Raw genomic sequence first — 57,671 nt, 5'->3', positions numbered from 1 at the left:
GGCGTGATCTCCTCGCTCACCCCGGACGGCAAGCCGCTGTCCGACCTCGGCTTCTTCCCGTTCCCGGAGGTCTCCGGCGGCAAGGGTGCTCCCGGTTCGATGATGGGCGCCGTCGACGGGTACTCCTGCTCGGCGCAGGCCCCGAAGAAGGCCTGCACGGACTTCCTGAACTACATGACCGAGAAGGACGTGCAGGAGAACTACTACAAGGCCTTCAACGCCATCCCCGCCAACAAGTCGGCCCAGTCGGTCGTCACCGAGCCGTACCTGAAGAGCGTCCTCGAGGCGTACAACAAGGCGCCGTTCGTCTCGAACTACCTCGACACCGTCTACGGCCAGAACGTCGGCAACGCGCTCAACACCAGCGTCGTCAACCTCCTCGCCGGCAAGGGGTCCGTCTCGGACATCGTGTCGACCGTGAACCAGGCAGCAGCGAAGGGCTGACACCCATGACCACCTCCGTCGCACCCCGCTCCGAAGCGGAGCGGTCCGGGACGGGGCGTCGCCCGGGCGGGGCCGACGGTTCGCCGTCGGCCCCGGCCCGCCGGGCCCGCAGGGGCAACGACGTCCGCACCCGGATCGAGATCGCCGTCCTGGCCGGCCCGGCCACCGTCATGTTCGTCGGGTTCGTCATCCTGCCCGTCGTGCTCGCCGCGTACTACGGCTTCTACAAGTGGCAGGGGTACGGCACCCCGACCGACTTCGTCGGTCTGCAGAACTACGCGATCATCTTCACCGACCCGGACTTCCGGGGCGTGCTCTGGCACAACCTCTTCATCGTCGTCGGGTCGCTCATCGTGCAGGGCCCGATCGCGATCGTCCTCGCCCTGCTGCTCAACCAGCGGATCCGCGGGCGCGGCCTGATCCGCGTCCTCATCTTCGTGCCGTACGTGATCTCCGAGGTCATCGTCGGCACCGGCTGGAGCCTCATGCTCCAGTCGAGCGGGGCCGTGAACGACCTCCTGCAGGCCGTCGGCCTCGGGGCCCTCCGCAACGACTGGCTGAGCAACCCGGACATCGCGATCTGGACGCTCCTCGCGATCATCTCGTGGAAGTACATCGGCTTCGCGGTGATCCTGTTCCTCGCCGGCCTGCAGAGCATCCCCGAGGAGCTGTTCGAGGCCGCGCAGCTCGACGGCGCGAGCTACTGGCAGATCCAGCGGCGGATCACCCTGCCGCTGCTCGGCCCGACCATCCGGATCTGGGCGTTCCTGTCGATCATCGGCTCGCTCCAGCTGTTCGACCTCGTCTACATCATCTGGGGTCAGTACATCGCCGCCACGGCCGGGACCTCGACGATGGCGACCTACATGGTCGCCAACGGTCGGCTCTCCGGCAACTACGGGTACGGCAACGCCGTCGCCGTGGTCATCTTCCTCATCTCGTTGGTCGTCGCCCTCGTCTACCAGCGCTTCGTCCTGCGCCGCGACACCGCCGGCGCCCTGACCGAGAAGGGCGACCGATGACCGCCACCGCCTCCATCGTCGCGCCGAACCGTCGGCGCTCCGCCGACCACGGTCCGGTCCGCAAGGAACGCAACCTCGGCACGTACTTCATCGCACTCGTGTTCATCGCGGTGTGCATCGCCCCGGTCGCGTACATCATCCTGGGCGGCTTCCGCACCAACTCGCAGATCACCGCGAGCCCCGCCGGCCTGCCGTCGCCGTGGCAGATCGGGAACTACGTCTCGGTCCTGACGAGCGGCGTCTTCTGGCAGCAGCTCGGCAACTCCGTGATCGCGGGCGTCACCACCACGGTCGGCGTCGTCGTGCTCGGCCTCATGGTGAGCTTCGTGCTCGCCCGCTACCGCTTCCGCGGCCGCGGCGCGCTGTACTCGCTGTTCGCCGCCGGCCTGATGTTCCCGATCACCGTCGCCATCACGCCGCTCTACCTGCTCGTGAAGGACCTCGGGCTGACGAACAACCTGGCTGGCGTGATCCTGCCGCAGATCGCCTTCGCCCTCCCGACGACCGTCATCATCCTCGTGCCGTTCCTCCGGGCGATCCCGGACGAGCTCGAGGAGGCGGCCTCGATCGACGGTGCGAGCCGACTCGGGTTCTTCTTCCGCATGGTCGTCCCGCTGTCCCTGCCGGGCGTCGTGACCGTCGGGATCCTCGCGTTCATCGGCAGCTGGAACAGCTACATCCTGCCGCTGTTCATCCTCAACGACGCGTCCGCCTACACGCTGCCCCTCGGCGTCCAGGCGTTCTCGTCGCAGTACTCCGTCGACACGGCGCGGGTGCTCGCGTTCACCTCGCTCTCGATGATCCCGGCGCTCGTGTTCTTCGCGATCTTCCAGCGCCGCATCGTCGGCGGTCTGACCGGGGCGGTGAAGGGGTGACCGCGCTCGACGCGACGACGCACCCGACGGACGGACGGGAGGCGCGTGGCGGCACCGGCACGCGCCTCCCGTCCGACGCCACCCACCTCGACGACGCGACGGGCCCGGACCGCGTGACCGCGCTGCTGGCCGCGATGACGCTCGAGGAGAAGACGGCGCAGCTCGTCGGCTACTGGCTCGACCAGGACGGCGTCGTCGCCCCGATGCAGGGCGAGATGGCGGCGGTCCAGGACGGCGACACGCTGACCGACGTCACCCGGCACGGCCTCGGCCAGTACACCCGCGTCTACGGCACCCGGCCCGTCGAACCCGACGAGCGTGCCGCGTGGCTGTGGGCGGAGCAGCGGCGGCTCAAGCGCGAGACGCGCCTGGGCATCCCCGCGCTCGTCCACGAGGAGTGCCTGACCGGGCTCGCCGCCTGGCAGGCCGCCACCTTCCCGACCCCGCTCGCCTGGGGGGCGTCCTTCGACCCCGAGCTCGTCGAGCAGGTCGGCGCGGTCATCGGCCGGTCGATGCGCGAGCTCGGCGTCCACCAGGGGCTCGCCCCCGTGCTCGACGTCGTCCGTGACCCGCGGTGGGGCCGGGTCGACGAGTGCATCGGCGAGGACCCCTACCTCGTCGGCACGGTCGGCACCGCCTACGTCCGCGGCGTCCAGAGCGCCGGTGTCGACGCGACGCTGAAGCACTTCCTCGGCTACTCGGCCTCGCGGGCCGGACGGAACCACGCGCCGGTGCACGCCGGGCCGCGCGAGGTGGCCGACGTCTTCCTGCCGCCGTTCGAGATGGCCCTGCTCGACGGGGGCGCCCGGAGCGTCATGAACTCGTACGCCGAGGTCGACGGCGTGCCCGTCGCGGCGGACCCGACGCTGCTCACCGACCTGCTCCGCGACCGTCTCGGCTTCGACGGCACCGTCGTGGCGGACTACTTCTCGGTCGCGTTCCTCGAGGTCATGCACGGTGTCGCCCGCGACCGCGGCGAGGCGGCCGCGATGGCGCTCGAGGCCGGCATCGACGTCGAGCTGCCGACGGGGGACGCCTACCTGGCGCCGCTCGTCGAGCGCGTCCGGAACGGCGAGGTCGACGAGGCGCTCGTCGACCGGGCCGTGCTCCGGGTGCTCCGCCAGAAGGAGCGACTCGGCCTGCTCGACCCCGACGCGTTCGAGGACGAGCCGCCGACCGGCGTGGACCTGGACTCCGCGGAGCACCGTGCCCTCGCACGCCGGCTCGCGGCGGAGTCGCTGGTGCTGCTGTCGAACGACGGCGTGCTGCCCCTCGGCGGCGCGACCGGTCCCGACGCAGCCGGTCCCGACGCAGCCGCCGGCGACGCCGGCCACCACACCCCGGGCGCCGTCCTGCAGGGTCCGGTCGCGGTGATCGGCCCGAACGCCCACCGCGCCGAGGCCCTGCAGGGCTGCTACTCCTTCGCGAACCACGTGCTCGCCTCGCACCCCGGGCTGCCGCTCGGCTTCGCGATCCCGACGGTGCTCGAGGCCCTGCGGGACACCCTCGGCTCCGACGTCGTCCGGTACGCCCGCGGCGCCGACGTCGAGGGCGGTGACCGTGACGGTTTCGCCGAGGCGGTCGCGACCGCACGGGACGCCGCGGTCGCCGTGGTCGTCGTCGGCGACCAGGCCGGGCTCTTCGGTCGCGGCACCGTGGGCGAGGGCAACGACTCCGAGTCGCTCGACCTGCCCGGCGTGCAGCGCGAGCTCGTCGAGGCGGTCGTGGCGACCGGCACCCCGACCGTGGTGGTGCTGCTGACCGGTCGTCCGTACGCGATCGGCTGGGCGCTCGACGGCGACCAGCCGAAGCCCGCGGCCGTCGTGCAGGCGTTCTTCCCCGGTGAGGAGGGCGGTCCCGCGATCGCCGACCTGCTCACCGGTGCCGCCGCCCCCTCCGGTCGGCTCCCGGTCTCGCTGCCGCGCTCGGCCGGGGCGCAGCCGTACTCGTACCTGCACCCGCGCCTCGGCGGCCCGTCGGACGTCACCGCGACCGACTCGACGCCGGTCCGGCCGTTCGGCTTCGGCCTGACGTGGACGTCGTTCGCGTACGAGGACCTCGTCGTTGACGACACGGTCGCCACCGACGGCGCGTTCACGGCCGAGGTCACCGTCCGGAACACCGGGGAACACGACGGCGACGAGCTCGTGCAGCTCTACGGGCACGACCGGCAGGCGTCGGTCACGCGTCCGGTCGCGCAGCTGCTCGGCTACGCGCGGGTCGCCGTGCCGGCCGGGCAGACCGTGCGGGTCCGCTTCGACGTACCCGTGCAGCGGTTCGCCTTCACCGACCGGGCGATGCGCAAGGTGGTCGAACCCGGCGACGTCGAGGTGTGGGTCGCGTCCGACGCGGCGGCGTCGCGGCCGGGAGGCCCGCTGGACACCGGCGGGATCGTCGCGTCCGGCGACGGGCCGGTCCGGCACGAGGTGCCCGGTTCGGCGACCCCGCGTGCGGTCCTGCGCGTGGACGGCGCGGTGCACGAGGTCGGCCGCGAGGACCGGCGCACGGTCAGCTGGACGGTCGTCTGACCCGTCCCCGCCGCGGAGCACCCGGGACGGTGCTCCGCGGCGGTCGCGCGTCGCGCGTCCTCCGCTCAGGCGCGTCCCGCGCCCGCTCCGGGGTCGCTCCGGGCCGCCGACCGGTAGCGTGTGACCCGTCCACGTCGGGCCGCGTCCCGCTGCGCCACCACGCAGCGGCGGTCCCGACGGATCAGGGAGGGCAGGACGGATGAGCACGGAGGACCGGGCACGCGTGCGGGGTGCACTCGTGGCTGCGCTGGACGTCGTCGACGCCCCGCCCGCGGAGCGCTTCGAGCGCATCGTCCGCGTCGCCCGCGAGGTCTTCGACGTCCCGCTGTCGTACATCAACGTCCTCGACGCGGACCTGCTGCACACCCTCACCCCGAACGTCCCCGACGAGCTCGCCTCGGGCCCGATCGGCTGGTCGTTCTGCCAGCTCACGATCCGGGACACCGGACCGACCGTCATCCTGGACACCGCCGCCGACCCCCGGACCGCGGACCTGCCGGGCGTGACGAACCGTGGCATCCGGTTCTACGCCGGCGTCCCGCTGACCATCGCCGGCGGGGAACCCGTCGGGACGCTCTGCCTGATGGACACGGAACCGCGCGAGTTCTCCGCCCAGGACACCGCGGCGCTCATCGACCTCGGGCGGTGGGCGGAGCGGGCGCTCGGGCAGGGGCTGCACCACGACCGGCTGCTCGAGGTCGCCGGAGCCCTCGCCCCGGACGCACTCACGCTCGACGGGTACCGGGTCGTCGGACTGACCGTGCCGTACGGTGACCTCAGCGGCGACCTGCACGACTGGTCGGTCGTCGACGGCGACCTGGTCCTGACGCTCGCCGACGTGATGGGCAAGGAACAGCCCGCCGCGCTGCTCGCGGCGGGGATCCGCGCCGCGCTCCGGCAGCACCGTTCGCTCGGACCGGTCGCGGCCCTGGCAGCGGCGGAGCCCGCCGTCGCCGAGGACCTGGCACGGGCGAACGCGTTCGCGACGCTGTTCCACGCGCGGCTGCACCCCGCGAGCGGCGTCGTGGAGCTGGTGGACGCCGGACACGGGCTCGCGGTCCACGTCGCGACCGAGGGCGCGCCCCGGATCCTGCGCTCGCACGGCCTGCCGGTCGGCCTGCACCACGAGGGGACGCCCCGCACGGCGAGCGCGGTGACGCTCGCCCACGGCGACGCGCTCGTCGTCGCCAGCGACGGCGCGCTCGACCTCGGCGACGGCACGGTCGACACGCTGCTCGACCTGGCGCGCACCCTCGGCCGGGCCCGCGACGTGCACGCGTTCCTCGAGACCGTGCGCCTGCGCGCCGCGGAGCGGGCCGAGGACGACGTGACCGTGGTCGTCCTGGTCCGCGAGCCGGCGCCCGGAGCCTGACCCGGACGCTCAGCTCGGCTGCGCTGCGAAGTGGACGACGGTCACCGCGAGGGCGAACAGGGCGAGGACGGTGAGGACCGCCCCTGCTCCGCACGACCACGCGCGACGACGGCGACGCCGACGACGTCCCGCGACCCACGCCCAGAGCACCGTGCTGACGACGGCGGCGATCGGGAAACCGACGAAGACGACCGATCCGGCGGTGTAGTCGCACCCTCCGCCGCCGCACGCGTCGTACGCGAACATCGAGATCAGGACGCCGAACCAACCGACGACGAGCATCGGCAGGCTCAGACCGAACAACGTCAGCGTGACTGCGAGGTCCGTTCGGCCCGCAGTGGCCCGGACCGGGTGCGTGTGGCGGTCAGGACGTCCGAGCGGGAAGAGGTCGTCATCGTCGTCGTCCTGCCGCATGGTCACCAGTGTGCCGTGGAGCAGGTGGTCGTGCGGCTGCTCAGCCCTTCCAGACCGAGACGGCGCCGGCGTGGCCGATCACGACGACCTCGATCAGGGAGCCGATGCCCGCCGCGACGAGCAGGACCGGCCCGACGACCGCGACCGCGCGCACGAGCCCGCTGCTCGTCACCCGCGGCACGGCGAACCGGTTCCAGCCCCACCACAGCGTCAGCAGTACGAACACCGCGATCGACCACGGCAGGAGGCCGTCCGCGAGGTGCGTGTGCCGCTCGAGCAGGGCGGTCTCCCGCTCCCGGTGCTCCAACCACTCGCCGGACGAGGTCGCGAGCGGCACGGAGACGAGCGCGACGAGGCCGATGAGCGGTGCACCGACCGCGAGCCAGCGTCGGGCGGCGGGCCAGGCTGCCACGACGATCGCGCTCAGTGCCGCGACCGGCACCGACACCGTGGTCAGGTGCACGAGGAGCGGGTGCAGGGGGATGCCGTCGTACTGCCAGTCCACGGGGGCCTCTCGAGCTCGGCGGTCGGTGGTTCCGACGTCCTGCGCCCAGTAGAGCGCCGGATCCGGTCCGACGGACCCCCGACCGCCGATCTGCGCACATTCGAGAGTGCACATGCAGCGCGTTCGTCGCGCCGGTCGTCCCGGCCGGGCGGCGTGTCCACCGGATGCTCCGGTCGCGTGAGTACCGTGCCCCTCACAGACCGTGAAGGAGCACACCATGTCCGACGCCGACGGCACCCGCGACACCACCAACGACCCCGAGGGCACCGAGAAGCCCGACGGCCTGGGCGAGGACGGCACGATCCCGGCCCACCCCGAGGGCGTCGCCGCCGGCTTCACCGGCGACGACTCGCACTTCAACCCGGAGGAAGACGACCCGGCGGAGTGACCCGGCCGACCACCTGACGGACGGGAGGCCCGTGGCGACGCCGCCACGGGCCTCCCGTCCGTCACGCTGGTCGCCGCGTCGTCACCGGTCCCGACCCGCGGATCGGTACCGTGTCGGCATGGCCCGCTTCACGCCCCCCGCTGCCGACGCGATGCGCGCGACCCTCCTCGCCGCCGCGCGCGACGAGTTCTCCGCCCACGGGCTGGCCGGGGCGCGCATCGAGCGGCTCGCCGCCGTCGCGGGCAGCAACAAGGCGCAGGTCTTCCACTACTTCGGCGGGAAGGACGGCCTGTTCGACGCCCTGCTCGTGCACGAGCTCACGGGCGTGCTCGACGCGGCTCCGCTCGACACCGCGGCCCTGGCGGAGTGGGCCGGGCGCCTGCACGACGTCACGGTCGAGCGCCCGTGGGTGCAGCGGCTCGCGACCTGGCACCGCCTCGAGCGACCGGACGTCGCCCTCGAGACCCTGGCGCAGCAGTACGCCGACGCCGTCGACGAGGTCGAGCGGGCCCAGCGGGCCGACGTGCTCCCGCGCCGCTTCCGGCCCGCGGTGCTGTTCGGGCTCGTCGTGCACACGGCGGTGTTCTGGAGCGGACTCGCCCCCGAGGCGGCCGCATCCGTCGCGGCGGTCACCGCACCGCGACGCCGTCAGGTCGTGGTCGACGCCGTCGGCGCGCTGCTCGGCTGAGCCGGACCGCGCCGCTGCAGCGTGGCGGAGGGGCGCTCGCCGAACGCGGTGGCGTAGGTGCCCGCGAAGCGTCCCAGGTGGGCGAAGCCCCAGGTCTGCGCGACCTCGGCGACCGTCGTCGACCCGGGGTCGGCCGCCAGGAGCACCGCCCGCACCCGGTGCAGTCGCACGTCGCGGAGGAACTGCATGGGGCTCGCCGCACCCGCACGGTGGAACGCGGCCTGCAGCCCGCGGGCGCTGAGCCCCGTCGCACGGCACACGTCCGAGGTGGTCAGCGGCCGGTGGGCGTTCGCGGCGATCCACTCCTGCGCCACCCGGACGGAGCCGCGAGCGGCGGTCGCGATGCCGGACCGCGGCGTCGCGTCGAACGCCTGGAGGACGGCCTCGGCGATCCGGCGGTGGTCCGCCGCACGGGTCCCGGCGTCCACCGACGGGTCCCACAGCGTCGTCGCCGCGCCGGCGATCGTGCGACGCAGCGGCGCCAGGGCCTCCGCGTCGGCCGTCGGGCGGAGTTCGAGGGGCCCGGGGAGGTCGGCGCGGACCGCGGCACCGATCGACTCGAGCCAGGGGCCGTCGAACCGGATGACGTGCTGGACCGCTGGTGCGGCGTCGAACGAGAAGGGCCGTCCGGCCGGGTACATCACCGGGACGTTCGGCAGCATCTCGATCGGTTCGCGCCGGTCGACGTCGAGCACCATGCCCGGGCCGGTCGCCCAGGCGAGGACGTACTGGCGACCGGGGTTGATCGTGCCCCACCGGTGCGCGGCGACCGCCGAGGTCGCGGTCGTCACCCGGTCGTCGCCCACGGCGCGGTACCGGTAGGAGAACCCGTCGGTGACCGCTTCGCCGATGTTGATGTCGTGGCTGCTGTAGACGTCCTCGAAGAGTTCGACGGCAGCGTCGACCGCGGTGCCGTGGTGCTGGGTGGCGGTCGTCGTCCGGTCGTCTGTGCGCATGCGCCGAACAGTCTGCGCCCTCGGTCCGGGGAGGCGGCTGCGCAGTGCGCGTCGCGGCGCTTCGCGACCCGATCCGGGGTCAGCCGACGTGCGGCCAGTCCGTCGACAGGTAGGCCTCGACCGCGCGGTTCCGGAACGTGTACGGCTTGCCGCGCACGATGATGCCGCGCACGGTGTCCAAGCGCTGCGAGAAGGGGCCGACCTGGGTAGCCGAGGGCAGGCCCATCCGTTCGGCGATGGCGGTCAGGGTGCGCGAGGGGAGCGGGAGCGCCGCCATCGCCTCGACGAACTCCCGTTCGCGGCTGGGGAGGCGGTTGAGGATGCGCTCGACGTGCGCTGATGCCTCGCCCTCGGCGCCCTGCCAGCCGTGTCGGACGTCGTCCTCGGTGATCACGGACGACGAGCCCGCGTTCCACGCCCGCTGTCCGGCGAGTTGGAAGAGGAAGGGCTCGCCGCAGCAGAGGGCGATCAGCGCGCGGACGGCGTCCGGGGTCATGCGCACGGCTTCGGCAGCGCCGGTCGTGGACGGTGTCTCCCACCCGTCGATCACGAACGGCTGCAGTGCCTGCGCGAGGTCGTCCTCGTCGATCGCGGCCAGGGTGACCGTCCGGAAGCGGCGGGCGAAGGTGGCGCCCTTGCGTGCCCCGGCCATGTCCTCGAAGTCGGGCAGGCCGGTGAGGTAGACCGCGATCGGCAGGTACCGTTCGACTACGACGCCGCCGGGTGCGACGACGTCGACCTGGTGCGCGAGCGCATCGCCGAGGGCGATGAGCAACTGGGAGAGCGCCGCTTCGTCGGAGATGTTCTGGACCTCGTCGATGTGCACGAGCACGACGGCGTCCTGCTCGACGGCCGCCTGCCCGATCTCGACGAGGAGTTCGGAGAGGCTGGTGAACGGTTCCGGTCCGTCGTGTCCGCGGAGCGTGACGGAGAAGCCGCTGACCGCGAGCTGTTCGACTCGCGCCAGGAGGTCGAGTACACCCTGCCGGGCCGAGCTGCGCAGCCCCGCTGTGTCGGCGAGTCGCAGGATCGCCGATGCGACGAGGCGGATCGGGTCGGCGCCGGCGGGCATCCGCAGCTGCGGCGTCACCCAGTCCCCGTCCTCCGCGGCGAGGCGCGCGATCCGCCGGACGAGGCTCGACTTGCCCGTTCCGGGTTCACCCAGGATGGTGCGACCGGTCTCGTACAGCCCCGCGTGTCGCCTCGGCCGGACGACGTCTCGCCAGTCACTGAGCTGCTCGACCCGGCCGGCCCACACGTCCGGGACGATGTCCGAGCCCGGCTGGAAGGGGTTCGTCACGGGTGAGCGCATGTTGTTAAGTTTATCACCGAGTACAGCGCGCTGATAAACTTAACAATACCGGGTCGCGCCGATCCTCAGCGCAGGCGCTCGGCCAGGAACGCCGTCTGTCGCTCCCAGTGCCGGTACCCGCCGCCCTCGTGGCCGTTGTACGGGTACACCTCGATGTGCTTGTCGGTCGAGCCGAGGGCGTTGTACGCCGCGAACGTCGTCCGGGGCGGGACCACGTCGTCCATGAGCGCGACCGAGAACAGCGCCGGGGCGGTGATCCGCGCTGCGTGGTTGACCCCGTCGAAGTACGCGGCCGTGTCCCACACCGTGTCCGCGGCGTCGCGGTGGACGGCGAGGTAGCGCACCAGCTCCTGGTACGGGTCGCTGACGGCGACGTCTGCGCCGTGCTCCCAGTCGCAGAGGAACGCCACGTCGGGCAGCACGGCGACCAGGGGGCCGACGTGCGCCTCGACGAGGGCCGCCGCGGCGATCGCGATGCCACCGCCCTGGCTCCCACCGGTCAGGGCGATGCGCTCGGCGTCGACGCCCGGCAGGTCGCGGACGGCCTCGACCAGTCGGACGGCGTCGGTGAACACGCGGCGGTAGTGGTGGTCGGCGGGGGAGTCGATGCCGCTCGTCATCCAGCCGGCGACGTGCGGCCCGGAGCCGTGCGGGTCGGGGGTGTCCCCGCCGCCCCAGCCGCTGCCCTGTCCGCGGGTGTCCATGACGACGTGCACGTACCCGGCGAGGGCCCACGCGACGCGCTCACCCGGGCGGGAGCGTCCGCCGTTGTAGCCGAGGAACTCGACCACGGCGGGCAGGTTGCCCGTCGCGCCGGCCGGCCGTGACACCCAGGCGCGGACGGGGTCGCCGGCGAAGCCCGGGAACGTCAGGTCCTGCACGTCGAGCGCGGTGACCGGGGTCTCGGCGGGCGTCAGGACCGCGTCGGTGCCGGCGCCCGCCGTCCGTGCGTCGGCGACGGTCTGCGCCCAGAACGCGTCGAAGTCGTCGGGGTGACGCACCTCGGGCCGGTAGGCGCGGAGCGGGTCGAGGGGCAGGTCGGTGAGCGGCATGGGGAGTCCTCGCTGGTGTGGGTCGTTCCGGGCGTACCGAGACGGATCGGGCGTACCTGGTCGGTTGTTCCGTCCAGGTACGCCCGATTCCATCAGGTACGCGGGGGCGCGGGTGGTTCCCGCTGTGTCAGCGCGCGGCGGCGCGGTACTGCTCGAGCACCTCGGGGTGCGGGTCCGCGGGCACGACGGTCGCGGCGACCTCCCACGACGGCAGGGTCCCGCCGAGCACCCACGCGGCCTGGCGTGCGGCCCCCGCGGCGACGTACTCGCCGGGCTCGGGGATCGACACGTCGCGACCGAACACCTGCGCGGCGACGGCACGGACGGCCTCGTTCCGCGCGGCCCCACCGATGAGCAGCAGTCGGTCCACCGTCACGCCGGTGTCCTCGACCGCGGCGAGCCCGTCCGCGAGCGCGCACAGCATGCCCTCGACGGCGGCACGGGCGAGGTGCGCCCGGTCGGTCGTCTGCGGGGTCATGCCGAGCAGCGAGGCGGTCGCGTCCGGCCGGTTCGGCGTGCGCTCGCCGACGAAGTACGGCACCAGGACGAGTCCGTCCGACCCCGCCGGCGCCTGCAGCGCCAGCTCGCCGAGCTCGCCGTGGTCGACGGCGAGGAGGCCGCCGACCACCTCGAGCACCCGGGCTGCGTTGAGCGTGGTGACGATCGGGAGGCGCGACCCGGTCCCGTCGGCGAAGCCCGCCACGGTCCCGCTCGGGTCCGTCACCTCGGTGTCGGTGACCCCGAAGACCGTGCCGCTCGTACCGAGGGACACCGCGACGTCACCCGGGCCGAGCCCGAGTCCGAGCGCTGCCCCGGCGTTGTCGCCGAGCCCCGGGCCGACGACGAGCCCGGCGCGGGCGACGGCGCCGCCCGGCAGGTCGACGTCGGACGCCAGCGTGCCCATAGCCTCGTCGGGAGCCACGATCCGCGGGACCACGACCAGGTCGGCGTCCGGCGTGCCGACGCCGGCGACCCGCGAGGCCCGTCCGAGCGCCTGCTCGAACAGCTCCGCGTCGTACTCCCGGCGCACCGGGTCCCAGTAGCCGGTGCCGCTGGCGTCCGAGCCGTCGGTCGCGAGGGCGTCGAGGTCCGGACCGAGCGGGCTCTCGTCCGCCGGGCCGTACCCGCGCAGCCGCCACGACAGCCAGTCGTGGGGGAGCGCGACGGCAGCGACGCGCGCCGCGTTGTCGGGCTCGGCGTCGCGGAGCCACCGCAGCTTGGTGCCGGTGAACGAGGCCACCGGGACCAGACCCGTCCGGGCGACCCATGCCTCCCGGCCGAGCTCCTCGACCATCTGCGCGGCCGCGTCCGCACTGCGCACGTCGTTCCAGAGCAGGGCGTCGCGGACCACGCGGCCGTCGGCGTCGAGCGCGACCATGCCGTGCTGCTGCCCGGCGATCGCGACGGCGGCGACGTCGTCGAACCCGCCGGCGTCCGCGATCGCGGAGCCGAGCGCGTCCCACCAGTGGCGGGGGTCGACGGACGTGCCGTCCGGGTGGGACGCGCGCCCCTCCTGGACGACCGCGCCGGTCGCCGCATCGCGGACGGTGACCTTGCAGGACTGGGTCGACGAGTCGACCCCTGCGACGAGCCGACGCTCGACGACGTCAGCCACGAGCGCCCATGAGGTGCTCGATCGCGAGCTGCTGCAGGCGCACGAAGCCGAAGCCCTTGCCGCCGAAGTACGCGTCGGCGTCGAAGTCCTCGTAGGCCGAGCGGTCGGCGAGGAGGTCGTCGTACGACTCGCCGCTGTTCAGCGTCGGGGTGCTCAGCTCGTCGACCTTCGCGGCGGACAGGGCCTCCTGCACCTCGGGGTCGGCGCGGAACGCCTGCGCACGCTCCTTGAGGAGCAGGTACATGCGCATGTTCGCCTGCGCCGAGTCCCAGACGCCGGTGATGTCCTCGGTGCGGCTCGGCTTGTAGTCGAAGTGGCGGGGGCCGTCGTACGCCTGGCCGCCCTGCGGGGCACCGTGCTCGAGCAGGTCGACGAGCGAGAACGCGTTCTGCAGGTCGCCGTGACCGAAGACGAGGTCCTGGTCGTACTTGATGCCGCGCTGGCCGTTGAGGTCGATGTGGAAGAGCTTGCCCTGGTAGAGCGCCTGGGCGATGCCGGCGGTGAAGTTCAGGCCCGCCATCTGCTCGTGGCCGACCTCGGGGTTGATGCCGAACAGCTCCGGGCGCTCGAGCGTCTCGGTGAAGGCGATCGCGTGGCCGAGGGTCGGCAGGAGGATGTCGCCGCGGGGCTCGTTCGGCTTCGGCTCGATGGCGAAGCGGATGTCGTAGCCCTTGTCGGTGACGTACTGGGCGAGCAGGTTGACGGCCTCGCGGTAGCGCTCGAGGGCGGCCTGCACGTCCTTGGCGGAGTCGTACTCCGAACCCTCGCGGCCACCCCACATGACGAACGTCTTCGCGCCGAGCTCGGCGGCGAGGTCGACGTTGCGGAGCACCTTGCGGAGCGCGAAGCGGCGGACGTCGCGGTCGTTCGAGGTGAAGCCGCCGTCCTTGAAGACCGGCGCCGAGAACAGGTTCGTCGTCACCATCGGGACGATGATCCCGGTCGAGTCGAGCGCGCCCTTCAGGCGGTCGATCTGCGCCTGGCGCTCGGCGTCGGTCGAGCCGAACGCGAACAGGTCGTCGTCGTGGAAGGTCAGGCCGTAGGCGCCGAGCTCGTCGAGCTTCTCGACCGCCTCGACCACGTCCAGCGCGGGACGGGTCGGGCCGCCGAACGGGTCGGAGCCGTTGTAGCCGATGGTCCAGAGACCGAAGGAGAACTTGTCGTCGCGGGTGGGCGTCGTTGCCATGGTGGATCACCGTTCGTCGTCGAAACAAAATGTTGCCGCGCCCAACATAAGCGGTAGTGTCGACTCTGGCAAGACGTGATCGCAAAGGAGCGAACGAATGGCATCGGACCGACCTGCGCAGGGACGACTGCGTGTGGCGATGGTGGGACACGGCTTCATGGGGGCCGCCCACTCGCAGGGGTGGCGCACCGCCCCGAGGTTCTTCGACCTCGGGGTCGAGACCGAGATGGCGGTGGTCGTCGGGCGCGACCCGGAGCGGACGGAGGCAGCGCGTCGCCAGTACGGCTGGCAGACGGCCTCGACCGACTGGCGGGCAGCGGTCACCGACCCGGACATCGACGTGGTCGACATCTGCTCGCCCGGCTCGTCGCACGTCGAGGTCGCGATCGCCGCGCTCCGCGCCGGCAAGCACGTGCTCTGCGAGAAGCCGCTCGCCAACTCCGTCGCCGAGGCCGAGGCGATGACCGAGGCCGCCGCGGCGGCCCGGGCGGACGGCGTCCGGTCGATGGTCGGCTTCAGCTACCGCCGGGTCCCCGCGATCGCGCTGGCCCGCCAGCTGGTGCAGGCCGGGAGGCTCGGGACCGTCCGCCAGGTCCGCGCGCTCTACCTGCAGGACTGGTTGGCCGACCCCGAGGGCCCGATGACGTGGCGCCTCGACAAGGCGCTCGCCGGCTCCGGCTCGCTCGGCGACATCGGTGCGCACGCGATCGACCTCGTCGAGCACGTCACCGGCGCACAGCTGTCCACCGTGTCCGGCACGCTCGAGACCTTCGTGCACGAGCGCCCGCTGATGGCCGAGGGCGTCGGACTCTCCGGCACGGCGTCCGAGGAGCGCGGGCAGGTCACCGTCGACGACGCGGCGTTCTTCCTCGGTCGTCTGGCCGGTGGCGCCGCGGACGGTGCGATCGGCACCTTCGAGGCGACGCGGTACGCGACCGGCCGGAAGAACGGCCTGACCCTCGAGATCAGCGGCTCCGAGGGCGCGATCCAGTTCGACCTCGAGTCCATGAACGAACTGCGGCTGTACGAGGCGTCGGCACCCGCGGGGGAGCAGGGCTTCCGGCGGGTCCTCGTCACCGAGCCCGAGCACCCGTACATGGCGGCGTGGTGGCCGACCGGACACCTCATCGGGTACGAGCACACCTTCAGTCACGAGGTGAAGGACTTCGTGCAGGCGATCGTCGCTGGCGAGGACCCGTCCCCGTCCTTCGAGGAGGGCCTGCACGTGCAGCAGGTCCTCGACGCGGTCGAGCGCAGCGCGGTCGACGGCAGCGCCTGGACGGCGATCCGATGAGCGCCGCCGAGACCCCGCAGCGCCGGGCACTGGTCGTCCGCGGCGGGTGGGACGGACACATGCCCGTCGAGACCACCGACCTGTTCGTCCCGTTCCTGCGGGACAACGGCTTCGACGTCCGCGTGTCGGACTCGACGGCGGTGTACGCCGACGAGTCCGTGATGGCGGAGGTCGACCTGATCGTGCAGGTCGTGACGATGTCGACCATCGCGGACGACGAGTTCGCGGGACTGCAGCAGGCGGTGCTCGGCGGCGCCGGGCTCGCCGGGTGGCACGGCGGCATCGCGGACGCCTTCCGGAACACCGCCGACTACCTGCACATGATCGGCGGCCAGTTCGCGCACCACGCGGGCAAGCACCCCTCGGAGCGCACCGGCGAGCAGTCCGACAACTACATCCCGTACACGGTGCACGTCACCGAGGCCGGGCACGAGCACCCGATCACGCAGGGCATCGAGGACTTCGACCTCGTGACCGAGCAGTACTGGGTGCTCTCCGACGAGTACAACGACGTGCTGGCGACCACGATGCAGGAGGCCCGGGACTTCGACGCCTGGAACCGTCCGGTCACGGCGCCGGCGATCTGGACCCGGCAGTGGGGCGAGGGACGCGTGTTCGTCTCGGCACCCGGGCACCGGCTCGAGGTCGTCGAGTCGCAGCCGCTCCGCACGATCATCGAGAGGGGACTCCTGTGGGCAGCCCGTTGAAGGTCGGTGTCGTCGGGGTCGGCGTCATCAGCCAGCAGTACTTCGAGCACTTCCCGGCCCTGCCCGGGCTCGAGCTCACCGCCGTGGCGGACATCGACGTGGCGCGGGCGCAGGCGGTCGGCGAGGCCCAGGGCGTTCGCGGCTCCTCGGTCGACGAGCTCATCGCGGCCGACGACGTCGACGTCGTCCTCAACCTGACGATCCCCGCCGCGCACGCCGAGATCGCCACCCGGGCGCTCGAGGCCGGCAAGCACGTCTACGGCGAGAAGCCGCTGGCGATGTCGACGGCCGAGGCGCAGCCCGTGCTCGACCTCGCCCGCCGCTCGGGCCTGCGGATCGGCAGCGCGCCGGACACCGTGCTCGGCACCGGCATCCAGACCGCCCGCCAGGCGCTCGACAGCGGCGCGATCGGCACGCCCGTGGGGGCGGCGGTCTCGTGGTCGGCGCCCGGCCACGAGCTCTGGCACCCGGCACCGGGGTTCTACTACCAGCCCGGCGGCGGTCCGCTGCTCGACATGGGGCCCTACTACCTGACGAGCCTCGTGTCGTTCTTCGGCCCGGTCGTCCGCGTGAGCGGAGCCTCGACCCGGTCCGACCGCGAGCGCACCATCGCCACCGGTCCGGCCGCGGGCACCCCGCTGCGGGTCGACATCGACACGCACGTCGTCGCGGTCCTGGAGCACGCGAGCGGTGTCGTCTCGACGGTCACCGTCTCGTTCGAGGTCTGGGCGACCCGGGCACCGCTGTTCGAGGTGTACGGCACCGGGGGCACCCTCGGCGTCCCCGACCCGAACCGGTTCTCGGACACCGTGTCGATCGCCGACGCCGCCACGCGCGAGTGGTCCGACCTGCCGACGAGCGCCGGGTACGCCGACGCCGGACGTGGGTACGGTCTCGCCGACATGGCGCACGCGATCGCGACGGACCGCCCGCACCGGGCGTCCGGCGACCTCGCGTTCCACGTGCTCGAGACCATGGAGGCGGTCTCCACCGCGGCCCGCGAGCACACTGTGGTCGAGGTGCGGTCGCGCGTCGACCGTCCGGAGACGGTGCCAGCCGGAGCGGAGCCGGGCACGTGGTGAACGAGGAGCAGGGACCAGTGAGCAGCACGTCGGAGCCGAGCGGTGCCTCCCGGCCGGTGACGCTGTTCACCGGGCAGTGGGCCGACCTGCCCTTCGAGGAGGTCGCACGTCTGGCCGGCGAGTGGGGCTACGACGGCCTGGAGATCGCCTGCTGGGGTGACCACCTCGACGTCCGCCGTGCCGCGACGGATCCCGAGTACGTGGCGGACCGCAGGGCGATCCTCGAGCGCAACGGGCTGCAGGTCTGGACGATCGCGAACCACCTGACCGGGCAGGCCGTGTGCGACGACCCGATCGACCAGCGGCACGAGGACATCCTCGCGCCGCACGTGTGGGGCGACGGTGATCCCGAGGGCGTGCGGCAGCGCGCGGCCGAGGAGCTGCAGTGGACCGCACGCGCGGCGGCCGCGCTCGGCATCGACACCGTCACCGGGTTCTCGGGCTCGTCGATCTGGAAGACCGTCGCCGGGTTCCCGCCCGTGCCGCCGTCGATGATCGAGGCCGGGTACCAGGACTTCCACGACCGCTGGTCGCCGATCCTCGACGTGTTCGAGGAGGTCGGCGTCCGCTTCGCGCTGGAGGTGCACCCGTCCGAGATCGCCTACGACTACTGGACGGCTCGTCGGGCGCTGGACGTCTTCGCGGACCGACCGGCGTTCGGGTTCAACTTCGACCCGTCGCACTTCGTCTGGCAGGACCTCGACCCCGCCGCGTTCCTGCTCGACTTCGCCGACCGGGTGTACCACGTGCACTGCAAGGAGTCGGTCAAGCAGCTCGACGGTCGGAACGGACGGCTCGGGTCGCACCTGCCGTGGGGCGACCCCCGGCGCGGGTGGGACTTCGTCACCGCCGGCCACGGGGACGTGCCGTGGGAGCGGGTGTTCCGCGTGCTCAACCACATCGGGTACGCGGGGCCGACCAGTGTCGAGTGGGAGGACGCGGGCATGGACCGGCTCGTCGGCGGCCCCGAGGCGCTCGCGTTCGTGCGGCGACTCGGGACGATCGCCCCGCCCGACGCGTCGTTCGACGCCGCGTTCTCGCGGTCGCGCTAGTCGGCGCCGGGCTGCCTGCCCGCCTGCCTGCCCGCACGAGGCTCGGCCTGGCGGACAGTGTCGCGGCTTCGCGCCCGCGAAACTGTCCGCAGAGCCGAGGCTCGCCCCGCCCCCCACCCCGCACACCCCAGGAGGACCCATGGCCCGGACGGCCACGACCACGCCCGGCAACGCCGCGCGCGTCCTCCGCATCGTGCACGAGGGCGGACCCGTCAGCCGCGCCGAGCTCACCCGTCGGACTGGGCTCAACCGGTCGACGGTGCTCGCACTGGTCGGGGAGCTCGTCGAGCAGGGCCTCGTGCACGAGGAGCTGCCGACGGCCGGTGGCTCCGGCTCCGAGCGCCCGGCTGGCGTCGGCCGCCCGAGCGCGATCGTCCGAGCGGCACCGGACGTCGTGGCCGCTGCGGTGACGGTGGAGATCGACGCCGTCGGGGTCGCCCTCGTCGCGCTCGACGGCACCGTCCGGGACCGCCTCGTCGAACCGCAGACCACCGTGCCCGGAGCGGCGGACGCCGTCGACGCCGTCGCCCGCGTGCTGCGGACGCTCACCGACCGGGCACCGTCGCTCCGGGTCGTCGGGGTCGGCGTCGCCGTCCCGGGCATCGTCCGGGTCGAGGACGGGGTCGTCCGCGACGCCCCGCACCTCGGGTGGCGCGACGAGCCCTTCGCCGGGCCGCTCGCCGAGCGCCTCGGGCTGCCGGTCCGCGCGGCGAACGACGCGAACCTCGGCGCCTGGGCCGAGCGGCTGTACGGCAGCGCGCGCGGTGTCGACGACCTCGTGTACCTCAACGGCGGCGCGAGCGGCATCGGCGGCGGGATCGTGAGCGCCGGCCGACCGTTCAGCGGTGCCGACGGGTACGCGGGCGAGCTCGGGCACACCTTCGTCGCCGCGAACGGCATCCGCTGCCACTGCGGTGCGGTCGGGTGCCTCGAGACCGAGGCCTCGCGCGGTGCCCTGACCGCCGTGACCGGCACCGCACCGGACGACCTCGACGCGCTCGCGACGGCGCTCGCCGACGGGCGGGACACCGTCGAACGGGTCGTCGACCGCCAGGTCGCGGCGCTCGCCACCGCGATCCGGAACGCCATCCACACGGTCGACCCCGAGGTCGTCGTGCTCGGCGGGTTCCTCGCCGTCCTGCTCGGGCACGTCGGCGACCGCGTGGAGGACGACGTCCGGGCCCAGACCATGGCGGCGATGACCGACCGGCTCCGCATCGTGCCCGCCGCCCTCGGGCGCGACGTCCTCGTGCGGGGCGCGGCCGAGCTCGGGTTCGCCGACCTCCTCCGCGACGGCACCCTCCGCAGCACGGGCGTGCCCGCGAGCACGGGAGCCCCCACGACCGTGGGCGAGCCCACCAGCGCGGGAGCCTCCGTGACCACCACCACCGACACCCACGAGACCACAGCCGACCGCGACGACGCGGTCGAGGAAGCGAGATCCGCATGAGCACCACCCCCGACACCCAGCGCGCGAGCGTCCTGCTCGGCACCGAGGACCTGACGATCGAGGACCGCGCCGTCCCCGAGGTCGCACCCGGCGACGTGCTCGTCCGGGTCGCCGCCGTCGGCGTGTGCGGCTCCGACGTCCACTACTACCGCCACGGCCGCATCGGCGACTTCGTCGTCGAGGAGCCGCTCGTCCTCGGCCACGAGCTGTCCGGCACGATCGCCGCCGTCGGCGAGGGCGTCGACCCGTCCCGCGTCGGCGAGCGCGTCGCCGTCGAACCGCAGCGCCCCTGCCACCGCTGCGCGCAGTGCCTGGCCGGCCGGTACAACCTCTGCCCGCACATGCGCTTCTACGCGACCCCGCCGGTCGACGGCGCCTTCGCCGAGTACGTCACCATCGAGGCCGAGTTCGCGCACACCCTGCCGGACAGCGTGTCCTTCGAGGCCGGTGCGCTGCTCGAACCGCTGTCCGTCGGCATCGCGGCCGCCCGCAAGGCCGGGATCGTCCCCGGGTCGAGCGTGCTCGTCGCCGGCGCCGGTCCGATCGGCGTGATCTGCGCGCAGGTCGCCCGGGCCTTCGGCGCGACCCGCGTCGTCGTGAGCGACCTCGTGCCCGAGCGTCGCGAGCGCGCGCTGTCCTTCGGCGCCACCGAGGTCGTGGACCCGGTCGCGGTGGACGTCACGTCGGACATCGTGCCCGTCGACGCGTTCATCGACGCCAGTGGCGCGCCCCGAGCGGTGTCGGACGGCATCAAGGCCGTGGGACCGGCCGGCGCGGCCGTGCTCGTCGGTCTCGGCAACTCCGAGATGGTCCTGCCCGTCGAGCACATCCAGAACCTCGAGGTGACCGTCACGGGCATCTTCCGGTACACGAACACCTGGCCGGTGGCGATCGGGCTGGTCGCCTCGGGCCAGGTCGACCTCGACGCGCTCGTCACCGGGCGCTTCGGGCTCGACGAGGTCCGCGAGGCCCTGGAGAGCGACACCGACCCGGCGTCGCTGAAGTCGGTCGTGTACCCGAACGGCGTGCCGGCGACGGACTGACCACGTCGTGATGACGTGACCGTTCGACGAACGGGAGGCGCGTTGCCGGCGGGCACCGCGCCTCCCGTCCGTCTCGCGGTCCGGTCCGGCGACCGCACCTGCCGACGCACCCGGACCGGGGGCACCGGCACGACACCGTGACGCGCTACGGTTCGGCCATGACCGCGACACCGGCGGCGGCAGTGCCGCAGCGCACCGACCGACGGGCTCTCGTGTCCTGGGCGCTCTGGGACTGGGGGTCCGCGGCCTTCAACGCCGTCGTCACGACCTTCGTCTTCAGCACGTACCTCGCCAGTCGTGCGTTCGTCGACCCGGGGCTCGTCGCCGCCGAGGGGTCCTCGGCGGACGCCGCGCGCGCCGTCGAGCGCGAACTCGCGCACAACGCGGCGACCGTCTCGACCGCGCTCACCCTCGCCGGGATCGTGGTGGCGCTCGTCGCCCCCGCGGTGGGGCGGCTCGCCGACTCGTCCGGGCACCGGCGCCGGTCGGTGCTCATCGGCACGGTCGGCGTCGCGCTGTCCATCGGGGCCATGGTGTTCGTCGCCCCGCAGCAGCCGTACCTGGTGCTCGGCGCGGCCCTGCTCGGCATCGGGACGGTCGCCTACGAGATCGCGACGGTCGGGTACAACGCGATGCTCGGCCAGGTGGCGCCGGGCCCGGAGACCGGCCGGGTGTCGGCGATCGGGTGGGCGGCCGGGTACTTCGGCGGCATCGTGCTGCTCGTCGTCCTGCTCGTGCTCTGCATCCAGGACTTCGGCGACGAGGGGGTCGCCGGACTCCTGCACCTGCCGTCGACGGTGGCGTCCGGGTCGTGGGACGTGCGCGTCGCCATCGGCATCGCCGCGGTGTGGCTCGCCGTGAGCTCGGTCCCGCTCTTCCTCACGGTGCCCGAGGCGGCACCGGACCGGACGCGCGCGGGCGGCCTGCTCGGCGCCTACCGCGACCTCGGGCGGCACGTCGCGCGGCTGTGGCGGGAGCGCCGGAACGTCCTGGCGTTCCTCGTCGCGAGCGCCGTGTTCCGCGACGGGGTCGGCGCGGTGTTCACCTTCGGCGGGATCGTGGCCGCGCAGGTGTTCGGCTTCACGCCGTCGCAGGTGATCCTCTTCGCGATCGCCGCCAACGTCGTCGCGGGGATCGCGACGTTCGCGTCCGGTCGGCTCGACGACCGCTTCGGGTCGCGCGCGGTCATCACGGTCTCGCTCGCCGGACTCGCGCTGACCGGGGTCGGCGTGTTCCTCGTGGGCGACGCGACCGCCGGGTTCTGGGTGCTCGGGCTGACCCTCGCGCTGTTCGTCGGCCCGGTGCAGTCGTCGTCGCGGGCGTACCTGTCGCGGCTCGCGACGCCCGGTCGCGAGGGCGAGCTCTTCGGCCTCTACGCCACGACCGGGCGGGCGGCCTCGTTCCTCGCGCCGGCGCTGTTCGGGATCGCGGTCACCGTCGGTGGCTCCACGCGCTTCGGGATCATCGGCGTCGTGGTGGTGCTCGTCGCGGGGCTCGTGCTCATGGCGTTCGTCCGTCGGGAGCCGGCGACCGCCTAGCGGGTTCGGGAGCCCGGCACCGCCGAGCGGGTGCGTCACGTCCGTGCAGGCCGTGCACGCCGTGCACGCCGTGCACGCCGTGCTCGCCGTGCACCCGTCGGGAGTGCTTGCGCCAGGATGGGTGCATGACCGACCAGCGCATCGCCGTCGTCGTCCTCGCCGCCGGGCAGGGCACGCGCATGAAGTCGTCCACCCCGAAGGTGCTGCACCGGCTCGCCGGCCTGCCCCTCGTCGCGCACGTGCTGCGGACGGCCGCCTCGCTCGAGCCCGAGCACCTCGCCGTCGTCGTCCGGCACGAGCGGGAGCGCGTCGCGGCCGAGGTCGCCGAGCGCGCGCCCGACGCGATCGTCGTCGACCAGGACGAGGTCCCCGGCACCGGACGAGCGGTCCAGGTCGCGGTCCAGGCGCTGCCCGACGACTTCGACGGCACCGTCGTGGTGCTCTCCGGCGACGTCCCGCTGCTCGACGCGGTGTCGCTCCGCGCGCTCCTGAACACCCACGCCGGCAACGCCGTCACGCTCGTGAGCGCGATCGCCGACGACGCCACCGGTCTCGGCCGCATCGTCCGCGACGCCGCCGGCGCCTTCGTCGGCATCGTCGAGCACAAGGACGCGACGGACGCCCAGCGCACCATCACCGAGTACAACGCCGGCATCTACGCCTTCGACGTGACGCACCTGCGCGCCGTGCTGCCGTCGCTCACCACCGCGAACGCCCAGGGCGAGCAGTACGTCACCGACGTGCCCGCCCTCGTCATCGAGCGTGGCGGTGCCGTCGACGTCGTCACCCTGACCGACCCGTGGCTCGTGTCCGGCATCAACGACCGCGCGCAGCTGTCCGACGCCGCGCGCGAGCTCAACGCCCGCATCGTCCGCCGGCACCAGGTCGCCGGGGTCACCGTGCAGGACCCGGCCACGACCTGGATCGACCTCGACGTCACGATCGAGGCCGACGCCGAGATCCTGCCCGGGACGCAGCTCGTGGGCGCGACGGCGATCGCCGCCGGCGCGGTGGTCGGGCCGGACACCACGCTCCGCGACACCGAGGTCGGCGCCGGCGCGGTGGTGAACCGGGTCGACGCGACCCTCGCGGTCATCGGCGACGGCGCCTCCGTCGGGCCCTTCGCCTACCTGCGTCCGGGCACGGTCCTCGGCGAGCGGGGCAAGATCGGCACCTTCGTCGAGACGAAGAACGCGGTCATCGGACGCGGCAGCAAGGTCCCGCACCTGTCGTACATCGGCGACGCCGAGGTCGGCGAGGAGTCCAACATCGGCGCGAACACGATCACCGCGAACTACGACGGCGTGCACAAGCACCGGACCGAGGTCGGGTCACGCGTCCGCACCGGCTCGCACAACGTGTTCGTCGCCCCGGTTAGGATTGGGGACGGGGCGTACACCGGCGCGGGTACGACCGTCCGCAAGGACGTACCGGCCGGGTCGCTGGCGATCAGCTACGCCCCGCAGCGCAACACCGACGGATGGGTCGAGGAACACCGACCCGGTTCGCCGGCGGCCGAGGCGGCTCGGCACGCGCACGGCGAACAGATCTGACGGCGGTCGGGTCGATCGAGACGACCCCGAGCGGGTCAGGGAGTGAGCACCGCACTTGTCCGGAATCAAGACCACGGGCCAGAAACGACTCGTCCTCGTGTCGGGTCGGGCCCACCCGGAACTCTCGAAGCAGATCGCCGAGGAGCTCGGTGTCGACCTGGTGCCGACCGATGCACGGACCTTCGCGAACGGCGAGCTCTACGCGCGCTTCGACGAGTCGGTCCGCGGTTGCGACGCGTTCGTCATCCAGTCGCACACCGCGCCGATCAACGAGTGGCTCATGGAGCAGCTCATCATGGTCGACGCCCTGAAGCGTGCCTCGGCCAAGCGGATCACCGTCGTCGCGCCGTTCTACCCCTACGCGCGCCAGGACAAGAAGGGCCGCGGGCGTGAGCCGATCTCGGCCCGGCTCGTCGCGGACCTGTTCAAGGCCGCGGGCGCGCACCGCATCATGAGCGTCGACCTGCACGCGGCGCAGATCCAGGGCTTCTTCGACGGCCCCGTCGACCACCTCTTCGCGATGCCCGTGCTCCTCGAGCGCTTCCAGCAGATCCTCGACCCGAAGACGCTGACCGTCGTCTCGCCGGACATGGGGCGCGTGCGCGTCGCCGACATCTGGTCCGAGAAGCTCGGTGCCCCGCTCGCGATCATCCACAAGCGCCGCGACCCGCTCGTGCCGAACCAGGTCTCGGTGCACGAGATCGTCGGTGACGTCTCCGGACGGGTCTGCCTGCTCGTCGACGACCTCATCGATACCGGCCGGACCATCGCGAAGGCGGCCGAGGCGCTCAAGAACGCGGGCGCGACCGGCGTGGTCGTCGCCGCCACCCACGCGGTGTTCTCCGACCCGGCCACCGAGCTCCTGCAGAGCGAGTTCATCGACCGCGTGGTCGTGACCGACACGCTGCCGCTGCCGGAGGACAAGCGCTGGGACCGCCTCGAGGTCCTGCCGATCGCCCCGCTGATCGCCCGCGCGATCCACGAGGTGTTCGACGACGGCTCCGTGACCTCGATGTTCGACGGTGCTGCCTGACCGACCCGGCCACGCGCCGTCCGTGAGCCGGGCGGCGGGCTGACGTCGTGCCTGGCGTCCATCCCGCCCGCGCCGCGCTCGCGGCGCGACTCCGTGCCGCCGGCAGCGTCTTCGCCGAGGACGAGGCCGACCTGCTCCTCGACGCCGGTGACGGCGACCCCGTGCGGCTGCGCGGACTGGTCCAGCGGCGGCTCGCGGGTGAGCCGCTCGAGGTCGTGCTCGGGTGGGCGGCGTTCGACGGGCACCGTGTCCGCGTCGTGCCCGGGGTGTTCGTGCCCCGGACCCGCACGACGGTCGTCGTCGAGCATGCCGCGCGGCGGCTGCAGCGCTACGACCGGGTGGTCGACCTGTGCTGTGGCGTCGGTGCGGTCTCGGTGGCGCTGCTCGGACGCGTCGGAGCGCTCGACCTGGTCGCCGCGGACATCGACCCGGACGCGGTCGACGTCGCGGCCGAGAACATCGGCGACCGCGGGATCGTCGTGCTCGGCGACCTCTTCGACCCCCTGCCGGAGCGCTTCCGAGGCGCCGTCGACGTCCTCGCCGTGAACGCGCCCTACGTGCCGACGGGTGCGGTGGCGACGATGCCGACCGAGGCACGCGACCACGAACGGCGGGTCGCGCTCGACGGCGGTGCGGACGGCCTCGATGTGCACCGGCGCATCGCCGTCGGAGCGGGGGAGTGGCTGCGTCCCGGTGGTGCGCTCGTCATCGAGGTGTCCGCGGAGCAGGCCGCCGTGTCCGCCGCGGCCTTCACAGCCGCGGGCTTCGCGGTGTCGGTCGAGACCGACGACGAGGTCGACGGCACGTGCGTCGTGGCGGTCCGTCCGTCCTGACGCGCGGTGCCGCGGTCGCCAGGTCCGGCGGCGCTGACCGTGGTCGTCGGGCTGGCGCCGACCGTGGTCGTCGGGTCAGCCGGCGCTGACCTGCACGGTGTGCCAGCCGGTCGCGCCGTTCGGTGCGGGCGGGCGCTGGACGCTCGTCTGCACCTGGCCGTCCGCGCTCGTCGCCCGGACCTCGATGCGATGCGATCCCGCCGACGGGGTCCAGCGGTGCACCCACTGCCGCCAGGTGTCCGCCGACACGGAGTCCGCGAGCTCGGCGTCCTGCCACGCCCCGTCGTCGATGCGGACCTGCACGCTCTTCACCCCGGTGTGCGGGTGCCAGGCCACGCCGGCGATCGCGACCGGCTCGCCTGCGGGCAGCGAGGCACCGCCGCGGGGCGTGTCGATCCGGGACTCGAGCTTGACGGGGCCGCGCTCCGACCAGCCGCGGGGCGTCCAGTAGCCCTGGGCGTCCGCGAAGCGGGTGACCTCGAGCTCCGTGACCCACTTCGTCGCGGAGACGTAGCCGAAGAGCCCGGGCACGACCATCCGCACCGGGAAGCCGTGCTCGGGCGGCAGGGGGTCGCCGTTCATGCCCACCGCCAGCAGCGCTGCGGTGTCCTCGTCCTGCAGTACGTCGAGCGGGGTGCCGGCGGAGAACCCGTCGATGCTCCGTGAGAGCACCATGTCGGCGTCGTCGTGCACCCCCGCACGTGCCAGGAGCGACCGGATCGGGTAGCCGAGCCAGAGCGCGTTGCCGATGAGGTCCCCGCCGACCTCGTTCGACACGCAGCTGAGCGTGGCCATGTGCTCCTCGAGCGGCAGGGCGAGCAACTCGTCCCACGTGACCTCGACCTCCCGGTCCACGGCGCCGTGGATGCGGAGCCGCCAGTCGGCCGGGTCGATCGACGGCACCCGGAGCGCGGTGTCGATGCGGTAGAAGTCGGCGTTCGGCGTGACGTACGGGGTGACGCCGTCGACGTCGAGGGACGCGCCTGCGGGGACCGCGGTCTCGCGTGACGCCGCGGCCGGCAGACGGATGGCTCGGCGCGCGGCCGCCGCCGCCTGCAGCGAGGCGGTGCCGATGCGGGAGGCTCCGCCCACCACGACAGCGGCGGCGGCGGTCGCGACGCCCCACACGAGGAAGACCCGCCGTTCGGTCGCGGCCGGTCGCGGCGACGCGGACGGCACCGCTGCCGCCGCCTCCCACCGTCGGAGCTTCTGCAGCAGGACCCGGAGCACGACCACGGCCGCCGCGACACCGAGCACGGTCGGCGCGCCGTCCCACGTGCCGCTGCCCGACCGGGTCGTCACGGCGAACAGCGCGAGCGCGCCACCGACGGCGAAGACGAGGGCACCGAACGGCGGACGGGCGCGCTCGAGGACCCCCGCTCCCGCGCTCACGGCGACGGTGATGACGGCCATCAGCACGAACAGCGCGACCTTGTCACCGGTCCCGAAGAGTCCGACCATCACGTTCTTGGCGGCCGGGGGAGCGAGGTCGATGACCGCCGAACCGACCGCGACGAGCGGACTGCCGGCGCCGCCGAGCAGCAGGGCGCCGAGCTCGGCCACGGCGAGGAAGGCCACGATCGCGACGACCCCGCACGCGGCGGCGAGCAGGCGCGGCCGACGGAGCGGCGTCGGTGCTGCTGGCGGGGCCGGTGCCGTGCTCGGGGACGCTGTCGTGCTCACCCGTGCAGCGTAGGTCGACCGGGCCGCGGACGGGCTGACAGTCGGCGCGGCGGCCGGGTTCGTCGAGCGTTCACGGCGGCGGGCCAGCGGCACCGGCGACTGCCGTGCGAGGATCGGGAGCGTGTTGGACCGACCAGACCGCCGAGCCCGTCGCGGTCCTCGGCGTCCGTCACGCCCGACGAGTCCGGTCGCGCGGCGCCTCGCGGTGCTGCGCTGGGTCCTGCTCGGGATCTGGACCGCACTCGTCGTCAGCCGCATCGTCGTCGTCGCGTCCGCCCCGCACACCGGACTCACCTTCTTCGGCATCGCCGAGGCCGTCGCCGTGACGGTGGGGGTCGCGGCGGTCGTGGTCGCGGTCGTCCGCGCCCGGTCGGTGCGTCGTCGTCGCGCCGACGAGGCCCTCGCCCTCGCGATCCGGCGGATCGACCCGACCGTCTGGCTCGTCCCGGCCGCCCCCACACCCGAACTCCGTGCCGACGTGCACGACGCCCGTCCCGAGGTGACGCTCGGCGACCGGGTGACGTGGGCGTTCGGCGCGACCGAGGCCAGTCTGTGGGAGCTCGAGGAGCGTCGGGCCACGCGGCTGCTCGTGATCCGGTGGAGCCGGATGGTGCACGTCGGGATCGAGGACGTGACCGGCCAGCGGAACGCGAGCGCCGTCGCGATGCACTACGTGCGGCCGGACGACACCGCCGCGGTGGCGACCTTCTTCGTCCGGGCGGCTCCCGGTTCGCGGCGGCTGCTCGGCCGGGGGCCGCGGCTCACCCGGCTGGTCGCCGACCTGGCCCGGGAGCGCATCGTCGCCTGAGCCGGACGGGCGTCCGAGCCGGGTCGTCGGCACAGCACAGGCCCCCGTCGTACGACGGAGGCCTGCGCCGTGCGTGCAAGGAGACCGGCTCAGTGCGTGGACGGCTCCTGCTCGACCTCGCGGCGGTCGTCGTCCGACCACAGCGTGTGGAACGTGCCGTCCTTGTCGATGCGCTGGTAGGTGTGCGCGCCGAAGAAGTCGCGCAGCCCCTGGATCAGCGACGCGGGGAGCCGGTCGGACGCGAGCGAGTCGAAGTACGCGAGCGCGGACGAGAAGCCCGGTGCGGGGACGCCCGAGGCGGCAGCGATCCCGACGATGCGACGCCAGGCGGCCTCGCCCTCCTTGACCGCGTCGGCGAAGTACGGGTCCACCAGCAGCGACTCGAGCTCGGGGTTCTTGTCGTACGCCTCGACGATGCGGTTGAGGAACTGCGCGCGGATGATGCACCCGCCGCGCCAGATCTTCGCCATGTCACCGAGCGAGATGTCCCAGTCGTACTCCTTCGCCCCCGCGATGATGAGGTCGAAGCCCTGCGCGTACGCGACGACCTTCGACGCGTAGAGCGCCGCGCGGACGTCGTCCTCGAACCCGTCCGGCACGTCGACCACGTCGGGGCGGTCGGGGAACGCCTGCTGCACGGCGGCGCGCTGGCTCGGCTTCGAGGACACCGCGCGGGCGAAGACCGCCTCGCCGATGCCGGACACGGGGACGCCGAGTCCGACGGCGTTCTGCACCGTCCAGACGCCGGTGCCCTTCGAGCCCGCCTCGTCGCGGATGACGTCGACCAGGGCCTTGCCGGACTCGGGGTCCTGCTGCTTGAGGACCTCGCCGGTGATCTCGATGAGGTACGACTCGAGGTCGCCCTCGTTCCACTGCTCGAAGACCTTCACCAGGTCGTCCGTGGAGTGCCGACCGACGCGGCGCAGCAGGTCGTACGACTCGGCGATGAGCTGCATGTCGGCGTACTCGATGCCGTTGTGGACCATCTTCACGAAGTGTCCGGCGCCGTCGGTGCCGACGTGGGTGACGCACGGCTCGCCCTCGGCGACCGCGGCGATCGACTTCAGGATCGGCCCCAGGGTCTCCCAGGCCTCGTCCGAGCCGCCCGGCATGATCGACGGGCCCTTCAGCGCGCCCTCCTCGCCGCCGGAGATACCGGTGCCGACGAAGTTCAGGCCCTTGTCGCGCAGGTCGTGCTCGCGGCGGATGGTGTCGTGGAAGTTGGCGTTGCCGCCGTCGACGATGATGTCGCCCTCCTCGAACCGCTCGGCGAGCTGCCCGATGACGGCGTCGGTGCCCTTGCCGGCCTGCACCATGATGATCGCGGTGCGCGGCTTCGCCAGCGAGGCCACGAAGCCGTCGATGTCCTCGGACGCGATGAAGCCCATGTCCCCGTGCTCGTCGACGAGCTCCTGGGTGCGGGCGTAGGTGCGGTTGTAGACCGCGACCGTGTTGCCCTCGCGTGACGCGAGGTTGCGGGCCAGGTTCGACCCCATGACGGCCAGGCCGACCACGCCGATGTTCGCCTTGCCGCCGTCTCCGGGCTGTTCGTTCTCTGCCACGTCGTCTCCTTCGTCCTGGGTCTCGAGGGCCTGCGGTCCTCCCGCCACCGTACGACCGCAGCCCTGGGACGGCACGGGTGTCGCAGCAACTGTGGACGGGAACCGGACGGCCCGTACTGTGGAGGGATGACCGACCGCGACGTCCTCCCGCCCGTGCTCGTGATGGGGGTCTCCGGCTCCGGCAAGTCGACGATCGGGCAGGCACTGGCCGACGCCCTCGCCGAGCAGGGCCAGCCGAGCACCTTCGTCGACGCCGACGACCTGCACCCCGCGGCCAACAAGGAGAAGATGCGGCAGGGCACGCCCCTCACCGACGAGGACCGGTGGCCGTGGCTGGACGCGTGCGCCGCGCGCATCGCCGAGCTCCAGGCCTCCGGGCACCGGTGCGTGATGGCGAACTCCGCGCTCCGCCGTGTCTACCGCGACCGGCTGCGGGCGGCCGCGCCGGACCTGGTGATCGCGTTCCTCGACGGCTCGCACGAGCTGATCGCCGACCGGCAGGCCCACCGCCACCACGAGTACATGCCGTCCTCGTTGCTCGACTCGCAGTTCGCGACGCTCGAGCGGCCGGAGCCCGACGAGGCCGCCGTCGCGGTGTCGATCGAGGAGTCGGTCGACGACACCGTGGCGACGATCACGTCGGCGCTGTCGGTCACCTCCGGCTGAGCGTCAGCTCCCGCCGGACGTCACTTCCGGCCGAGCTCCGACAGCCGCGAGCGGTACTCCTCCGCGTCGATGTCGCCGCGAGCGAAGCGGTCGGCGAGCACCGCGCGGGCGTCGGAACGGGCGTGCCAGCTGCCGCGGCGCAGGACGCCGAACACGACGACCGCTGCCAGGAACGCGAGCAGGAAGAACAGCGGGAAGACGGGGAAGGGGAACCCGCCGCCGTGCCCGTAGGGGCCGACGGCGGCGATGGTCGAGAGTGCGGTGTGCATGGTGGCCTCCGGTCGTGGTGCGTCACCGGGATCGGTGACGGTGTCAGCCTGGCGGCCGGGAGGCCCGTCCCGCGTCCGCCGTCGAGGCCCACTTCCCGCTCCTCCCGCGGTCGTACGGAGGCCTCCCCACCGCCGCCGCGTACTCCCCGGGGAGTAGTCCACAGCTCCTGCCCTCGTCCGACGGCACCGCAGCGGGACGACCCTAGGCTCGGGGCATGCGATCCGAACCGGCCGACCCCCTCGCGGTCTCCGACGACCGTGCGCGCGGCGTCCGTCGGTTCGCACGGGTCGGACGGGTGCTGCCGGTCGCCGTCGTGCAGGTCGGCGGCACGCTCCTCGCCGCCCGGTTCCCGGCGGGTGCGCCCGCGGGTGCCGGGGGCGGACCGCCCTGGATGCCGCACGGGCTCGGCGCGGCGGTGTCCGATGCGGCACAGCCCGGTCCGGTCGCGATCGCGCTGCTCGTCGCCGGGGTCGTCGTCCTGCCGTGGCGGTGGCGGTGGCCCAGCGCGGTGCTGCTCGTCACCCTGGTCACCACCGTCGGCTACGCCGTGCTCGTCAGCCCGCGCGGCCCCTTCGTCGCGGCCCTGACGATGGCGGCGGCCAACGCCTGGCTCCGGGGACGCCGGAAGACGGTCGTCGTCGTCATGGCGATCGCTGCCGCGGTGCTCCCGACCGCCGACGACGTGCTGGGACGGGGGTCCGGCCGCGGACTCGACAGCGTCTTCCTCGCGGTCGCCTGGGTGGCGGTGACGCTGTCCGTCTCCGAGCTCGTCCGGGTCCGACTCGACCGAGCCGCCGAGCGTCGTCGGCGCCGAGCCGCGGCGGAGCAGGGACGAGCACGGGACGAGCGGGTGCGGATCGCCCGCGAGCTCCACGACTCGGTCGCCCACAGCATGTCCCTCATCAACCTGCAGGCGGGCGTGGCGCTCCACCTCGGTGCCGACCTGCCCGACCGCACCCGGCAGTCGCTCGCCGACATCCGGGACACCAGCCGCGACGCCCTGGTGGAGCTCCGCACGATCCTCGGCGTCCTGCGCTCGGTGGACGGCCAGGGCGATCCGGGCACCGCGTCGGCGTCGGCGTCGGCGGGTGCCGAGCCCGAGCGGAACCCCGTGCCGGGTCTCGACCGCCTGCCCGACCTCGTCGAACGGGCACGAGCGGCCGGGGTCGACCTCCGCGCCGAGGTGGACGGCGACCCCGCGGCGCTGGATCGCACCACCGACCGCACGGCCTTCCGCATCGTCCAGGAATCGGTGACCAACGTCATGAAGCACGCGCACGACCACCACGCCGTCATCGCGGTCCGGATCGGCCCGGAGGTCGTCGAACTCGTCGTCGAGGACACCGCCGCACCCGACCGCGCCACCGGCGCACCGTCCGTCGCCCCGTTGCTCGGCCCGTCCGGCAACGGGATCATCGGCATGCGCGAGCGTGCGAACGCCGTCGGGGGCACCCTCGCCGCGGGACCGACGGCGTCCGGCTGGCGGATCGCGGCACGGTTGCCCGTCGCCGTCGCCCCGGGCACCCCGGCCACGACCGATGCGGCGGCCCGACGGTGAGCCCGACGACGAGCTCGGTGGACAACCCGATCCGGGTCGTGCTGGTCGACGACCAGGTGCTCGTCCGGGCGGGGCTCCGGGCGCTCGTCGAGGCCGAGCCGGGCATGACGGTCGTCGGTGAGGCGGGCGACGGGGACGCCGCCGTCGAGGCCGTCCGACGGGAACGTCCCGACGTCGTCCTCATGGACATCCGGATGCCGGGCACCGACGGGCTCGCCGCGACGCAGCGGATCTCCGCGGACCCCGACCTCGACGCCGTGCACGTCGTGATCCTCACCACGTTCGAGGAGGACTCCTACGTCTTCGAGGCGATCCGCGGCGGCGCAGCGGGGTTCCTCGTGAAGGACACCGAGCCGGCCGAGCTGCTCCGGGCCGTCCGCACCGTGCACGCGGGGGAGTCGCTGCTCTCACCCGGCGCCACCCGTTCCCTCGTCGCCGCGTACGCCACCCACGCGAAGCCGTCCTCGTTGGCGCCGGCGCTCGACGCCCTCACCGAACGGGAGCGCCAGGTCATGCAGCTCGTCGCGCTGGGGCTGACGAACACAGAGATCGCCGAGCGCCTGTTCGTCAGCCCGATGACCACGAAGACCCACGTCTCGCGCGCGATGATCAAGCTCGGGGCGCGCGACCGTTCGCAGCTCGTGGTCTTCGCCTACGAGACCGGACTCGTCACGCCCGGATGGCAGCCCTGATCACCGGCTGACGGCGGACACGGCCGCGTGCGGACGCATGCCAGGGTCGGTCCGCTGCTGCACGTCGACGACCGTGAACCCGGCGCGCTCGAGGACGTCGGCCATCTGCGCCACCGGCCAGCGGTGGGCGGTCGTCACGGCGTGGTCGAACGGCTCGAGCGCCTCGCCCGCGAAGAAGCCGACGAGCAAGCCGCCTCCGGGCACGAGGACCCGGCGGAACTCGGCCAGCGCTCCCGGGACACGGTCGGGGGCGTGGTGCACGAGCGAGTACCAGGACAGCACCCCGCCGATCGAGTCGCCCGGCAGCCCGGTGGTCTCGAAGGAGCCCACCCGGAAGTCGACGTCCGGTGCCGCCGCGCGGGCGAGCTCGACGAAGCGCGGCACGCTGTCGAGACCGACGACCGGGTGCCTCCGTCCGGCGAGGTGCGCCGTCCAGTGCCCCGGGCCGCACCCGGCGTCCAGGACGGTGCCGGTGACCCCGTCCGCCCACGACTCGACGAGTGACCGGTCCGCCGGGTGCACGGCGTGCATCGAGCCGAGCACCTGCGCGTACTCGTCGGCTCGGTCGCTGTAAGCCTCGACGACCAGGCGTCCGGCGCGGCGATCGCGGTCCCCACGGTCGACGGGGAGCGGGTCCGCGCGGTCCTCGTGCACGACCACGACGCTACCGTGCGGTCGTGCCGCGTCGCGGCGGGCAGGAGACGCAGACGTCGACGGGACCGGTCGCCCGACGGCGGACCGGTCCCGTCCGGCGATCACGTCCGGGCGGTCGGCAGCGATCCCTCGTCGTCCGTACCCGGAGCGTCGCTGCCCGGCGCGTCCGTCGCGAGCCGCCGCCGTCGCCGGGTGGCGAGCGCGGTGCAGCCGGTCGCGAGCAGCGCCAGCGCCAGGGCGCTCGCCGCGGTGATGCTGGTCCCGGTCCACGCCAGGCGCCCGGCGCTCGCGGCCGGGCCGCGCGACCCGTGACCCACCGGACGCCCTCCGTCGCCGTGACCGCTGCTCCCGCCGCCCGGTCCGGACCCGGACCCGTTGCCGTCGCCGGAACCGTCGCCGACTCCGTCCCCGTTGCCGTCACCCGGACCGGGCCCGGGGTCCGTCGCCGTGTCGTCCTCGACGAGACCCGCGTCGACGGTCTCGTCACGCGTCACACCCTGGAGGGCGCCGTCCGCGCCCGAGCGGCGGTCCAGCGTGACGACCGGTGTCGTCCCGTCCTGGTCGGCGTCGGAGTCGATCGCCGGGTCGTCGCCGACGTGCTCCCCGGTGAATTGCGCTCCGTCCGGGGCTGTGAAGCGGACGCGGTACCGCCCGGGGCGCAACCCGTCGAAGCCGTAGTCGCCGTCGGCGTCCGTCGTGACCGAGCGCTCGACCGTCGCACCGCGGTCGTCGGTCCCGGTCAGCGTGACGGGGACACCGCCGGCGCCCGGCTCATCATCGTCCTGCAGGCCGTCGTCGTTCCGGTCGTCCCAGACGTGGTCGCCGATCGCACCCGCGACGACGCGGACGGTCGACGGGTTCGACTGCACCGGCAGCGCCAGGTCCGACGTCCGGAGCCCGAACCGGTTGACGTAGGTGTCACCGTCGCGCGCGCCGCTCGTCGCGAGCTCGACGCGGTGTGACACGGTCGCACCGCTCGCCAGCGGGGCCGCACGCTCGATGCGGACCGCCGTGACCGCCGCGAGGGACTCCGGACAGCCCGCCGAACCCAGGTCCGACCCGGTGCACCAGCGGGTGTTCCCGCCGGGCTGGTTGCTCGCGTCGGCGCCGTCGAGCGACACGGTGGACGGCGCCGCGTCGGTGTAGCGCACGGTCTCGTCGCCCTCCGGGTCCGTCGAGACCGGGGTCGCCAGCCCGACACTGCCGTGGAACGACGACCCGCGACGGTCGTCACGGTGCGGCAGCACGTCGATCAGGTCGAGACCGCTGATCGTCGTGTCGTCGGTGTCGGTGGCGCGGAGGTCCCACTCGAGGTGGTCCCCGGCCACGACCACCGGTGTCGGCGTGGTCTTCTCCACCCCGACCCCGCCGGTCGTCACGACCCGCAGCCCGCGCTGGGCGGTGCGCCAGCGTTCGTCGGACCGGTCGGTGGGCGCCGCCACGGTGGCGGTGTTCGTGATCGACCCGGCCGGCGCCGACCCGTCGACCTCGGCCGTGTACGTGATCGGGGTGATCCGCGAGTTCGGGTGGACGTCGTGCAGCGTCCAGGTCAGCCGCTGCTGCCGCTGCCCGTCGGCGGACCCCACCGTGTCGACCACGGGCTCCTCGGACGCGCTGCCGTCGACGTACGAGGTGTGCGGCGGGAGGACGTCGCGGACCGTGACGTCGGTCGGCTCCCCGTCGGCGAACCCGTTCGTCAGGGTCGGTCGGAGCGCGAAGTCGACGGTGTTGCCCGGGACGACCGCGTCCGTCCGGTCCGGGGTGTCGTCGGCGTCGTGCCCGGGGTCGACGACGACCTTGCCGACGCGCGCCAGGTCCTCGGTGAGCACGACGCTGTCGGCCAGCCCACCGGCACCGAGCACGGGGTCCTGCTGGTCGTGCACCCACCCGGGACGCTGGTCGCCGAAGTGGGCGTGCCCGAAGTCGTACGCACGGGTGCCGTCGGCGGCGCGACGGGTCGTGACGGTCGAGTACAGCCCGCCGCTGCCGCCACCGAGCAGGTCACCGGTCACCCGGACGGCGCCGACCGCGGCGATCCCGCCGGGGACGTCGTCCGGGTCGTCGTACCAGGGGCCGTCCGCGTCGTCACACGTCTGCACCTGGCCCTGCGCCGGGGACGCCATGTCGAAGGCGGCGTACTGCACCCGGGCGTGGTCGAACCCGGTGGTCCACGCGGGAGCGCGCTTCCCGACGGCCGTGAGGCGCTGGGTGCGGCGGTCGAACGTGTCGCAGAGTGCGGCGTCCCGGTACGCCGCGAGTCCGGTGTTCGTCATCGCGACGTCGCTCCGGAGCAGGGTGCCGCCGGTCGCCCACGCATCGCCCTCCCTCGCGGAGCCCGCGGTGGTCGTGGTGCCGTCGTCCCCGAGCCGCCAGAGTCGCTTGCCAGCGGTTCCCGGACCGAGTTCGACCAGGTTCCGCGACGCGTGGTTGTCCGCGGTCGGCTCCGTGCCGCCGCCGAAGTTCGGCGCCCCGCCGACCGAGGTCGTCTGCAGCGCCGTGTAGGTGTTCACGGACTCGACCGAGGTCGTCACCGTCGGGGTGGGCATCCAGAGGCTGATCCAGCCGCTGACGACGTAGGGCTCCACGCCGCCGCTGATCGGCCCGCCGGTGACGCTCCGGGTGGGGATCCGCGACGGGTCGGTGACGGCACCGGTGATCGTGACGCCGACGTCTGCACCCGGGCCGGACTGCGTGCAGGTGATCGTGCCCGAGTCGACGACCGCGCGGTCCCCGCCGCCGCGACCACCCGGCAGACCGCCGAACTGCACACCGTCCTCGCCGTTCCGACCGCACGCGGGGCGACCGCCGTTCCACAGCACCGCGCCGGACGGGCGGTCGCCGAGCAGGCGGGGCACGTCGTCGGTGAAGGTCATGTCGCCGGTGCTCCGCTCGAAGCCGAGCACGCCCTGCCCGGGGACGGGCGACTGCCAGTCCACGGTCATCGGGTAGACGAGCTGGATGCCGGGGGTGCCGTCCGGCCCCGGGGCGTCGGTCGTCAGGACGGAGCCGACCACCTGCTTGCTGAGGTCGTACCGTGGAGCAGCGGACACCGTCGTGGTCGCCGAGGTGACGGGTGCGGTCGTGTCGGCGTCGTCCGCCGTGGCGGTGCCGGTCACGGCGATGCGGTCGCCGTTCCGCAGGTCGCCGGAGACGTGGAGCACGACGGGGACGGCCACGGCGTGCCCACCGGCGACGTCGCCGAGGACGCAGGTGAGTCGTCGGCCCGTGACCGCCGAACCGGGACCGCGGCAGGGCAGCGGGACCCCGTCCCAGCTGGTGCCCTCGGGGGCGTCCAGCACGAAGCGTTCGTCGTGGGCGGTGCCACCGTCCGCGTTGACGGTCGCCCGGTAGGTGACGGAGTCCTCCGTGCGGACGACGCCGTTCGCGGGACCGGAGTCACGAGCCGGTCCGTCGTCCGGGGTGAACGGGCCACGACCGTCCGCGGCGACGTCGAGGGCGAGTCCGACGGTCGCGGCAGGCGTGGCGCTCGCGGCAGGCGTGGCGGTCGCAGCGGCGGCGGGCGCGACCGGGACGAGCCCGACGGCGAGCGCGACGACCGCTGCCGCGGAGCGGAGGGGGACAGGTTGACGGGGCATGACGCTCCTCGGTCGGGGGTACAGGGCCGTCCATCTGTAACTCCGAGCGGCTCCCGGTGACCACGATTCCACATATGACATTTCGAGTTTCGCAGTGTGTCGAGTGCTCGGCGCTCCATCCCGTGGCGATCCCGGCGCCCCCGGGGCAGACTCGACGTGCACGTCGCGCTCGCCGTGACCGCACCCGCACCGCCGCGGCACGCTCCGCGGTCCCGCCGACGAAGGAGTCCCCGCATGACCGACGCCAGCCACGCGAGCACCACGAACCCGGCCGCACCTCTCCCCGGCGCGGGCGACGGGGGACCGGCGAGCGATGCGGGGTCGGGACGGCCGGACACGTGGGCCTCGACCGACCGCGGCCAGCTGATCGACCGGGCCGAGGTCGTCGTCACCAGCCCGGACCGGAACTTCGTCACGCTGCGGATCACGACCGTCGACGGCGTCACCGGGCTCGGCGACGCCACGCTGAACGGCCGGGAGCTCGCCGTCGCCGCCTACCTGACCGAGCACGTCGTGCCGCTGCTCGCCGGTCGGGACGCCTCGCGCATCGAGGACGCCTGGCAGTTCCTCTACCGCTCGTCGTACTGGCGACGCGGTCCGGTCACGATGGCCGCGATCGCCGCGGTCGACATGGCGCTCTGGGACATCAAGGCCAAGGTCGCCGGCATGCCCCTCTACCAGCTGCTCGGCGGCGCCTCCCGGACCGGACTCATGGCGTACGGGCACGCCTCCGGCAAGGAGCTGCCCGAGCTGTTCGACTCGATCCGCGAGCACCAGGAGGAGGGCTACCGGTCCATCCGGGTCCAGACCGGCGTCCCCGGGCTCGAGAGCATCTACGGCATCGCCTCGAACAGGACGACCGCGGGGAACGCGGGCGTCCGCTACGACTTCGAGCCGGCGCAGCGCGGGGCGTTCCCCGCGATGGAGGACTGGGACACCCGCGCCTACCTGCGGCACGTGCCGACGGTGTTCGAGGCCGTCCGCAACGAGTTCGGCCCCGAGCTGCCGCTCCTGCACGACGGACACCACCGGATGACCCCGCTGCAGGCCGCCAAGCTCGGCAAGAGCCTGGAGCCGTACGACCTGTTCTGGCTCGAGGACTGCACCCCCGCCGAGAACCAGGAGGCGCTCAAGCTCGTCCGCCAGCACACCACGACGCCGCTCGCGATCGGCGAGGTCTTCAACACGATCTGGGACTTCAAGGACATCATCCGCGACCAGCTCATCGATTACGTCCGCGGTGCCGTCACGCACATGGGCGGGATCTCGCCGCTGCGCAAGACGATGGACTACGCGGCGATGTACCAGATCAAGTCCGGGTTCCACGGACCGACGGACATCTCGCCGGTCGGACTCGCGGCGCAGATGCACCTCGGCCTGGCGATCCACAACTTCGGCATCCAGGAGTACATGCAGCACGGCCCCCGGACGAACCAGGTGTTCCGGCAGACGTTCACGTTCACCGACGGCTTCCTGCACCCGGGCGACGAGCCGGGTCTCGGCGTGACGCTCGACGTCGACGAGGCCGGGAAGTACCCCTACGAGCAGGCGTACCTGCCGTTCAACCGCCTGGCCGACGGGACCGTCCACGACTGGTAGCGGCTCCCGCAGCGCCGGGCATGCTGGGTGCGTGGAGTTCGCGGAGGTGGCGAGGGAACTGCTCCTCGTCGCGCCCGCGGACTTCGTGCGTGAGCGCACCGCGCGACAGCGTGCCGTGCGGAAGGACGACCGGGCGCTGGCCACCAGGATCGGTGGTCTGCGGAAGCCCGCGCCCGCCGCCTGGGTGGTCGAACTGCTCGCGCACGAGGGTGCCCTCGACGAGGCCGTGGACCTGGGCCCGGCGATCCGGCAGGCACAGGCCGACGCGGACCCCGCGGCGATCCGGCAGCTCCGGCAGCAGCGCGGCGCGGTCGTGACGGCACTCGCGCAGGCCGGCGCCGACCTGGCCTCGCACGCCGGGCACCCGGCGACGTCGGCGGTGCTCGACCAGGTCCGCGCCACGATCGAGGCCGCGATGACGGATCCGCACGCCGGTGCCGCGGTCCGCTCGGGACTGCTCGTCCGACCCCTCGAGAGCGCCGGGTTCGAGGCGGTCGACCTCGACGGCGCGCTCGCCGACCCGGACGCCGTCCCCGATGCGTGGTCCGGCACCGACGCCGAACCCATCCCGATCACCAGCGCGAGGCGGACGCGGGAGGCGAGCCGCGCCTCCCGGCCGGACCCCGGACCGCGAGCGGAACCGGAGTCGGAGGAACAGCCGACGCCGGCGGCCGATCCGGCGGCGGAACGCCGCGCCGCCCGCGAGGCCGAGTCGGTGGCCCGGAGCGAGTCCCGCGACGCCGACGCCGCGCTCGACGCCGCGGAGTCCGACCTCGAGGTGGCGGAGGACCACCGCTCGGACCTCGAACGGCAGCTCGCCGAGGCGACGGCCGCGGTCGGACGTGCCGAGCGGGCCCGCGACGAGGCGGAGGCGGCGAGCGACCGTGCCCGGGAGCTGCTGCGGGCCGCGCAGCGGCACCGTCGCGACGTCGGGCGCTGACGCAGGGCCGGTCCTCATCCCCTCGGATGAAAGCGTCGTCGTCCGGTCGCTGCGGTGGGGACGCCCGCCCTACGCTCGCCGACATGACCTCCTTCCTGCGCCGCCGGGCACGGCACCTCCTGGCTCCCGCCGCCGGCGCCGTGTACCTGGTGCTGTGGATCGTCGCGGAGGCCGGCCGCAGCGACCTGACCGGCCACGTGCTCGTCGTCAGCGCCTTCGCGGTCGCGATCGGTCTGGCGAACTGGATGCCCGCCACGGCGCTCGGGCTCGTCGTGGTCGTGCCGCTGCTCCAGGCGCTGCACCTGCTGCCCGGACCGCAGGCCACGACGTGGCCGACCTACCTGGCCGTCGCGATCGTCGTCGGTCTCGTCGGTGCCGGCCGGTCGGGGCTGCTGCGGTGGCTCGCGGTGCCCGTCCTCGGGCTCGCCAGCGCCGCCGCGGCGTGGGCAATGGCGGTGCCGACCGTGGCCGACCCCGACGTGTGGGGGAACTGGACGGCCTCGCGCTCGGGCACACGGAACGACCTCGTCCTGCTGACCCTGGCGCTCGCCGGCGCGAGCGGGATCGCGTGGGCGGTCGGCGTCGCGGTCGGTGCCGCGTGGCGGATCGGCCTCGCCCGCGTCCGCGTCGTCGAGGCCGAGCGGGAGACCGAGGTCACCACGGCCGAACTCCGTGCGGAGCAGGACCGAGCGCGCATCGCCCGCGACGTGCACGACTCGCTCGCGCACTCGCTCGCGGTGGTCGTGTCGCAGGCCCAGGGCGCCGCGGCCGTCGCGGGTCCGGACGGTCCGACGGCGACCGCCCTGCGCGACATCGCCGACGTGAGCAGGAACGCCCTCGGTGACGTGCGGTCGCTCGTCGAACGGATCCAGGGCTCCGGGCCGGGCGCCGTGCACGGGCTGGCGGACGTCCCCGACCTGGTCGAGGACATGCGCGAACTCGGGATGCAGGCGTCCTTCGAGCAGCACGGCGACCCGGTGTCGCTCGGGACCGCCGTCGGCGGTGCCGTGCACCGCATCGTGCAGGAGAGCCTCACGAACGTGCTCAAGCACCAGGGCCGGACCGCGTCAGCGCGGGTGGTGCTCGACTGGCGCGGAGCCGGTCTCGGGATCGTCGTGACCTCGCGCGGCGACGCGCCGCTCGTCCGGCTCGACGGCGTCGGCTCCGGCGTGAACGGCATGCGGGAACGCGCCCGTCTCGCGGGCGGCTGGCTCCGCGCGGGCGTGGGCGACGAGCCGGACGAGTTCGTCGTCACGGGGTGGCTGCCCGCCGAGGGCACCCGGTGAGCGAGGTCCGCGTCGCCGTCGTCGACGACCAGCCCCTGTTCGCCTCCGGGATGCGGATGCTCGTCGACGCCCAGGACGACATGACCTGCGTCGGCACCGCGGCGGACGGCACCGCTGCACTGGCCCTCTGTACGGAGGCGGAGCCGGACGTCCTGCTCCTGGACCTCCGGATGCCGGTGCTGAACGGCATCGAGACGACGGCACGACTGGCCGCACGCGGAGGCGACCGCCCGAAGGTCGTCGTGCTCACCACCATCCGGCGGGACGAGGCCGTGCTCGCGGCCCTCCGCGCCGGGGCCGCGGCCTTCCTGACGAAGGACGCGCTGCCCGAGGTCGTGCTCACCACGATCCGCGACGTGCACGAAGGGCGCTCGGCACCGACCGAGACCGAGGCACTCGACCTGCTCCGCGCCGACGGCACCCTCGTCGAGACCCCGCGTGCGGACGAGGTGCTCGACGTCCTGACCGCGCGGGAGCGCGAGGTGTTCCTGCTCGTCGCGAAGGGCCTGAGCAACCAGGAGATCGCGTCGTCGGTGTTCCTCAGCGAGGCCACCGTGAAGACCCACGTCCGCGCGGTGCTGACGAAGCTCGGACTCCGGAACCGGATCCAGGTCGTCATCACCGCACACGAACGCGGCCTCGTCCGCGCCTAGGGGGAACCATGCGCATCACCCAGCGTGCCGCGAGGACCGGCACCCTCGTCCTCGTCGTCGCCGGTCTCGGGGGAGCGGTCCTGCACAGCCTGCCGGAGCCCGCCGACCACGCCGTCCGCCCCACCGTCGAACGGGACCTCGACACGTGGTCGATGCCGCTCGACGGGTACGCGCAGCCGGGGTGGTCCGAGGTCGGCTACGCGGAGGCGTTGCTCGACGAACCGTGCCTGCGCGACCTCGGCATCGACTCCCCGGTGCCGTGGGCGACCCTCGTGGGCCTGCAGGCGGACTCGATCAGCGACGAGACGCCGGTCCGCGGCAACGACGCTCCGGCGCTGGCGTGGTCGCGCCCGCTGCGTGCGGAGGCAGCCGCGGAGCGGGGGTACCAGCGGCCGTCCGCGCGGGGCGCGAACCGCGACGGCTGGCGGCAGCGGAGCGAGGACCCGGAGTGGAACGCCGCGTTCGACCGAGCCGACCGCGACGCCGTCGACCGCTGCTTCCGGGCGTCCCGCCGGACGCTCGGCACCGACGACGACGGAGCGGCCCAGGGTGCCTCGACGACCGCGAAGCGCCTCACCTTCCTCGCGGCCGACGCGGCACGCCGAGAGCCCGCGGTCGTCGCCGCAGCAGGGCGGTGGCGGACCTGCCTGGCGCCCGTGGCACCGGGCGCGCTGCCCGAGGAGCCCTCCGGTATGCCCACCGGAGCGATGCGCCAGGCGTTCGGTACCAGGGGCCCCGCACTGCCGGTGTCGGACGCCGAGACCGCCTTCGCCGAGCACGACGTTGCCTGCCAGGAGTCCTCCGGCTACCGATGGGCGCTGTACGACGCGCAGTGGTCTCGTCTCCTGCACGTCACCGCGTCCGACGCCGCGGTCCTCGACGCCGTCCGACCGGACCAGGTCGCGGTGGCGGAGCGCGTCGCGGCGACGATCGAGCGGCTCGCGCCGCCGGCGCCGGAGGGCGTCGACTGAGCCGCGGTCGCGGGCAGGTGGTCCTGGGGGGACCTGCCCGCGGCCGCAGGGGGTGCCGGGCGGGAGGCGCGTGGCGGCGCCGCCACGCGCCTCCCGTCCGTCCGTGGTGCCGGGAGATCCGTGTGCGGCGCCGGACGATCCGTCCGCGGCGCAGCATCCGGACGACACGCCCGGCAGCCCCTGCTAGACTCGTGAACCGACTTCGGCGAGGGCCGCGCATGCGCGGCCGTGATCGACGCGGTAGGGAGACCCGGCCCAGCCCTGGGAGCGTTCCTCACGCGTGCACGCGTTCGAGTTGCAACACCACAGACCCCCCCCGATGCCGGCACCCCGGCGTCGACCACGACACCAGGAGGCGCCACCATGGCCGACTACACCAAGCTCGCAGCGGAGAACCGCACCAAGTTCGGCAAGGGCGCAGCGCGCAAGCTCCGTGCCGCCGACAAGATCCCCGCGGTCGTCTACGGCCACGGCACCGAGCCGCAGCACATCAGCCTGCCGGGCCACGAGACGATGCTGCTCGTCCGTACGGCGAACGCCGTCGTCGACCTCGACATCGAGGGCTCGGCGCAGCTCGCCCTCGTCAAGGACGTCCAGCGTGACCCGGTGCGCCAGATCATCGAGCACATCGACCTCGTCGTCGTGCGTCGTGGCGAGAAGGTCACCGTCGACGTCCCCGTCGTCGTCACCGGTGAGTCCTTCTCCGGCACCATCCACGTGCAGGACCTCTCCTCGGTCTCGCTGCTCGTCGAGGCGACCGACATCCCGGAGCACGTGACCGTGGACGTCGAGGGCCTCGAGGACGGCACGCAGGTCCTCGCCTCGCAGCTCGAGCTCCCGTCGGGCGCCGAGCTCGAGACCGACGCCGAGGCGCTCGTCGTCCAGATCGTCACCCCGCGTGGCACCGCTGACGACGACGCCGCCGACGAGGCCGCTGCCGAGGCGGGCGCCGAGGCCGGTGCCGAGGGCGGCTCCGCCCCGGTCGACGCCGACTCCGAGTAGGACCCTCCGGAGAGATGGCACTCCGCGGAACGTCTGGCCGACGCTGATGACAGGAACGACCCTCGTCGTGGTCGGGCTCGGGAACCCCGGGCCCGACTACGCGGGCAACCGTCACAACGTCGGCCAGATGGTCCTCGACGAACTCGCGGCTCGCATGGGTGCGACGTTCAAGAAGCACAAGACGCCGAACCAGGTCGCCGAGGGGCGTCTCGTGCCGGGCGGCCCGAAGCTCGTCCTCGCCAAGCCCGGCTCGTTCATGAACACCTCGGGCGGCCCCGTCTCGAGCGTCCTCGGGTTCTACAGCGTCACCCCGGCCGACCTCGTCGTCGTGCACGACGAACTCGACCTGCCGTTCGACACCGTGCGCCTCAAGGGCAACGGCGGGCACGGCGGCCACAACGGCCTGCGGGACATCATCAAGGCGACCGGCACGAACGAGTTCAGCCGGGTGCGCATCGGCATCGGTCGTCCGCCGGGCCGCCAGGACCCCGCCGACTTCGTCCTGCGCGACTTCTCGCCGACCGAGAAGAAGGCGCTGCCGAACCTGCTCGCCGACGGCGCCGACGCCGTCGAGGCGATCGCGGAGCTCGGCCTCCTCGCCGCGCAGCAGCGCGTGCACGCTCCCTCCTGACGGTTCCCGCCCGGGAGGCACGCCCCGCCTCCGCCACGCGGCGCACCGGCCGGCACGTGACGACCCCGTCATCCGGCCGCTGTCCGGTCGGCGCGTGGTCCCCGAAGTGGGGGACCACTCCGTCCCCCGACGGTCGGTAGGTTCGCCGCGGGGAGACCGTCCCCGACGAGGGGGACGACCATGGGACCAGCACCGCACCGGGAACGACCGACACCGCGACTCCGGGCAGCCGTGGGCGTGGTGCCCGCGGCGATCGCGGTCATCGCGGTCGGACTGGCCTCGATCCTCACGCAGGACGGCGCGGTCGCCGTCACCGAGACCTGGACCCCGACGAGCGCGGAGACCGCCGCGCCCCCGGTCGCGACGCGCTTCGGTGCGCCGAACGACGTGCACCGGGCCGCCGACGGGTCGCTGCTCCTCGCAGACTTCTCGGCGAACGGGCTGCTGCGCCGCGCGGTCGACGGCACCTGGAGCGTCGTCGCGCCCTTCGGGACCGGCAGCGGTGACCTGTGGAACCCCTCGGCGGTCACGACCACCGCGGACGGTCGGATCGTCGTGGCCGAGGCCGGTCGTCCCGCACTCGCCGTGCTCGACGCCGACGGTCGCGTCCTCTCCCGCACGGCGCCGCCCGTCCGCCGAGCGGTGTCCGAGCTCGCGGTGTCCGACACGACCGTGTTCGCCGCGGTCCCGGGGAGCGGCTCGCTGTTCACCGCCGGACTCGGCTCCGACGCGTGGACGACGGTGGCGGGTCCGTGGACCGACCCGAGCGGCGTCGCGGTGTCGACCGACGGCCGGACGCTCACCGTGACGGACGCCGGGACCGACGAGGTCTGGCAGGTCGACCGTGCGACGGGGACCGCCACGGCACTCGGCTTCCCGGGAGACGCGCAGTCGAGGCTCCGCGGTGTCGCCGTCGACGGCGCCGACGTCTTCGCGGTGGACATCGGACACGGTGTGGTCTGGGCACGGACAGCCGGTGCATGGAACGCGGCGTTCTCGACGGCTCCGGACGGATCGACGCTGGCGAACCCGACCGCCGTGACGGTCGGACCGGACCGGACGCTCGTCGTCGCGGACTACAACCGGCAGCGGATGGTGACGGCCACGTCCTCCGGACGCGAGGTCGCCGTCCCGAGCCCGACCGCGACGACCGAGCCCACCGCGGAGCCGACCGCCGCGGGCACGCCGGTCCCCGACCCGACCGCCGACCCGACCGCGACGGTCGCGCCGACCCCCGATCCGACCCCACTCCCGACGTCGGAGCCGATCCTGACCCCGGCTCCGACGTCGGGTCCCACCGATCCGCCGACCACCCCGATCCCGACGCCGACCCTGACCCCGACGCCGACCCTGACCCCGGAGCCGACCCTGACCCCGACGGCGCAGGCGACCGCGACGCCGACGGCCACCGTCGCACCGTCGCCGACGGCGACCAGCGGACCGACGGGTGCCGCGCGACCGGACCCGACCGGCGCCCCCACGGCGGCCCCCGGCTCCGGGGCGACCCCCTCGGACACCGCGGGTGGCGCGGACACCGGCACCGCGCCTCCCGGCCGACCGGCAGCCGACCCCGCGGCCACCGGCAGCGACACCGCTGCCGGACCCGGGCGGGGCGCACTGGCCTGGACCGGTGCGACGCCGCTCGCCCCGGCACTGTTCGCCGCCGCGGTCCTCGTCGCGGCCGGCCTCCTGCTGCGGTGTCGCCGCCGCAGCTGACCGGTGTGCGCGGCCCGTGTTCGCCGGCCGCGCACGCCGAACCGTGTGTCGGACGCCGCCGGTACCATCGTCTGAGTGACGATCTCGGGCATCATCCCTGCGCTCTCGCGCGCCTCCGCGTTCGATCGTGTCCTCCGCGCCGCCGCGCGTGACGCCGACTTCTCCGTCGTCGACGGCCTGCGCGTCCCGCTGCTCGGCGCCCTGCTCGCCGAGCGCGGCGGTCCCCAGTGCCTGTTCGTCGTCACGGCCACCGGGCGCGAGGCCGAGGCGGTCCGCGGCGCGCTGACCTGCACCGTGCCCGACGCCGAGGTCCTCGAGTTCCCCGCGTGGGAGACCCTGCCGCACGAGCGCCTCAGCCCGAGCGCGCAGACCGTCGGCACGCGCATCGCGACGCTCCGGAAGCTCGCGGCGTGGCAGGGCGCCGATCCGGCCGACCGTCGCACGACCGTCGTGGTCGCGAGCGTGCGGGCCGCGCTGCAGCCGATCGCGGGCAACCTGACGTCGCTCGCGCCGGTCGCCCTCCGGACCGACTCGCGCGGCAACGACCTCGCGCAGATCGCGTCGCAGCTCGTCGACCTCGCGTACGCCCGCGTCGACCTCGTCACCCGCCGCGGCGAGTTCGCGGTCCGCGGCGGCATCCTCGACGTCTTCCCCCCGGGCGCCGACCACCCCGTGCGCGTCGACTTCTTCGGCGACGAGATCGAGGCGATCAAGGCGTTCTCGGTGGCCGACCAGCGCACCACCGACGACGACCTCGGGTCGGTCGAGCTCACCGCATCCCGCGAGCTCCTGCTCAGCGACGACGTCCGCCAGCGGGCCCGCGAGATGCTCCACGAGTTCCCGAACCTGTCCCAGATGCTGGCGAAGATCGCCGAAGGGATCCCGGTCGAGGGCATGGAGTCCCTCGCGCCGGCGCTCGTGCAGGACCTCGTGCCGATCACCACGTACCTGCCCGAGGCCGCGACGATCGCGGTCCTCTCGCCCGAGCGTGTCGCCGGGCGCGCGCACAGCCTGGCCGAGACGAACACCGAGTTCCTGCAGGCCGCCTGGAGCGCCGCGGTCGCGGGGGCACAGGCGCCCATCGACCTCGACGCGGGCAACTTCCTGTCCGTGCAGCAGCTCAAGAACACCCGCGGCCAGCGCACCTGGTGGACGGTGACGCCGTTCGACTCCGGGCTCGACGAGGGCGACCGGGACCGCGTGCTCAGCGACGCCGAGGCCGCTGCGGAGGCCGGCGAGTACATCCGGGTGCGCGCCGAGGCGATCCCGAGCTTCGCGGGCAGCGCGGACGGCGCCGTCGAGCACGTCAAGCACCTCGTCGACGACGGGTGGGGCGTCGTGGTGACGGCGCAGGGCAAGGGGCTCGTCGAGCGCGCCGTCCAGGTGCTCGCCGACGCCGGCGTCGCCGCGCGTGCCGAGGACCTCACGGCGCCGCCGGAGCCGGGCGTCGTGATCGTCACGACGGCCTCGGTCGAGGCCGGCTTCGCCACCCCCGACCCGCGGATCGCCCTGCTCAGCGAGGCCGAGTTCTACGGCCGCAGCGTCCAGCAGGGCGCCCGCACGGTCAAGAAGCTCGCCGGTCGCCGCAAGAACGTCGTCGACCCGCTGCAGCTGAAGCCGGGCGACGTCGTCGTGCACAACACCCACGGCATCGGCAAGTTCGTCGAGCTGGTCTCTCGCGAGGTCAGCTCCGGCGGCCGCAACGCCGTGAAGACGCAGCGGGAGTACCTCGTGCTCGAGTACGCGCCGTCGAAGCGGAACTACCCGGGCGACAAGCTCTTCGTGCCGACCGACCAGCTCGACCAGCTCTCGCGGTACGTCGGTGGCGAGAACCCGACCCTGTCGAAGATGGGCGGGTCGGACTGGTCCGCGGCGAAGTCGAAGGCGCGCAAGGCCGTCCGCGACATCGCCGTCGACCTCGTGAAGCTCTACTCCGCGCGCATGGCGTCGAAGGGCCACGCGTTCGGGCCCGACACCCCGTGGCAGCGCGAGCTCGAGGAGGCGTTCCCGTTCGCCGAGACCGCCGACCAGCTCACCACGATCGACGAGATCAAGCGCGACATGGAGAGCCCCATCCCGATGGACCGCCTGCTCTCCGGCGACGTCGGCTACGGCAAGACCGAGGTCGCGATCCGCGCGGCGTTCAAGGCCGTGCAGGACGGCAAGCAGGTCGCGGTCCTCGTGCCGACGACCCTGCTCGTGCGCCAGCACATGGAGACGTTCCAGGAGCGCTTCGCCGGGTTCCCCGTGCACCTGCGTGCGCTGAGCCGCTTCCAGAGCGAGAAGGAGTCGAAGGAGACGATCGCCGGGCTCGCCGACGGCACCGTCGACATCGTCATCGGCACGCACCGGATCCTGTCGCAGAACATCGCGTTCAAGGACGTCGGCCTCGTGATCATCGACGAGGAGCAGCGCTTCGGTGTCGAGCACAAGGACCAGCTCAAGAAGCTCAAGACCAACGTCGACGTCCTGGCCATGTCCGCGACGCCGATCCCGCGGTCGCTCGAGATGGCGGTCACCGGCATCCGCGAGATGTCGACACTGGCGACCCCGCCGGAGGACCGCCACCCGATCCTGACCTTCGTCGGCCCGCAGTCGGACCTGCAGGTCGCCGCCGCGATCCGCCGCGAGCTCCTCCGCGAGGGGCAGGTGTTCTACGTGCACAACCGCGTGAAGGACATCCAGTCGGTCGCGTCGCACCTCGCCGAGATCGTGCCGGACGCCCGCATCCAGGTCGCGCACGGGCAGATGTCCGAGGGCACCCTCGAGCAGGTCATGGTCGACTTCTGGGAGCGGAAGTTCGACGTCCTCGTGTCGACCACGATCGTCGAGACCGGACTGGACATCGCGAACGCCAACACGCTCATCATCGACAAGGCCGACAAGTACGGCCTGTCGCAGCTGCACCAGCTGCGCGGTCGTGTCGGGCGTGGTCGTGAGCGCGGGTACGCGTACTTCCTCTACGACGCCGACAAGCCGCTGTCCGAGACCGCACAGGACCGGCTCGAGACCATCGCCGCGAACAACGAGCTCGGCGCGGGCATGCAGGTCGCGATGAAGGACCTCGAGATCCGCGGCGCCGGCAACCTGCTCGGCGGCGAGCAGTCCGGGCACATCGCCGGGGTCGGTTTCGACCTGTACCTCCGCATGATCGGCGAGGCGGTGTCGCAGTTCCGCGGCGACGTCGCCGAGGGCCAGACCGAGCTCCGGCTCGAGATCCCGGTCGACGCGCACATCCCCGAGGACTACGTCGAGTCCGAGCGGCTCCGGCTCGAGGCGTACCAGAAGCTGTCGGCCGCATCGGCCCCGGCTGCGCAGCCCGAGGCGATCGACATGGTGCTCGACGAGCTCACCGACCGCTACGGGCAGCCGCCGCAGGCCGTCCTCACCCTCGTCGAGGTCTCCCGGCTCCGCCGCATGGCCCAGCAGGTCGGCCTGTCCGACGTGGTCGTGATGGGGTCGAACCTCCGCGTGGCTGGCAAGGAGCTCGCCGACTCGGCGCAGGTCCGGCTCAAGCGGATGTACCCGGGCGCACGCTGGTTCCCGCAGCAGGACGCCGCGAGCATCCCGCTGCCGAAGCCGCACGGCGAGTCCCTGCCCGACGCCGGGCTCATTGAGTGGGTGGAGAGCATCATGACGGCCGTCTACGGGGCCTCGAAGGCCCCGGCGGAGACGCCCGCCGCCTGATCGGACCACCCGACGGCCTGGAGGCGCGGTGCCAGCCGGCACCGCGCCTCCAGGCCGTCGTGGCGTTGCGCCCCGACCTACTCGGTCGCCTCCGCCTCGGACAGCTCGCGACGCGCACGGTACCGCCGCGCGCGCAGGCTGACGACGATCGCGGACGCGACCATCGCGATGCCGGAGCCGACCAGCACGGCGAGGACGCCCTCGTCGAGGACCTCCTCGTTCCGGGCGAAGGCCAGTTCGTTCATGAGCAGCGAGACCGTGAACCCGATCCCGCCGAGCACACCGACGGTCACGATCGACCCGAATGACAGTGTCGAGCGGCCCGGCGCGCGGAAGATGCGCGTCGCGACCGAGCCGAAGAGCGTGATGCCGATCACCTTGCCGACCGGCAGCGCGAGCACGACCGCCCAGAACGTCGGGGACAGTTCACCGATGCCGACGCTCGGGACCACCACGGCAGCCGAGGCGAACGCGAAGACCGGCAGCACGACCGCGTTCGACCACGGCTCGACCCGCTCGTGCAGCGTGTGCCCGGGGCGGCGGGGGAGCGCCAGGCCGAGCGCGACCCCGGCGATCGTCGCGTGCACGCCCGAGTGGTACACGAGCCACCACGTGACGAGGCCGACGAGCACCATCGCGGCGATGATCCAGCCCTGGCCGGAGCGGCCGGGGCGGAGCAGCCGACCGAGGACGGCGAACACGAGGAGGGCGACCGCCGCGCCGCCGAGGGCGGTGAGGTCCGTGCCGTGCGCGAAGACCACGGCGATGATGACGATGGCGATGAGGTCGTCGAGCACGGCCAGGGCGAGCAGGAACACCCGCACGGTCGACGGCAGCCCGCGGCCGAACATCGCGAGGACCCCGAGGGCGAAGGCGATGTCCGTCGCCGTCGGGATCGGCCAGCCGTGTTGGTACGGGGTGCCCGTCGTGACCACCAGGAACACCACCGCCGGGACGATCACCCCGCCGACCGCCGCGATCGCCGGGATGACGGCGGTCCTCGGGTTCGACAGTTCTCCGTCGACGACCTCCTGCTTCAGCTCGATGGCGACCAGCAGGAAGAAGACGGCGAGCAGACCGTCGCTGATCCAGTGCGCGACCGAGAGGTCGAGACCGACCGCGCCCCACGGGGAGTGCGCGTCGAGGAGCCGTTCGAGGCCGGGCCCGAGCGCGGAGTTCGCGACGATCAGGCCGAGGACGGCGGCGGTGAGCAGCGCGATGGCGCTGAAGCGGGGCGAGCGGACGAGTGCCTGCACGGTTCTCCTGGTTCCGGGTACGGACGACGGACCGTCGACCAGGCTTCCCGACACACCTCGTCCAGGGTACCGGAGCGGACTGCGTGCCAGCATGACGGCATGACCGCCGTACCGGACCTCGTCGAAGTCGTCGACCGCCTGCTCGCGTCCGAGGGCGGGTGCGTGTGGAACCGTGCACAGACGCACGGCTCGCTCGCGCGGTACGCGGTGGAGGAGTCGTACGAGCTCGTCGACGCGATCGACTCGGGGGACGACGCCGAGATCCGCGAGGAGCTCGGGGACGTGCTCTACCAGGTGGTCCTGCACGCCGGGATCGCCGCGGCGGCCGGGCGCTTCGACCTCGAGGACGTCGCCGCCGACGTCCGGGACAAGATGGTCCGCCGGCACCCGCACGTGTTCGGCGACGAGCACGCCGACACCGAGGACGAGGTCGTCCGGGTCTGGCGAGCGGCGAAGGCGGCGGAGAAGGCCGCGCGGACGAGCGTGTTCGACGGTGTGCCCCGCGCGATGCCGCCGTTGGAGCGGGCGGTGAAGCTGCTCGAACGACTCGAGGAGCGGGGTGACGCGGAGGCGGTCGTCGGCGCCGCGGTCGGGGCGGGCCGCGAGCAGGAGGGCCGTGACGAGGCGTGGGGGAGTGCGGTGCTGGAGCAGGTTGCGGCGGCGCGGGCGGCGGGGATCGATCCCGTGCGCGGCCTGCGTGCGGCGGTGGCGCGGCTCGAGGAGGCCGGGCGCGCTGCGGAGTGAGACCGGCCCGGGGCTCGTGTCGAGGAGACCGTGAGCGGAGTGGATCGCGGGCGATCGCGGTCAGGAGAGCGGGCACCCTCCCAACCCGAAAAAGGAGGGTGCCCGCGAGCGGGTGACGACGTGCCAGGGAAGTCACGTCGGCAGGGATACCCGCCCGAACCGCGGGACCCCGTTGCAGCACACCGGCCCCGCGAACGGCCCGGTGATCGGATCAGGAGACCACCGAACCGAGGTTCTGCATCCAATGTATCAGCAGGTCGGTACGCGTGCAAGCGGTCCGGTGCGTTCTGGCAGGATTGGCGCATGGCGACGACCGTGACGGCCCCCCGTGGCATGCGAGACCACCTCCCCGCGGACAAGGCACGACGGGAGCACGTCCTCGGGGTCATCCGCGGCGTGTACGCGCAGCACGGGTTCGACGAGATCGAGACGCCGGTCGTCGAGGAGGCCGCCCGCCTGCACTCCGGCCTCGGCGGCGACAACGAGAAGCTCGCCTTCGCCGTGATGAAGCGCGGGCTCACGACGGACGACGTGCGCCGTGCCGAGGCCCCGCTCGACCTCGCAGACCTCGGGCTCCGGTTCGACCTCACCGTCCCGCTCGCCCGCTTCTACGCCTCGCACCGTGCCGAGCTCCCGTCGGTGTTCCGGGCGGTGCAGATCGCACCCGTGTGGCGCGCCGAGCGTCCGCAGAAGGGGCGCTACCGCCAGTTCGTGCAGTGCGACATCGACGTGCTCGGCGAGCCCGGGCAGCTCGCCGAGATCGAGCTGATCAGCGCGACGACCGCGGCCCTCGACGCCCTCGGCATCGCCGGGACGACCATCCGGATCAACGACCGGCGGATCCTGACGGCGCTGCTCGGATCGTGGGGCATCGTCGACCCCGGAGCCGCGGAGCGCGCCCTCATCACGGTCGACAAGCTCGACAAGATCGGGCCGGACGGGGTCGCCGCCGAACTGCGCGAGACCACCGGCGCCGAGCTGCCCGGGCTCGAGGACACGATCCGGTCGCTCGAGTCCGCCGACTGGTACGCCGTGGCCGACGCCGAGTGGCTCGACGCCGAGGCGTTCGCCGACCTCCTGCGCCTCCGCGACGCGCTGCCCGGCGCCGACCTGCGCTTCGACCCCACCCTGGTCCGCGGCATGGGCTACTACACGGGCACGATCTTCGAGGTGGCGCACCCGGACTTCGGGTACAGCCTCGGCGGCGGCGGTCGCTACGACGGCATGATCGGGCGCTTCCTCGGCCAGGACGTCCCGGCGGTCGGGTTCTCGCTCGGGTTCGAGCGGCTCGTCGACCTCGTCACGCTGCCGGAGTCGGCCGAGTCCGACGCCGTGGTGCTCGTCTACGACAAGGACGTCGACCCCGTCCGACTCGCCGCGCTCAAGGACGAGGCGCTCCGGTCGCACCGCCGGGTCCGGCTCGAACGACGGGTGAAGAACACCAAGAACCAGCTCGCCGGACTCGTCGAGCAGGGCTTCGACGCGTTCGCGACGGTCCGGGCGGACACGGAGACGCTCGAGGGCGCCGAGTTCCGTCCACTGTCCTGACGCACGACACCTCCGCTCCACCGCGCGTCGGTAGGATCGGACCCGCAATCACCACAACCGAACTCGTAGGGAGTACCCCGTGGCCCAGATCGATGCCGTAGGCGCACGCGAAGTCCTCGATTCCCGAGGCAACCCGACGGTCGAGGTCGAGGTCCTCCTCGACGACGGCGTCGTCTCGCGGGCGCTCGTCCCGTCCGGCGCCTCCACCGGTGCGTTCGAGGCGTACGAGCTCCGTGACGGCGACGCGAACCGCTACGGCGGCAAGGGCGTCCTGAAGGCCGTCGACGCCGTGCTCGACGAGATCGGCCCGGCGCTCGAGGGCTTCGACGCCACCGACCAGCGTCTCGTCGACGCCGCGCTCATCGAGCTCGACGGCACCGAGAACAAGTCGCGCCTCGGGGCGAACGCCATCCTCGGCGCCTCGCTCGCCGTGGCCCGCGCCGCCGCCGACTCGGCCGACCTCCCGCTGTTCCGCTACCTCGGCGGCCCGAACGCGCACACCCTGCCCGTGCCGCTCATGAACGTCGTCAACGGTGGCGCGCACGCCGACACCAACGTCGACATCCAGGAGTTCTTCCTCGTGCCCTACGGTGCCGAGAGCTTCTCCGAGGCCCTCCGCTGGGGCGTCGAGACCTACCACGCCCTCAAGGGCGAGCTGAAGAAGCAGGGCCTGGCGACCGGCCTCGGTGACGAGGGCGGCTTCGCGCCGGAGCTCGCGTCGAACCGTGCCGCGCTCGACTTCCTGCTCGCCGCGATCGAGAAGGCCGGCTTCACCCCGGGCAAGGACATCGCGCTCGGCCTCGACGTCGCCGCGACCGAGTTCTTCCACGACGGCAAGTACGCGTTCGAGGGCAAGCAGCTCTCGAGCGAGGAGTTCACGGGGTACTTCACCGACCTCGTCGCGAACTACCCCCTCGTCACCATCGAGGACGCCCTTGCCGAGGACGACTGGGAGGGCTGGAAGCACCTGACCTCCGAGCTCGGCTCGAAGCTGCAGCTCGTCGGCGACGACCTGTACGTCACCAACCCGAAGCGTCTGCAGCGGGGCATCGACGAGCAGGCCGGCAACTCGATCCTGGTCAAGGTGAACCAGATCGGCACGCTGACCGAGACCCTCGACGCCGTCTCCCTGGCGCAGCGCCACGGCATGACCGCCATCCTGTCGCACCGCTCGGGCGAGACCGAGGACACCACCATCGCGGACATCGCGGTGGCCGTCGACGGTGGCCAGATCAAGACCGGCGCCCCGGCCCGCTCGGACCGCGTCGCCAAGTACAACCAGCTGCTCCGCATCGAGGAGGAGCTCGGTGACGCCGCCGTCTACGCAGGCCGCACCGCGTTCCCCCGCGCCGCCGCGCTCTAGGACACGCACCACACGAGACGCCGTCCTCCCTCGGGAGGGCGGCGTCGCGTCGTTGTCGGGCCCGCTCGACGGAGTCGAGCGGGCCCGATCCGTCACGCTCGTCGCCCTGCAGCGACGGTTCCTGCCCACTCGGCGGACGTGAGCGGCACGTCCAGCACGCTCGGCCAGCGTCCGCGGTGGTGACCCGACTGCGGGCGGGACCGACGGGGCGGGCGTGGGCCGCGCCTCCCGGCCGCGGCCGCTGGGAGGGTGCCGAACGACGCGCGACGGTCCGCGTGCCGGGCCCCGGGTCGCACCCGGGCCGGGTTACCGTTGGACCGTGCCCAGCCAGAAGCCCCGCGTCCGCCGCGTCCCCGTGGCCGTGCCGGAGACCGGCGCGCACGAGCAGCCCTGGTACCGGTCCATCCGGTTCTCGGGCTTCAGCCTGCTCATGCTGGCGATCATCGTGCTCTTCGTGGTCGTGCTCGCCCCGTCGCTGCGGACGCTCGTGCAGCAGCAGGAGCAGATCGCGCAGCAGCAGCGCGAGGTCGCGGCGCAGAAGGCCGACGTCACGCAGAAGAAGCAGGACGTCGCCCGCTGGGACGACCCCGCCTACATCGAGGCGCAGGCACGCGACCGGCTGCTCTACGTGTACCCGGGCGAGGAGAGCTACCTCGTGATGGGCGCCGAGAAGGCGAAGGGGTCCGACCGGGCGCGGACCGACTCGGGCAGCCCGGTGAGCTCGACCGTGCAGACGCCCGAGGTCGACTGGGTGCAGGCGATGCTCTCGAGCGTCCTGCAGTCGGGACTGACCGACAAGACCACCGAGGAGCTCGTCGCGCCGGACGTCTCCGGCACGGGCGATCCCACCGGCGCGGCCACCAGCGACACGAAGTAGGCCCGCGCCCGGGTCTCCGGTAGGCTCACGTGCCCGTGACCACCCCTCCCTTCGACCCGCCGTCCGACCGTGACGTCCAGGTCGTGTCGGCCCAGCTCGGTCGACCGGCACGCGACGTCGTCGGGATCGCGGCACGGTGCGTCTGTGGCAACCCCACCGTCGTCTCCACGAAGCCCCGACTCGAGAGCGGCACCCCGTTCCCGACGTTCTACTACCTGTGCCACCCCGCCGCCACCGCGGCCGTGAGCACCCTCGAGGCGAACCACGTCATGCCCGAACTCGCGGCACTGCTCGAGGACGAGACCGTCGCGGCGCAGTACCGCGCGGCACACGAGTCCTACCTGGCGGACCGCGAGTCGATCGAGCACGTCGACGAGATCGACGGCATCAGCGCCGGTGGCATGCCCACCCGCGTGAAGTGCCTGCACGCCCTCGTCGGCCACGCCCTCGCAGCCGGCCCCGGCGTCAACCCCATCGGCGACCTCGCGCTCGAGCGCGCGTCCTGGTCGCCCTCCCGGTGTGAGTGCCGGGCGTATGATGGCATCGCAGACGCCGGAGTCGGGGCGGGTGGCGGCGAACTCTGACCAGCCTCCCGGCAACCACCCCACTCCAAGGAGATCATCCCCCGTGCCCAAGATCCTCGTCGTCGGCGGCGGTTACGCCGGTTTCTACACCGCCTGGAAGCTCGAGAAGCACCTCCGTGAGGGCGAAGCCGAGGTCACCATGGTCGACCCGCTGCCCTACATGACGTACCAGCCGTTCCTGCCCGAGGTGGCCGCGGGGTCGATCGAGCCCCGGCACGCGGTCGTCTCGCACCGTCGCCACCTCAAGAAGACGCGTGTCGTCACTGCCAAGGTCACGAAGGTCGACCACGCCACGAAGACCGCGACGATCACCCCGGCCGAGGGCGAGGCGTGGGAGGAGTCCTACGACCAGATCGTCATGACCGCCGGCGCCGTCTCGCGCACCTTCCCGATCCCGGGCGTCGCGGACGAGGCCATCGGCCTGAAGACCATCGAGGAGGCCGCGGCGATCCGCGACAAGATCCTCACGAACTTCCACAAGGCGGCGAACCTGCCGGCCGGTCCCGAGCGTGACCGCCTGCTCACCGTCGTCGTGGTCGGCGGTGGCTTCGCCGGCATCGAGGTGTTCGCCGAGCTCCGCTCGTTCGCCTCGGACCTGCTGAAGAGCTACCCCGAGCTGTCCTTCGACGACACGCACTTCCACCTGGTCGAGGCGATGGGGCGCATCATGCCCGAGGTGTCGCTCGAGACCTCGCACTGGGTGCTCGAGAACCTCGCGTCGCGCGGTGCCGTCGTGCACCTCGACACGCAGCTCGCCTCGGCCGAGGGCGGCGTCTGCCAGCTCAAGGCGAAGGACGACTCGATCGAGACCATCGAGTCCGACCTCATCATCTGGACCGCCGGTGTCATGGCGAACCCGATGGTCAAGGGCACGGACCTCCCGCTCGAGCAGCGTGGCCGCATCCGCGTGCAGCCGGACCTCCGCGTGGTCGACGACAACGGCGTGGTCGCCGACGCGTGGGCCTGCGGCGACGTCGCAGCCGTGCCGGACCTGACCGGCGGCGGGGTCGGCGGCTTCTGCGTGCCGAACGCCCAGCACGCGGTGCGCCAGGCGAAGCAGCTCGCGAAGAACCTCACCGCGGTCATCCGCGGCGAGGCGACGAACGACTACAAGCACGAGAACCTCGGCGCCGTCGCGGGCCTCGGCCTCGGCACCGGTGTGTTCCAGTCCGGCAAGTTCGCGATGAAGGGCTTCCTCGCCTGGGGCGCCCACCGCGGCTACCACGGCCTGGCCATGCCCTCGTGGGAGCGCAAGTGGCGCGTCATCGGCGACTGGGTGGGCGGCTTCTTCCTCGGCCGCGACATCGCGTCGCTCGACGACCGCGAGACCCCCCGTGCCGCGTTCGAGACGTTCGCGTCGCGTCCGAAGGCCGCCGTCGAGGC

The 57,671-nt window shown here is 73.2% G+C and carries 49 protein-coding genes (1 of these 49 running past the window's edge); 36 read left to right on the top strand and 13 right to left on the bottom strand.

Annotation, left to right across the window (positions count from 1 at the left end; all coding sequences use genetic code 11):
* The 5 genes from H7A69_RS01895 to H7A69_RS01875 form a co-directional block, all read left to right on the top strand.
* Window positions 1-444, top strand: the 3' portion of a protein-coding gene (locus tag H7A69_RS01895) for an ABC transporter substrate-binding protein (RefSeq protein WP_182045497.1). Its footprint begins 852 nt before the window's first position; only the last 444 of its 1,296 coding nucleotides appear in the window; its start codon lies beyond the left edge, outside the window; the stop codon is at window positions 442-444.
* A 5-nt stretch (window positions 445-449) separates the two neighbouring features.
* Complete coding sequence (locus tag H7A69_RS01890; RefSeq protein WP_182045496.1) at window positions 450-1,466, top strand: carbohydrate ABC transporter permease; 1,017 nt, start codon at window positions 450-452, stop codon at window positions 1,464-1,466.
* Window positions 1,463-2,341, top strand: a complete 879-nt coding sequence (locus H7A69_RS01885) for a carbohydrate ABC transporter permease (RefSeq protein WP_069712569.1) — start codon at window positions 1,463-1,465, stop codon at window positions 2,339-2,341. The genes H7A69_RS01890 and H7A69_RS01885 overlap by 4 nt, the downstream gene beginning before the upstream one ends.
* A gap of 134 nt (window positions 2,342-2,475) precedes the next feature.
* Window positions 2,476-4,869 (top strand): beta-glucosidase family protein, encoded by a 2,394-nt coding sequence (locus H7A69_RS01880; RefSeq protein WP_182045560.1) that lies wholly within the window; start codon window positions 2,476-2,478, stop codon window positions 4,867-4,869.
* A gap of 199 nt (window positions 4,870-5,068) precedes the next feature.
* Window positions 5,069-6,241 carry a PP2C family protein-serine/threonine phosphatase gene (locus tag H7A69_RS01875; RefSeq protein WP_182045495.1) on the top strand — a complete coding sequence of 391 codons (1,173 nt, stop codon included), beginning with the start codon at window positions 5,069-5,071 and terminating at the stop codon, window positions 6,239-6,241.
* Between the two features lie 9 nt (window positions 6,242-6,250).
* Here H7A69_RS01875 and H7A69_RS01870 read toward each other — a convergent pair whose 3' ends face one another.
* Together H7A69_RS01870 and H7A69_RS01865 are read right to left on the bottom strand one after the other, a co-directional pair.
* Entirely contained in the window at window positions 6,251-6,655 is a 405-nt protein-coding gene (locus H7A69_RS01870) for a hypothetical protein (RefSeq protein WP_182045494.1), read from the bottom strand.
* 40 nt (window positions 6,656-6,695) lie between these two features.
* Complete coding sequence (locus tag H7A69_RS01865) at window positions 6,696-7,274, bottom strand: DUF2231 domain-containing protein (protein WP_182045493.1); 579 nt, start codon at window positions 7,272-7,274, stop codon at window positions 6,696-6,698.
* Between the two features lie 103 nt (window positions 7,275-7,377).
* Between H7A69_RS01865 and H7A69_RS01860 the strand changes: the two genes are divergently transcribed.
* Both H7A69_RS01860 and H7A69_RS01855 read left to right on the top strand, forming a co-directional pair.
* On the top strand, window positions 7,378-7,548 hold the full coding sequence (locus H7A69_RS01860; protein WP_182045492.1) for a hypothetical protein: 171 nt from the start codon (window positions 7,378-7,380) through the stop codon (window positions 7,546-7,548).
* 118 nt (window positions 7,549-7,666) lie between these two features.
* Entirely contained in the window at window positions 7,667-8,236 is a 570-nt protein-coding gene (locus H7A69_RS01855) for a TetR family transcriptional regulator (protein WP_182045491.1), read from the top strand.
* On the opposite strand, the gene H7A69_RS01850 is transcribed toward H7A69_RS01855, so the two are convergent.
* The 5 genes from H7A69_RS01850 to xylA all read right to left on the bottom strand — a co-directional run bounded on the left by H7A69_RS01850 (window position 8,197) and on the right by xylA (window position 14,357).
* A complete protein-coding gene (locus tag H7A69_RS01850; protein WP_182045490.1) occupies window positions 8,197-9,192 on the bottom strand; it encodes a helix-turn-helix domain-containing protein in 996 nt (331 codons plus the stop codon). The two genes, H7A69_RS01855 and H7A69_RS01850, sit on opposite strands and share 40 nt — an antisense overlap.
* Before the next feature lie 79 nt (window positions 9,193-9,271).
* Entirely contained in the window at window positions 9,272-10,504 is a 1,233-nt protein-coding gene (locus H7A69_RS01845) for an AAA family ATPase (RefSeq protein ID WP_182045489.1), read from the bottom strand.
* Window positions 10,505-10,569: 65 nt separating this feature from the next.
* Window positions 10,570-11,556 carry an acetylxylan esterase gene (locus H7A69_RS01840; protein ID WP_182045488.1) on the bottom strand — a complete coding sequence of 329 codons (987 nt, stop codon included), beginning with the start codon at window positions 11,554-11,556 and terminating at the stop codon, window positions 10,570-10,572.
* A gap of 127 nt (window positions 11,557-11,683) precedes the next feature.
* On the bottom strand, window positions 11,684-13,171 hold the full coding sequence (gene xylB / locus H7A69_RS01835; protein ID WP_182045487.1) for a xylulokinase: 1,488 nt from the start codon (window positions 13,169-13,171) through the stop codon (window positions 11,684-11,686).
* Window positions 13,164-14,357 (bottom strand): xylose isomerase, encoded by a 1,194-nt coding sequence (xylA, locus tag H7A69_RS01830; RefSeq protein ID WP_069711734.1) that lies wholly within the window; start codon window positions 14,355-14,357, stop codon window positions 13,164-13,166. The genes xylB and xylA overlap by 8 nt, the downstream gene beginning before the upstream one ends.
* A 97-nt stretch (window positions 14,358-14,454) precedes the next feature.
* Here xylA and H7A69_RS01825 point away from each other — a divergent pair, with 97 nt between their 5' ends.
* From H7A69_RS01825 to H7A69_RS01780, 10 genes are all read left to right on the top strand, one after another.
* The gene (locus H7A69_RS01825) at window positions 14,455-15,651 is read left to right on the top strand and encodes a Gfo/Idh/MocA family protein (RefSeq protein WP_182045486.1); all 1,197 of its coding nucleotides are present in this window, start codon (window positions 14,455-14,457) and stop codon (window positions 15,649-15,651) included.
* Entirely contained in the window at window positions 15,648-16,358 is a 711-nt protein-coding gene (locus tag H7A69_RS01820) for a ThuA domain-containing protein (protein ID WP_182045485.1), read from the top strand. The genes H7A69_RS01825 and H7A69_RS01820 overlap by 4 nt, the downstream gene beginning before the upstream one ends.
* Window positions 16,343-17,440, top strand: a complete 1,098-nt coding sequence (locus tag H7A69_RS01815) for a Gfo/Idh/MocA family protein (RefSeq protein ID WP_182045484.1) — start codon at window positions 16,343-16,345, stop codon at window positions 17,438-17,440. The genes H7A69_RS01820 and H7A69_RS01815 overlap by 16 nt, the downstream gene beginning before the upstream one ends.
* A gap of 17 nt (window positions 17,441-17,457) precedes the next feature.
* On the top strand, window positions 17,458-18,492 hold the full coding sequence (locus H7A69_RS01810; RefSeq protein ID WP_182045483.1) for a sugar phosphate isomerase/epimerase family protein: 1,035 nt from the start codon (window positions 17,458-17,460) through the stop codon (window positions 18,490-18,492).
* A gap of 139 nt (window positions 18,493-18,631) precedes the next feature.
* Entirely contained in the window at window positions 18,632-19,942 is a 1,311-nt protein-coding gene (locus tag H7A69_RS01805; protein ID WP_182045482.1) for an ROK family transcriptional regulator, read from the top strand.
* Window positions 19,939-20,985: an NAD(P)-dependent alcohol dehydrogenase gene (locus H7A69_RS01800; RefSeq protein WP_182045481.1), complete on the top strand. Its 1,047-nt coding sequence runs from the start codon at window positions 19,939-19,941 to the stop codon at window positions 20,983-20,985. The genes H7A69_RS01805 and H7A69_RS01800 overlap by 4 nt, the downstream gene beginning before the upstream one ends.
* A 158-nt stretch (window positions 20,986-21,143) precedes the next feature.
* Window positions 21,144-22,523, top strand: a complete 1,380-nt coding sequence (locus H7A69_RS01795; protein WP_182045480.1) for an MFS transporter — start codon at window positions 21,144-21,146, stop codon at window positions 22,521-22,523.
* Between the two features lie 125 nt (window positions 22,524-22,648).
* Window positions 22,649-24,076, top strand: coding sequence for a bifunctional UDP-N-acetylglucosamine diphosphorylase/glucosamine-1-phosphate N-acetyltransferase GlmU (glmU, locus tag H7A69_RS01790; protein WP_182045479.1), 1,428 nt, complete (start codon window positions 22,649-22,651; stop codon window positions 24,074-24,076).
* 55 nt (window positions 24,077-24,131) lie between these two features.
* Window positions 24,132-25,109 carry a ribose-phosphate diphosphokinase gene (locus H7A69_RS01785; RefSeq protein ID WP_182045478.1) on the top strand — a complete coding sequence of 326 codons (978 nt, stop codon included), beginning with the start codon at window positions 24,132-24,134 and terminating at the stop codon, window positions 25,107-25,109.
* Window positions 25,110-25,156: 47 nt separating this feature from the next.
* Window positions 25,157-25,942, top strand: a complete 786-nt coding sequence (locus H7A69_RS01780) for a putative protein N(5)-glutamine methyltransferase (RefSeq protein WP_182045477.1) — start codon at window positions 25,157-25,159, stop codon at window positions 25,940-25,942.
* Window positions 25,943-26,017: 75 nt separating this feature from the next.
* Here H7A69_RS01780 and H7A69_RS01775 read toward each other — a convergent pair whose 3' ends face one another.
* On the bottom strand, window positions 26,018-27,625 hold the full coding sequence (locus H7A69_RS01775) for a molybdopterin-dependent oxidoreductase (protein ID WP_182045476.1): 1,608 nt from the start codon (window positions 27,623-27,625) through the stop codon (window positions 26,018-26,020).
* 205 nt (window positions 27,626-27,830) lie between these two features.
* On the opposite strand from H7A69_RS01775, the gene H7A69_RS01770 reads away from it, so the two are divergent.
* On the top strand, window positions 27,831-28,433 hold the full coding sequence (locus tag H7A69_RS01770) for a hypothetical protein (RefSeq protein WP_182045475.1): 603 nt from the start codon (window positions 27,831-27,833) through the stop codon (window positions 28,431-28,433).
* An 89-nt stretch (window positions 28,434-28,522) separates the two neighbouring features.
* Here H7A69_RS01770 and gndA read toward each other — a convergent pair whose 3' ends face one another.
* Window positions 28,523-29,995: an NADP-dependent phosphogluconate dehydrogenase gene (gene gndA, locus H7A69_RS01765; protein WP_182045474.1), complete on the bottom strand. Its 1,473-nt coding sequence runs from the start codon at window positions 29,993-29,995 to the stop codon at window positions 28,523-28,525.
* A gap of 126 nt (window positions 29,996-30,121) precedes the next feature.
* On the opposite strand from gndA, the gene H7A69_RS01760 reads away from it, so the two are divergent.
* Window positions 30,122-30,661: a gluconokinase gene (locus H7A69_RS01760; RefSeq protein WP_182045473.1), complete on the top strand. Its 540-nt coding sequence runs from the start codon at window positions 30,122-30,124 to the stop codon at window positions 30,659-30,661.
* A gap of 20 nt (window positions 30,662-30,681) precedes the next feature.
* Here H7A69_RS01760 and H7A69_RS01755 read toward each other — a convergent pair whose 3' ends face one another.
* Window positions 30,682-30,930, bottom strand: a complete 249-nt coding sequence (locus H7A69_RS01755; RefSeq protein ID WP_182045472.1) for a hypothetical protein — start codon at window positions 30,928-30,930, stop codon at window positions 30,682-30,684.
* A gap of 215 nt (window positions 30,931-31,145) precedes the next feature.
* Here H7A69_RS01755 and H7A69_RS01750 point away from each other — a divergent pair, with 215 nt between their 5' ends.
* Both H7A69_RS01750 and H7A69_RS01745 read left to right on the top strand, forming a co-directional pair.
* Window positions 31,146-32,489 (top strand): sensor histidine kinase, encoded by a 1,344-nt coding sequence (locus H7A69_RS01750; RefSeq protein WP_182045471.1) that lies wholly within the window; start codon window positions 31,146-31,148, stop codon window positions 32,487-32,489.
* A gap of 17 nt (window positions 32,490-32,506) precedes the next feature.
* On the top strand, window positions 32,507-33,181 hold the full coding sequence (locus H7A69_RS01745) for a response regulator transcription factor (RefSeq protein WP_182045470.1): 675 nt from the start codon (window positions 32,507-32,509) through the stop codon (window positions 33,179-33,181).
* Here H7A69_RS01745 and H7A69_RS01740 read toward each other — a convergent pair whose 3' ends face one another.
* On the bottom strand, window positions 33,182-33,835 hold the full coding sequence (locus H7A69_RS01740) for a class I SAM-dependent methyltransferase (protein ID WP_259346026.1): 654 nt from the start codon (window positions 33,833-33,835) through the stop codon (window positions 33,182-33,184).
* Window positions 33,836-33,936: 101 nt separating this feature from the next.
* Complete coding sequence (locus H7A69_RS01735) at window positions 33,937-37,431, bottom strand: SdrD B-like domain-containing protein (protein WP_182045469.1); 3,495 nt, start codon at window positions 37,429-37,431, stop codon at window positions 33,937-33,939.
* Between the two features lie 234 nt (window positions 37,432-37,665).
* On the opposite strand from H7A69_RS01735, the gene manD reads away from it, so the two are divergent.
* The 9 genes from manD to mfd all read left to right on the top strand — a co-directional run bounded on the left by manD (window position 37,666) and on the right by mfd (window position 49,916).
* Window positions 37,666-39,030, top strand: coding sequence for a D-mannonate dehydratase ManD (gene manD / locus H7A69_RS01730; RefSeq protein WP_259346025.1), 1,365 nt, complete (start codon window positions 37,666-37,668; stop codon window positions 39,028-39,030).
* 31 nt (window positions 39,031-39,061) lie between these two features.
* Window positions 39,062-39,970, top strand: a complete 909-nt coding sequence (locus tag H7A69_RS01725; protein ID WP_182045468.1) for a hypothetical protein — start codon at window positions 39,062-39,064, stop codon at window positions 39,968-39,970.
* A gap of 83 nt (window positions 39,971-40,053) precedes the next feature.
* A complete protein-coding gene (locus H7A69_RS01720; RefSeq protein ID WP_182045467.1) occupies window positions 40,054-41,256 on the top strand; it encodes a sensor histidine kinase in 1,203 nt (400 codons plus the stop codon).
* Window positions 41,253-41,909: a response regulator transcription factor gene (locus tag H7A69_RS01715; protein WP_182045466.1), complete on the top strand. Its 657-nt coding sequence runs from the start codon at window positions 41,253-41,255 to the stop codon at window positions 41,907-41,909. The genes H7A69_RS01720 and H7A69_RS01715 overlap by 4 nt, the downstream gene beginning before the upstream one ends.
* Before the next feature lie 8 nt (window positions 41,910-41,917).
* Window positions 41,918-42,880, top strand: a complete 963-nt coding sequence (locus H7A69_RS01710) for a hypothetical protein (RefSeq protein WP_182045465.1) — start codon at window positions 41,918-41,920, stop codon at window positions 42,878-42,880.
* A gap of 363 nt (window positions 42,881-43,243) precedes the next feature.
* A complete protein-coding gene (locus tag H7A69_RS01705) occupies window positions 43,244-43,882 on the top strand; it encodes a 50S ribosomal protein L25/general stress protein Ctc (protein WP_182045464.1) in 639 nt (212 codons plus the stop codon).
* A 46-nt stretch (window positions 43,883-43,928) separates the two neighbouring features.
* Window positions 43,929-44,513 carry an aminoacyl-tRNA hydrolase gene (gene pth / locus H7A69_RS01700; protein WP_182045463.1) on the top strand — a complete coding sequence of 195 codons (585 nt, stop codon included), beginning with the start codon at window positions 43,929-43,931 and terminating at the stop codon, window positions 44,511-44,513.
* 180 nt (window positions 44,514-44,693) lie between these two features.
* A complete protein-coding gene (locus tag H7A69_RS01695) occupies window positions 44,694-46,229 on the top strand; it encodes a hypothetical protein (RefSeq protein ID WP_182045462.1) in 1,536 nt (511 codons plus the stop codon).
* Between the two features lie 75 nt (window positions 46,230-46,304).
* On the top strand, window positions 46,305-49,916 hold the full coding sequence (gene mfd, locus H7A69_RS01690) for a transcription-repair coupling factor (protein ID WP_182045461.1): 3,612 nt from the start codon (window positions 46,305-46,307) through the stop codon (window positions 49,914-49,916).
* Window positions 49,917-49,993: 77 nt separating this feature from the next.
* Here mfd and nhaA read toward each other — a convergent pair whose 3' ends face one another.
* Complete coding sequence (gene nhaA, locus H7A69_RS01685; RefSeq protein WP_259346024.1) at window positions 49,994-51,172, bottom strand: Na+/H+ antiporter NhaA; 1,179 nt, start codon at window positions 51,170-51,172, stop codon at window positions 49,994-49,996.
* Between the two features lie 99 nt (window positions 51,173-51,271).
* On the opposite strand from nhaA, the gene H7A69_RS01680 reads away from it, so the two are divergent.
* From H7A69_RS01680 to H7A69_RS01655, 6 genes are all read left to right on the top strand, one after another.
* A complete protein-coding gene (locus tag H7A69_RS01680; protein ID WP_182045459.1) occupies window positions 51,272-51,916 on the top strand; it encodes a MazG family protein in 645 nt (214 codons plus the stop codon).
* A 303-nt stretch (window positions 51,917-52,219) separates the two neighbouring features.
* Entirely contained in the window at window positions 52,220-53,464 is a 1,245-nt protein-coding gene (gene hisS / locus H7A69_RS01675; protein ID WP_182045458.1) for a histidine--tRNA ligase, read from the top strand.
* Between the two features lie 79 nt (window positions 53,465-53,543).
* A complete protein-coding gene (eno, locus tag H7A69_RS01670; RefSeq protein WP_069711708.1) occupies window positions 53,544-54,827 on the top strand; it encodes a phosphopyruvate hydratase in 1,284 nt (427 codons plus the stop codon).
* A 319-nt stretch (window positions 54,828-55,146) separates the two neighbouring features.
* Entirely contained in the window at window positions 55,147-55,704 is a 558-nt protein-coding gene (locus tag H7A69_RS01665) for an FtsB family cell division protein (RefSeq protein WP_182045457.1), read from the top strand.
* 35 nt (window positions 55,705-55,739) lie between these two features.
* Window positions 55,740-56,288 (top strand): DUF501 domain-containing protein, encoded by a 549-nt coding sequence (locus tag H7A69_RS01660; RefSeq protein ID WP_069711706.1) that lies wholly within the window; start codon window positions 55,740-55,742, stop codon window positions 56,286-56,288.
* A gap of 43 nt (window positions 56,289-56,331) precedes the next feature.
* Window positions 56,332-57,671, top strand: a 1,340-nt coding sequence (locus H7A69_RS01655; RefSeq protein ID WP_182045456.1) for an NAD(P)/FAD-dependent oxidoreductase, incomplete at its 3' end; no start/stop codon positions are given.

The sequence above is a fragment of the Curtobacterium sp. ME26 genome (assembly GCF_903970945.1).
In the GTDB taxonomy this organism is placed as follows: Bacteria; Actinomycetota; Actinomycetes; order Actinomycetales; family Microbacteriaceae; genus Curtobacterium; species Curtobacterium citri.
This window is presented reverse-complemented; position numbering and strand designations above follow the sequence as displayed.

Coding starts and splice junctions, on each gene's coding strand:
- H7A69_RS01890 (WP_182045496.1), top strand. CDS start 450: ATGACCACCTCCGTCGCACCCCGCTCCGAAGCGGAGCGGTCCGGGACG.
- H7A69_RS01885 (WP_069712569.1), top strand. CDS start 1,463: ATGACCGCCACCGCCTCCATCGTCGCGCCGAACCGTCGGCGCTCCGCC.
- H7A69_RS01880 (WP_182045560.1), top strand. CDS start 2,476: ATGACGCTCGAGGAGAAGACGGCGCAGCTCGTCGGCTACTGGCTCGAC.
- H7A69_RS01875 (WP_182045495.1), top strand. CDS start 5,069: ATGAGCACGGAGGACCGGGCACGCGTGCGGGGTGCACTCGTGGCTGCG.
- H7A69_RS01870 (WP_182045494.1), bottom strand. CDS start 6,655: ATGCGGCAGGACGACGACGATGACGACCTCTTCCCGCTCGGACGTCCT.
- H7A69_RS01865 (WP_182045493.1), bottom strand. CDS start 7,274: ATGTGCACTCTCGAATGTGCGCAGATCGGCGGTCGGGGGTCCGTCGGA.
- H7A69_RS01860 (WP_182045492.1), top strand. CDS start 7,378: ATGTCCGACGCCGACGGCACCCGCGACACCACCAACGACCCCGAGGGC.
- H7A69_RS01855 (WP_182045491.1), top strand. CDS start 7,667: ATGGCCCGCTTCACGCCCCCCGCTGCCGACGCGATGCGCGCGACCCTC.
- H7A69_RS01850 (WP_182045490.1), bottom strand. CDS start 9,192: ATGCGCACAGACGACCGGACGACGACCGCCACCCAGCACCACGGCACC.
- H7A69_RS01845 (WP_182045489.1), bottom strand. CDS start 10,504: ATGCGCTCACCCGTGACGAACCCCTTCCAGCCGGGCTCGGACATCGTC.
- H7A69_RS01840 (WP_182045488.1), bottom strand. CDS start 11,556: ATGCCGCTCACCGACCTGCCCCTCGACCCGCTCCGCGCCTACCGGCCC.
- xylA (WP_069711734.1), bottom strand. CDS start 14,357: ATGGCAACGACGCCCACCCGCGACGACAAGTTCTCCTTCGGTCTCTGG.
- H7A69_RS01825 (WP_182045486.1), top strand. CDS start 14,455: ATGGCATCGGACCGACCTGCGCAGGGACGACTGCGTGTGGCGATGGTG.
- H7A69_RS01820 (WP_182045485.1), top strand. CDS start 15,648: ATGAGCGCCGCCGAGACCCCGCAGCGCCGGGCACTGGTCGTCCGCGGC.
- H7A69_RS01805 (WP_182045482.1), top strand. CDS start 18,632: ATGGCCCGGACGGCCACGACCACGCCCGGCAACGCCGCGCGCGTCCTC.
- H7A69_RS01800 (WP_182045481.1), top strand. CDS start 19,939: ATGAGCACCACCCCCGACACCCAGCGCGCGAGCGTCCTGCTCGGCACC.
- H7A69_RS01795 (WP_182045480.1), top strand. CDS start 21,144: ATGACCGCGACACCGGCGGCGGCAGTGCCGCAGCGCACCGACCGACGG.
- glmU (WP_182045479.1), top strand. CDS start 22,649: ATGACCGACCAGCGCATCGCCGTCGTCGTCCTCGCCGCCGGGCAGGGC.
- H7A69_RS01760 (WP_182045473.1), top strand. CDS start 30,122: ATGACCGACCGCGACGTCCTCCCGCCCGTGCTCGTGATGGGGGTCTCC.
- H7A69_RS01755 (WP_182045472.1), bottom strand. CDS start 30,930: ATGCACACCGCACTCTCGACCATCGCCGCCGTCGGCCCCTACGGGCAC.
- H7A69_RS01750 (WP_182045471.1), top strand. CDS start 31,146: ATGCGATCCGAACCGGCCGACCCCCTCGCGGTCTCCGACGACCGTGCG.
- H7A69_RS01735 (WP_182045469.1), bottom strand. CDS start 37,431: ATGCCCCGTCAACCTGTCCCCCTCCGCTCCGCGGCAGCGGTCGTCGCG.
- manD (WP_259346025.1), top strand. CDS start 37,666: ATGACCGACGCCAGCCACGCGAGCACCACGAACCCGGCCGCACCTCTC.
- H7A69_RS01720 (WP_182045467.1), top strand. CDS start 40,054: ATGACCTCCTTCCTGCGCCGCCGGGCACGGCACCTCCTGGCTCCCGCC.
- H7A69_RS01710 (WP_182045465.1), top strand. CDS start 41,918: ATGCGCATCACCCAGCGTGCCGCGAGGACCGGCACCCTCGTCCTCGTC.
- H7A69_RS01705 (WP_182045464.1), top strand. CDS start 43,244: ATGGCCGACTACACCAAGCTCGCAGCGGAGAACCGCACCAAGTTCGGC.
- pth (WP_182045463.1), top strand. CDS start 43,929: ATGACAGGAACGACCCTCGTCGTGGTCGGGCTCGGGAACCCCGGGCCC.
- H7A69_RS01695 (WP_182045462.1), top strand. CDS start 44,694: ATGGGACCAGCACCGCACCGGGAACGACCGACACCGCGACTCCGGGCA.
- H7A69_RS01680 (WP_182045459.1), top strand. CDS start 51,272: ATGACCGCCGTACCGGACCTCGTCGAAGTCGTCGACCGCCTGCTCGCG.
- hisS (WP_182045458.1), top strand. CDS start 52,220: ATGGCGACGACCGTGACGGCCCCCCGTGGCATGCGAGACCACCTCCCC.